The organism is Vibrio sp. 378 (assembly GCF_033339435.1).
In genome coordinates, this window is record NZ_JAWOUO010000001.1 from 170,871 (window position 1) to 228,541 (window position 57,671).

Below are 57,671 nucleotides of genomic sequence, written 5' to 3' on the forward strand. Positions count from 1 at the left end.
GTTGTTTTGATCCAGTGTAAAGTCTGCGTTTAAACCTAGATCGACGGCGAAACGGCGTTTATCTGTGCCTTTCAGGCTTTTCGCTGTATCACCGTCGCGCATTACACCACTACCTACAAGGTAGGCACTCATGTTGATTAACTCATTGGTGTTACCGAAGAAGCGGTAGTTAATGCCACTTAGGTCGGCATTAAAGTCGTCACCATGGTAACCACCGTTGAGAATTGGTGCTGTATTATGCTTTTGATCTTTGAAAAGATCGCTGCCTTGAGCCACACCAGCTTCTACGTTCCAACCGCCTTCGTTGTTGTAGATGTTACCGTTACGAATGTAAGTATCGCCAGCGAAAGCTGAGCCAGCAGCTGTCAGAGTAAGTAGTGCAATTAATGTTTTTTTCATCATTTTTCCGAGTTGTTCTGTTTTGTTTTGAACACTGTACAAAATAACGTTGTAAGCATCTATCGGCAAAGCGTATGGAAATGTAATGAACAATCAGGGTAAGAAGCAGAATGTTGCTTCAGAATAGAAAGGTTGCTGAAATAGCTTTCGTTAAAATAACGAAAAATCCGAGCTGGGGTGGCTCGGATTTGGGGTATTTATCAGGTATTGATACTAACTTCTTACTGTTTCGTTAAGTTGTATAATGGTGCTAGGTCACCCGTTACTTTTTCGCCATTCATGTCTAGCTTCATAAGTACGTTTTCACCAACAAAGTATTGGTTTGGTGCATCTTCATTTGTCAACGTTACGATGCTGCCATTTGCGTCCCAAGTGAATTGACCTTCAGATTTTGATTGACCGTCTTCTTTGTCTTGGTAGCTTTCTTCAAGTACGTAAGTGCCATCTTGATTTAGTGTGATGGTCATATCGATACCAGCACAATCCGCGCAAGGTAGTGTTCCTTTGTAGGTGCCGTTCCAGTCCAGAGCACTTTGTGCGTTGTGTTCAGAGTCTACAAAAGTCTCTTCAGTAATTACTTGTTCTTCTTCTACTGGTAACGTGTCAATTGTCTCAGTCGTAACGTCTGCACTGGTGGTGACTTCAGTTTCCGTTGCCTGAGGTACTTCAACTGCGCTTGTTTCGGCAGGTTTCTCATCTTGACAGCCTGCAAGAATGATTACCGCGCCTGTTAGTGCCAACATTGTCTTTTTCATTTTATCCCTCTTTAAATCAAGATTTTGTATGAGAGTAATAGTAGACATTTATCGAGGATTTGCGTCATCAAAAAGCAATAGAATGATCTAACTATGTCAATAAAACCGGATATGAGCATGAAATTGTCAGGAAAATCAGAACAATGTAAATGTTGCTTTGGGTATCAAGCTTGAGCCCACAGACAAATATCTAAAAAGGGGAGTGGGAGCGAGTTAATTGATAACAGCCCACATTATTGTGAGTTGTATTATCAACATCATCTAAGAAACGTTATTGAAGCTTGAGCGTGAAGTGCCTCGTTTTGTGCTTCGTTGATCAGAAAACAGCTCCGCAATAACCTGACGATTTAATTCGCCTTTCAAATTGCCGTGCTTATCGATGACGGGCAGTGAATATTCACACGACATGACTTCAGTCAGCACTTGCTCAATGGCTAAATGTGGAGAGATGGTAGGCACCTCTTCATAGATATCATCACGCCAATCTGATAGGTGAGTTAACTTCGCTGCGTTTAGCAATCCTTGCTGTGTTATCACGCCTTGATAGCCTGCATTGGTCTCATGGTAGGCATAATCACGTTTAACACGTTTCATTTCACTCAGCGCATCTTCAATGGTTTCAGCGCGAACACAGTACGAAGGTGGCTGCATCAGCGTTTCGACCGTCAGTGCTCGCGCTCTATTGACGTCTTTTACAAAGGCTTCAACGTACTCATCGGCAGGATGCAGTAAGATTTCGTCCGGTGAACCTTGTTGGACAAGTTCACCGTCTTTAAGTATCGCGATGCGATCGCCAAGTCGAAGCGCTTCATCTAAATCATGAGTAATGAAAATAATGGTTTTGTGCAGCTTCTGTTGCAGCTCTACCAACTGATCTTGCATTTCGCTCCGAATCAGAGGGTCCAATGCTGAGAAAGCCTCGTCCATCAACAGTATTTCGGCGTCGGTAGCCAGTGCCCGTGCAAGGCCCACACGCTGTTGCTGTCCACCCGATAGTTGAGCAGGATACTGGTGCTCATAACCCGTCAGTCCAACGGTTTCTAACCATTCATTTGCTTTTTCTAAGCGCGCCTCTTTATTTATTCCCTGAACTTCTAAACCATATGCGATGTTGTCGATAACAGTGCGATGAGGCAGCAAGCCAAAGCGTTGGAACACCATAGACATCTTGTGACGGCGAAACTGTTCAAGCTCTTTGTTAGAAAGTTGCATGACATCCACCCCTTCTACCAAAATCTGCCCCATGGTTGGATCGATTAATCGGTTGAAGTGGCGAATCATGGTGGATTTTCCAGAACCGGATAATCCCATAATGACAAAAATTTCACCCTTTTGAATTTGCAGGTTGATGTCTTTTAGTCCGACCGTGTGGCCCGTTTCCGCTAAAACCTGCTCTTTACTATGTCCCAACTTAACGCGCTCAATCACGCTATTGGGTTTGGGGCCGAAGATTTTATACAGACCGCTGATTTCGATAAGTGGACTAGTCATGTTTTGAGTCTCCTAAATGAGCTTGAGTGCGTTTCGCATACGCTTGTGAAGCACGGTCAAAAAGGATTGCTAGGGCGACAATTGCTAAACCATTGAGAAGACCAAGAGTGAAATATTGATTGGTAATAGACTTTAGAACAGGCTGACCTAAACCTTTTACCCCAATCATTGATGCGATGACCACCATTGACAGTGCCATCATGATCGTTTGGTTAATTCCCGCCATGATGGTTGGCATTGCAAGCGGAAGCTGAACCCCAAAAAGCCGTTGCCGAGTGCTGGCACCAAATGCGGTTGCGGCTTCCAATACTTCTTTATCAACTAGACGAATGCCCAAATTGGTTAAACGAATAACTGGTGGAATCGCGTAGATCACTACTGCGATAAGGCCAGGAATTTTCCCAATGCCCAATAACATCACAACTGGAATGAGATACACAAATGCCGGCATGGTCTGCATGACGTCGAGTAATGGTGTTACCACCGACTGAATGCGATTAGAGCGCGCCATAGCGATGCCGATAGGGATACCAAGTGCGATGGCAAGCATAGTACATACAGTGATGATACTGAGCGTACGCATAGTGTCTTCCCACATTCCAAAATAGCCAATCAGAATCAGCGAACCAAAACATGCAGCGGCCAGTTTCCAAGAGCGGCTGGCGGCATAAACGAGAGTGGTGCAGACACCTAAAATAATGAACCAAGGTGTAGAAATCAGAAGTTTTTCAAACCAGACAAGAAACGCAAGGAGTGGATCAAACAGAGACTCAATGAGTTCACCATACTCGCGAGAGAAATCTCTGTAGGCGCCGTCGAGTGTTTTGCGAATCGCCCTGAGATCAGAGGCATCCATTTCCGGGAATTCGCTGAGCCAATTTGAGTCAGACATATGTACTTCCTTTTTCTGATATACCTAAGCGCTTTCAAGAAACTTAATTTGGCAAGAAGAGTAGGGCACCTAGGCCAAGTAATGTTCGTTCGACAGGTTCTGTATCGAACGTATTACCCTTTAAGCTCAGGCCAATGTCGTCAAACTTCTCTTTTTCGTTCCTTAGGTATACATCCTTTTAAATAAAACAATCATTAGTGTTCAAACTAATGATTTGCTTGGATTATAGTTTTTCTTCTTCAATAAAATGAACACATTAGCGTGTATTTGTATGAAAAATCTGCGCAAACTAACGTTTTTATTATCCGGTTAATTAGAATTGATCTTTTTGTTCGTTTGTCATCAAAATTCCTAAATTATTAGATGTCTAATTAATGCTGATGTATTACGTATTTGTCGTGTTGATTTTTGCAAACTTAGTTTATTGGCATATGCTAAAAATGTTATTGGCATATGCCAGTTTAAGGCGTAATTTGACTCTGTGTTTTTGAGGGACAATGATGGCAAGACCAAAGATAGAAAGACGAATATGCGGACGTGCGGCTCACCACTGCTTTAAGCCCAATGGCATTCCATTTAATCAGTTGGAGCAAGTCGCCATATTACCAGAAGAGTTAGAAGCGCTACGTTTAGCCGACTTAGAGGGGCTTAGCCAGCAGCAAGCTGCGGAGCAGATGGGCGTTTCTAGACAAACTTTTGGTAACACAGTAAAAAGTGCAAGATTGAAAGTCGCAAAAAGTTTAGTTGAAGGTCATGCATTAGTTTTTCCGAATGAGGAGTCAAACTTATGATTTATGCTATTCCTAATGATGGTGAGCGGGTGGCAAACCACTTTGTAAAAGCACCATACATTGCTATTTATTCTGATACTGACGGTATGCTAAAAAACTTAGCGAACATTGCTTCTATGCCACAAGCGGGTTGTAATGCGAAGTCTCAGTTGATTCAGTCTCTACAAGGGTACAATGTGGATGCTGTTCTTGTGCGAAATATCGGTGAACGTGTATTGGCAAAGCTACTTAGCAGTGGCACGCCAGTATTTAGGCTGTCTACTCGTAGTTCATTAGAAGATGTGCTTGCGGTTCCAAGAGAGCCTTTGATTGAGCCCTCTCAAGGACGCCCATCAAACAATCATAAGAAAAGTGTTCACAAACAAAAAGGTGGCTGCGGCTCCTGTGGTGGCCCAAAATCAAAACCCTCCTTGTTGGCAAGACCTAAAGCGCTACTCAAAGCGACATCTAGCCCTGCTATACTTAAGCTAGAGTCGATGGCTAATAAGGCAGGTTAATATGGTTTGGTTATTTACCTTTCTTGGTTTTCTCGCAATCATTTTGTTGATGTCACTTGGCGTCATTTTTCATAACAAGCGTATTCAAGGAAGTTGCGGCGGTTTAAACAACGTCGGTGTTGATAAAGTATGCAACTGCGAAACCTCATGCGCAGAACCTGAAAGGCGTTTATATCAAATCTCAGAGCCTAACTCATCACCTGAGCGCTAAGGCTTTTGGCCCATTGCGGCAAGGTTTGCCGAAACCAGTCCAAATACTTGCTGGTCTGCGGATTCTCTCTGGAGACCAGTATGTTGACTACCTCGACAACGATCCACGCTTTTGCTAGTCCGATATCGCGCGCCAATTCTGTTGTTTCACCTTTCTCTGCGCACTTTATATATTTGTCTGCTACGTTCAAGTAATCATCAAATGTGCCCATGCCCTCGATGAGCGGCGCTAAATCTATCGCGACATGCCCTGTAGAAAAGCGCTCCCAGTCGAACAGCACCAGCTCGCCATTTTGGCGCTGTCCCCAGTTTCCAGCATTCGAGTCTCCGGAGATCAAGTTCTGTCCATCGAAAAGATGCGCCGATCGTTGTTGGAGGTTGTGGAAGAACTGCTCTGTCTCTGAGCCCAGTTCAAGTGTAGCGAGTGCTTGTTGAGTCGCTTGTGGTGTCCACTGGTGGCGGTGATAAACACCATCTGATGTTGGTGGAAGTTGGTGCAGTTTGACGAGTTGTTCAATGACTCGAGGATCTTCAAGTAAGAATGCTTGCTCGACTGCGTGGGGAACGTATTCAATGTACAGAACGTTTTTCTGGTCGTCGAGTTGAATCAAGCGCGGTACGTGTATTCCAAGCGCGTTAAACTGCTCGGCATAGCGTTGATAAAACGCCACTTCTATTTGAGTAGGGTTACGTTTTTCTATTACTTGGACTCCATCTTTTTCGATGAGAAAAACTTTTGCACTGCCCATTTGGTTGAGTTCTTGTTGTGACACCGGACTTCCTGTCTTCATGTAGAGAGAGCTCACCTTAATCGCTGCACTCACGTTTTCCAATAGCCACGACAAAGTGCCTCAAAAATATTAAATGCAACTGTTTAAATATGATTTTGCTGTGAGTGTCTGAATTTTACACAGTTTCGCCTGTACTCCGATAAATTCGTTCTACGCTTACTATTCGTCTTAATAAAGGAGAACCAAAAATGGCTGTAATGAAGCAGGATATTCCAAATCGTGTAACGGTTTACCATGACAATATCGATCAAGAACAAGAGCTGAAAAATGCGATGCTGCCAGAGAAACCGCGCTACTTTAACGGTGCTCCGACTTACAAAGCGAACAGCATCGAAGAGTTTGAAAGCAAAATCAGTCAGATAGGTTTGTCTCTCGATAAATAATTTTTCTTTTACCTAAAAGCGCCTTCAAAATGAGGGCGCTTTTTTGTTTATGTGATTGATTTGAATCTTAGGGAATTAACCTTGTTGTGTACTGCCTTGGCAGACCTGTTTTTGCACTGCTGGTGGCGCAGGCTCGTAATGGCTTAAGGTCATACTAAAGCTGCCTTCACCACCAGTGATAGAGCGTAATCGACGAGCGTAATCTTGCAGCTCGTTTACAGGTGACTTGGCTCTGAGTAAGGTGAAGCTGCTGTCGATTGGCTCGGAGCCTTCGATTAAGCCTCGGTTGCCAGATAAATCACCAGAAACATCGCCAACATTCGCGGTTGGGATGTGCAGTTCCATCTGGACAATGGGTTCTAGCACAATAGGATCGGCGTTGTTAATAGCATCTAAAAAGGCTTTCTTACCTGCGATGACAAACGCAATTTCTTTCGAATCGACGGAGTGATATTTACCGTCATAAACGGTGACTTCCACATCCTTAATTGGGTTGCCAGAAATCGCGCCTTCCTCTAACGCTTGCAAAATACCTTTTTCAACAGCAGGAATGAGCGCGGTTGGGATGGCGCCACCCACCACTTTGTTGATGAACTTAAATCCGGCACCACGTTCGAGTGGACGAACCTTCAATTGCACTTCACCAAACTGGCCTGCACCGCCACTTTGTTTTTTGTGTCGATAATGCCCTTCGGCAGGTTTGGTGATGGTTTCAAAGTATTCGACGCTTGGTTGGCAGGTTTCGACGTCCAGTTTGTACACGTTCGCCATCTTTTCTAATGCGACTTTGAGGTGAAACTCCCCTTGGCCGCTGATGATGGTTTCGTTGGTGCGAGCGCGATGTTCGATGCGCAGCGAAGGATCTTCACTGGCAATTTTATTCAGCACATCTCCTAATTTTTGCTCATCTCCACGCTTAAGAGGCTTCAAGCACAAAGAATACATGGAGTCAGGAAGGTCCAACGTTTTGAGTTGAACTCCATCTTCTTCGTGAGAGTCATGAACGATTGAATCGAATTCGAGATCATCCACTTTGGCTAAAACGCAGAAGTCGCCTGCAAGCGCGCGAGGGATCTCGGTTCTATCTTTGCCCTGCAGTTGATATAAGTGCCCAACTTTAAATGCCTTGTTGCTTTCGCCAATATAAAGCTGGCTGCCCGCATTGATTTCACCCTGATACACACGTAAGTAGGCAAGTTTTCCCATATATGGGTCGACGCTGACTTTGTACACGTGTGCGACGGTGTGCTCTAAGGTTTCGCAATTTACTTTGATTTTTTTGCCGTTCTTTTCCAGTAGAGGAGGGTTACCCTCGTTTGGCATGGGCATGATCTCCGCCAAGGTGCGCAGCAGCAACTCGACGCCCGCGCCGGTTTGTGCTGAGACAAAACAGACCGGAATCACATGTCCAGTTCTCAGTGCTTCTTCAAACGGATCATGCAGTTGCTCTGCGGTGAGTTCGGAGCCTTGTTCCAGATACAGTTCCATCAGTTCTTCATCGACTTCGATGACTTGGTCAATTAAGGTCTCATGAGCTTCATCTACCGTTGCAAGTAAGGTTTCTCGTCCCAATTCTGGTTCGAAATAGCAGTCAACTACAGATTCCCCGTCAGCCGAAGGTAAGTTGATCGGCAAGCAGTGGTCCCCAAAATGCTCAACGATGTTCTCCATCAATCTTTCTAACTGATTACCGTGGTTATCGAGCTTATTGATGATGATCATCTGACATTTTTGCTGCTCTTTAGCAAAGGTGAATAAGCGATCGGAAGTTTGGTTAAGTGGGGTTTGAGGGTCGATGACAAGGGCAGATGTTTCAACGGCAGGAAAAACGCTGATAGTACGGCCAAGTAACTCGTTTTGTCCCGGAGTGTCGATGATATTGAGCCGGTGTTTATTCCAGCGCAGTGCGACTGGCGTTGCTTCAATACTGTGTTGATATTGGATGGATTGAGGGTCGAAGTCGGTAACGGTATCGCCTTTTTCTACGCTGCCTAAATGGTGCGTGGCATCGCAGGTGAAGAGCAGTTTTTCTATTAGCGTGGTTTTACCGGTCCCGGTTTGGCCGACAAAAGCGATATTGCGTATTTTGTTGATAGGCATAGAGCCTCCTTGCAAGATGGCGTGAAAAACCTACGAATTGCTAGGAAGTGGGTTGCTATAGAAACCCACGCACTGCATTGGAGTAGGGCGGGATTACCGCCTATTCGTCTTCCATGTCATTTTTCGGATGACTCGATGCATAAGACCACCTTCTTGGACCACTGTAATCTTAGCATGCCGTAATAACCGTATAATTTATGTGACTTATTTCATGATGGGGCTGATTGTTTTTTAATCGAGATCATAAACTCAGAGGTTCTGACTTTTGGAGCAAAACCTCTGGATTGTTTAGGCTATTTGGAAAGAACGATTTCGCCGTCGCGATAAACCAAGCTTGGCGTTACATCTTGTCCGAGCAGCACCGGGCCATCAAGATCGACAACGCTTGCCTGAGCAGCAATGGGTAAGGCAGCACGCATCGCAAGCGACGTCCCCAACATACAACCGGACATGAGGCTAAAACCGAGTTTTTGGGCGTCGTCGGCTAATAATAGTGCTTCAGTGAGCCCGCCAGTTTTATCTAGCTTAATATTCACCATTTCATATTTGCCAACCAACTGATGCAATTGCTCTCTGGTGTGACAACTTTCATCGGCGCAAAGTGGAATGGGGTGCGGAATGCTGGCGAGTACGTCATCGCAGTCTTGTGGCAACGGTTGTTCGATCATGGTGATGTCTAGCGGTTCGAGTTGAGCAAATACCGTCGCGAGGTCGAGGTTTTGCCACGCTTCATTCGCATCTAAGACAATTTGTGCGTGCGGCGCGGCATCGCGTACTGCTGCAACGCGCTCAATCACGTTTTCACCATCCAGTTTTACCTTAAGCAGTTTTGCGCCTTGGCTAAGGTAAGTTTGTGCCTGTTTTGCCATCGCTTGCGGCTTGTCGATAGAAACCGTCATCGCCGTCACAATCGCCTCGGGTAACGTAAAGAGGTCGTGAACCTGCTGCTTTTGGCTCAAAAGCGCGTGAAGATGCCAAAGGGCGCAATCCAATGCATTTCTTGCCGCCCCCGCGGGCAATAACGATTGAAGCAGGCTTTTGAGAACCATGACATCAGCTTCGCCTTTGGCATACAAACTTTGCAGTTCATGCGAGGCGTGAGAAATCGCCTTAATTACCGATTCAACCGATTCACCATAACGTGGGTATGGTGTGCATTCTCCTTGGGCTGTCATGCCTCGATGTTCAATTGTCACGCGGACTACGTGGCACTCTGTCCGACTGCCGCGAGAGATGCGAAATGGTGTCGCCATGGCAAGCGTGACAGGTTCTACATGAATTTTCATCTCACTAGTTTTCCCTAAACCGCAGTTATTTTCTAAACCGTAAATGTTTCTTAAATCGTAAGGAGCCTATCTGCAACCGCATCAACGCCAAAACGCACAGGGTCGGTGACGGGCACCTGGTATTTGTCGCTCCAATCCTGGCATAACTGGGCTGCATCTTCTTCGCTGATCGCCGAAGTGTTCAAGCAAATACCCACTAATTGAGCGTTTGGATTTGTTAGGCGAGCAGCGGCCAGATTCGCTTCTATCGTTTGTTCAATGGTTGGTAAGTTCGCATGTGGTAAGTTGCGGATGTGCGGGCGACCAATCTCATGGCACAGTATCAGAGCGTCAGCTTGTGCGCCGTGAAGTAAGCCCAAACTTACGCCAGCAAATGAAGGGTTAAACAATGAACCTTGCCCTTCGATGATGTCCCAATCGTGATCGGTGAACTCAGGGCTGATCGCTTCTACTGCGCCGGAGATAAAATCGGCAACTACAGCATCAATCGAAATGCCACTGCCTGCGATGAGAATTCCGGTTTGACCCGTTGCTTTGAACTCTGCACGACAGTTTTTACGCTTCAATGCATGCTCAATGGCAAGGGCAGAGTACATTTTTCCAACGGAGCAATCTGTCCCTACAGTAAGTACTCGCTTGCCTGCGCGAGCTTTGCCATTGCCGACCTTGAGCGGGGCATCATAATGGCGAACATCATACAGTTTGGTTAATCCGCGTTGTTCTAGATCGGCAAGAGGAGAAAGTTCCGCCAAACGTTGGTGCATGCCCGATGCAATTTCAAATCCCATCTCTGCCGCTTCAAGTAAGGTTGCTTGCCAAGCTTCGGGAATGACGCCTCCTGGATTTGCAGTGCCAAGCACCAGCGTTTTTGCTCCTTGCTGCTGCGCTTGTTGTAGTGTCATGTCGGTTAAACTAAGCGATACGGTTTCTGGCGTCAGGCGGATTTGGCCAAGACAAATCTCAGGTCGCCATTGATATATGCCACGCGCGGTTTTTGCTGCGAGTGGATCGGTTACATCGCCAAGAAAAAGTAGGTAAGGTTGAGCAATTTGCATGATGGTTCCCTTCGTCATCGTTATTGCTCATTAATGTAGCCAGACTGATTTAGGAAACCGAATGCTTATTTGTTAGGCAGGTATAACTTCAGGTTATACCTTTAAACCATCTGTTGTTTTAGGGCGGTGATAAATTGCTTTGTCGCAATGGATTGAGGTGTGTGCTCTGCGAATAAAATAGAGACAGAGAAGGACATATTTGGCTCCAAAGCATGCACGGAAACGGCATTATCTTGGCGATATTGTTTTGCAGTCCAAGGGTCTACAATCGCGAATCCTGCTTCGTTTTTCACCAGTTCAGCCGCCGCGGAGTAGCTGCGGACGGTAATGGCATGTTGATAATGCTCGTCACGCGCTGATAAGGTTTGATGCAGCAATAAGCCCAGAGGGTCTCGGCTATCTAAACCGATAATGGGTAAATCGTGACTGATGAGTTCTTCTAAAATGACGGTTTTTTCTGCGGGTATCGCTGCGCTTTTAGGAGCGATCAGTGCTAAGTTTTCTTTCAATAACACGTGCCCCATGATCGCTGGTGGTGTTTCTTCACCGAACGCAATGGCGACATCCAGTTCATGTTTCAGTAATCCTGAGCACAGCTCATCGCGATTGGCCGTTAAGAGCTCAAAGGAGATGCTGTGCTCTTTCGACAACAACGCGACAGTCGGCGCTAACAAGTGTGCGGCCAAAACAGGCGGAGCACCAACTCGTAAATGTTGAGTTCCCTGTTTGACTTTGTTGGTCAGAGAGCGAAATTGTCCGAGTTGTTGATAGACTTTTTCAGCCTCTGGCAATAAGGCTTTGGCTTCTTGAGTGGGAACGAGGCGACCTTTTACACGCTCAAATAAAGCGAAGCTCAGTTGTTGTTCTGTATGGGCGAGAACTCGAGTGACATTAGGTTGGGAAACGTGTAGTAAGCGAGCCGCACCAGACACCGTTCCTGCTTGCATAATGGCGTAAAAGACTTCCAATTGTCTTAAGTTCACTGCGAATTCCTTCTGCTCATGTTGGTCACCTCAGAATACCCAACCTTGCTGATAAGCGATAGAGGTAAAAGTGCTGGCGTAAAAAATAGGAAGACGATGTTGGTTGCCTTCCTATCTCGCTTTTTCAATTTCTCAACTTCTCAATTTCTATGCTTCACTTTGCTGCTGCATGAAGGGGCAGGTCGTTAAACGGCTCGACGTCTCGACTGAGTAATCCCATCAAAATCACTGCTAACACCATGACAGCAGCTGCGATTGCAAAACCGTATTGTGTTAGTTCGTAATGACTCAACATTGCAATCAGGACGTAACTGAGAGATTGAATGGTGGTGGCAAACATGCTGATGCCGCCATCGACGCGACCTCGTTGATGAACCGCTACGGTGTGATGCATCCAGTTGACTCTCGCAATGCGATTTAGCGCGTTAAATACGCCAAACAGCGCCGTAAACAATAAGATGGTCAGCGGGCTCATCGCAAAACTCATCCCGATAAGCGCAAAAGAGACCATAACCATCGAAGCGAACATAATGTGGCTATGGGAGGCACGGCTTAGCACTTTGGTGACAATAAAGCCGGTTAGCAACGAGCCGAGGCCAAAACTGATGTTGAACCCTGCAAACCAATCGCCAGAGATGCCTTGTTCAGAAAACCAAATCGGCACCAGTTTGCTCAAATACGTCAATGCAGGATAAGAGAGGCAAGAGAGCAGAATAAAGCCATAAAATCGAGGTTCGAGACGGAATATTTGTTTGCTCTCTTTGAGTTGCGCGATGAAAGCAACGGATTTTGATGCCCTTAATTGTTGGGTATAAGGCGTCAGAATATAGAACATCGCTGCTAACGCAGAGGCGCTGGCCGCAAACAAAGCAAACTCTTTCATACCCCACATTTCAAGCAAAACAATACCCAACGCGCCAGCTCCGAGGGTTGTGGATTGCATTACAATTTCTTGCTGACCCGAAATTTTCGCATACTCATGGTGCTGATAATTTTCTTGGGTGAAAGCGTTGTTGGTCGTCCATGCAAAATTACTCGAAACCCAATACACCAATTGCGCAAAAGCCAGCAACCAGTGTGACTCAAACCCTAACCAATAAGCAATGAACACCACCAAAGCCATACCCGATTGAATCCATTGATTGAGCACGAGTAGTACTTTGCGTGAATGTCGGTCAATTAAAGTGGAAAAGAAAGGCGTAGCCAGAAAAGAAATCGCGGTGCAGCTCAGAGAAACTAAAGCGACGAATGTACCCATGTTAGGTTCGGAAAGCATGACCCATGGCAGCGCCATCATGAATAAGCCAGAGGAGATACTGTCGAAGAAGCGGCCAGCTAAGTACGGCTGAGTTTTATTTTTCATTATGTTTGCCTCTAACTCCCGATGTATTTCAAAAGGTTGATGTCCAACTGTCTTGTGTTTAACAACCAAGTCGTTCGCGCTGAACACATTATCTTGAGCTCGCCGGGGTTTAGCGTTAATTAAGATGGTGCAACTTTAAAACCTTAAGTAAACTTGAGGTAAAGCGTTTTTTTAACAAAATTGATATACAGGGAGTCAAGGATGGAAATCAGCGTAGGAGAAGTGGCAAAACGTTCTGGAGTGAAAGTATCTGCCCTACATTTTTACGAGCAAAAAGGACTGATTTCGAGCTGGAGAAATCAAGGTAATCAGCGTCGCTACCATCGCAGTGTGTTGCGCCGTGTTGCGGTGATCAAAGCAGCGCAGCAAGTTGGGTTGTCGTTAGAAGAAATTAAACATGCGTTAGATGAACTGCCGAAACACCAAGCCCCTAACAAAGCGCAATGGGAAGAAATGGCAAGCCATTGGCATGAACAGTTAGAACAAAAGATTCAAAAACTTAAAGCGTTGCAAAACGATTTAGGAGGATGCATTGGCTGCGGGTGCTTGTCGTTAGAAACCTGCGCACTGCGAAACCCAGAAGATGTATTAGGGAAAGACCACTCGGGGTCGAACTTAACGTTAGAAGAAGAGTAGCGATTATCTCTATTCTTTGTCGAAACTGTCGACTACGATCGCGCCCATCGAAGCAGGCATTGTGATGACGATAACGCGCTTTATCGCAACCAAAGGCTCATTCATGAGTGGCAGCTTATCAAGACAGAAAAGAACTAACGCTACCACAACGGCCGCAATGAGGTACGCGATAACCACACGAAAAATAAAGATGGATACGCGATTCTTGATGTGGCTTTGAAACACGCTTTGATACGCGAAAAAACTGAGGAAAATGACAGAAAGACTTAACAGCATGAGCAAGTTTGCCATTGGTAGGCTCTCACCCAATCGCCACGCTTCCTCCGAAAATGAGATCGGGACTGCTAGGGCAAAAGCGCCAACCAATACTTGGCTAGCGTCTTCTAGATTAAAGTGGCTGCTCATGCTGTTTATTCCATTATTCGCTTGCTAGATGTAAGAGCTTTTCAAAACGCTCATTACCGTGCAGCAATTCGAGGTCTCGTTCTTCGGCAAGTAAATCACGAATGGATGGGCTGTATTCAATTGCGCGTTCCAAGTCTTCAATAGCTTGCTCTTCGATACCAAGGCGAGAGTATGCACACGCGCGTTGATACAGTGCAGGGCCGTTGGTGTAATCGACTTCAAGTACGCGGTTACAAATGCTAAGTGCCCAATGGTATTCGTTGATTTCCATCGCTGCGTCGGCTTTGTACGTCAACGCTTCTAAATCACCTGGACGAATTAACAAGATTTCATCATAGATTTCGATACGTTGCTCTGGAGTTTGAGAGCTTTGTGCACGTAGCCATAAGTTATGGATCTCGTTGATTTTCTCAATTTCTTTGTTGTTTTCACTGATAATGCGAGTTTTGCGTTTTAAATCTCGCTCAAGGGCGACAAACTTTTTCTCGTATTCTTGGGCGATCTTCTCCAATCGTTTATCAGCCATCTCTTTGGTGTTGTGTTTAAACTCACGCAGAGATTGCCATCCGACAAAGGCAATCAGCGATGCGACACCAGCAATGATGTAGAAGAAGTATGTAACGGTCACGTTGGCATAGTTCAACGATTTATCTGCGACCGTTAGCTCGCGATCGGTGATCTCTGTGATCATTCGCTTTTCTAGGCTTTGATAGTCCTGACGCAGCGCTTTTAGTTCATCTAAAATATAGCGTTCCATTAATGGTCTATCTAACAGATCCGATTCTGAATACTTTTCCTCCGATGCCATTGTTGGCAAGGCAAGTATCAGCGAGAAAAAAATACCAATAAATAAGCGCATATAACGTCCTTTCACGAGAAGAGTACAGATAGACCATGCAACAATAGCAAATAGCACAAACGTTTAGCAAAGTTATTACAAAAGAAATAACAGTCGTCTACGTAGAAGTCATATTCTTGTTGTTTTTCAGCTTGTTCCTGGTGGTTATTTGTTGTGATATCTTTTATCCTCCTTGCGAATTTATGATTAATGGAGTGAGCATGGACGCGCGAGCTAAGGATTACTTAGAACAATTCCTAGAACTATTATCACCAGAACAAAGGGAAGCTGTACCATCAGTCAGTGCTGACTATTATTGTGCCGATGAATACAACGCGAATGTATGCGCAGATTTGGTTCGTATTGGACAGAAAACTGCATCGTGCAGTTTGGAGCTTTGGTATCGAGAACATGGTGAAACCATGCCCCAAGTCGGTCATTTACAAGTAGTGACGAATTGGGATGGGGACCCGGTTTGCGTGATACGAATTACTGACGTAAGTACATGCAAATATGAGGATGTAACCGCAGAGTTTGCCTTCGCAGAAGGCGAAGGTGATAGAACCTTAAACTGGTGGCGTGATGCTCATACTGCATTTTTTAAAGCTGAATGCGATGAGTTGAACATCGATTGGCATGAGAAACGTACGCTGGTTTTAGAGCGTTTTGAAGTGGTGTATCCCGTCAATTAATCTCTGATAGCAGCACTGATTTGAAGTGCTGCTTTCTTTATTGAGAGACCATTTTTAGCGCTTTCGAGCGGTCACACTAAACATATGCCAATGTTTTTGGCTTCCTACTACAGTGGTCCCGTCTTCATCTCTTTCATGCAATGAAATGAGGTCGTAACCCTCGAATAAGCTTTCCACTTCCTTTTTTGTTAATGCGGTAATGTTTGGATGCATTTCGGAGGTAACCCACGAGTCTTTCACTCCCAAGAAATCGCCGCAGAAGATACCGCCCGGTTGTAATGCGCTGTCTATTTTTGTCCAGACTTGTTTGAAGCCTGTGTCAGGGCAAAAGAACAAACTGGCATTTGCGATAACCAAGCTGCACTGAGGGTAATTAAATTCAGTAAAACAGCACTGCGAAACTGAAAATCGCTTATTACCTTCAAAGCGTGTTAAACAAGTTTTTACTGCATCTTTATTGCTATCACATGCGTGAACCTTAAATCCCTGTTCGAGGAGAAAGTGGCTGTCTCGACCTATTCCGCAGCCAATATCGAGAGCGACTTTGCCTTCTATCTTAAGTCGGTTTACGGCATTCTCCACGTTTGGGCGGTGAGGTTGGCTTAAAATTTTCTGATAGTATTCATTCCATTGCGCTGGCATTGAACTTCCTTATGTTGGTTGTGCCCCCCAGCCCCAAAACTAGCGTCCATTTTGTTTCGCTTTACTGGGTAGGTTTGCAGTATTGGCAACTGTTATAGCTGATCTTCAATTGGTAATATTCCGGAGAACCAAGCACCCATTTTTCGCCATACTCCTGCTTCTGGTTCGGACTTGTATTCTTCGCCTGTTTTTACGTCGGTCCAGACAATGTCCCCGTCGCGCAGAGTTAAGGCATAGGCGTTACTCGACAGTTGACTCGGCAGTTGTTCTAGAAACATTTGCACATATTCTGGCTGTTCGATAACAACGGCCATTTCGGTATTCAAAGCGGCCGAACGTGGGTCCCAGTTCATCGAACCAACGAAAAGTGTTTTGTTATCAATCGTCATTGCTTTAGCGTGTAAACTTGCTCTGCTACTCCCCGTGAGGCTCCACTTACTTTTGAGTTTCGCGCTCGCTTTTACTTCCCAAAGCTTTATTCCAGCTTCGAGTAATTCTTTTCGATATTTTGCGTACCAACCATGCACGGCAAACACATCGTTAGACGCGAGGCTATTGGTCACAATCGTGATATCAACGCCTCGCTTGGCCGCGTTACTTAATGCTTGAGTACCTACTTCAGTTGGAACGAAATAGGGAGAGATGAGTACAAATGAATCCTCAACACTTTTAACCAGTTCCGACAAATTATCAATAAGTTGGCTCTCTCGGGTTGCGACTTTATCGGGCAGATCAAACCATACTTTCGCTTCTCCCCAGTAGAGCTTGAGTTTGCCTTGTTTTAGATCTTGGTACATATCCAGTTGTGTGAAGTCATAGCGGCCGGTTGAAAACTTTTCCTCTAACCGGAGTTTATTGACCTGCTTTTGAATCGCTTGGTCGGTAATTTGCTGTGAATTCGGTGTAATCCATTCCATTGGTATCGCATAGGCGCTATTCCAGTAGAGGTCGAACTGATCGGCAGTTTGTTGTACCGCCTCACCATAGAGCAGAAGATCAAAATCACCAAACTCAACTTGCGATTCAAAAGAGAAGTATTCATTGCCGATATTTCTACCACCGACAATAGCGGAAACACTGTCTGCAATCAGAGACTTATTGTGCATACGACGATTAAGGCGTTCAAAATCGCTAGCAAGAGCGAACCAACGGGAGTCGCGATACTGATGCGGGTTAAATAAGCGGATTTCTATATTAGGATGTGCATTGAGGGCAGCCATCACATCGTCGTTTCGCTTTTGCATATCGTCAAGCAACAGCCTTACTCGAACACCACGCTTTGCCGCTTCATACAAGCGCCACGTTATTAGCTGACTCGTTTCGTCACCGCGGTAAATATAGTATTGAAGATCAAGGCTTTTCTGGGCGGACTCGATCAAAGAGGTTCGAGCAAGAAGGGCATCGTGTCCCTGATTTAACGGTGCAAAGCCAGTTATGGACTTGGGGTCTCTCCCGTAAGCTTCAAAGTACTGCGCAAGAACAGAATCCTTTTGATAACCGAGCTGAAAGCTGGTGGACTTTTCACTGGCGTCATTCAACGATACGGATGAGCATGCCGATAAAATAGTGAGCAGCGAGGGGAAGAGCAACTTGGCGAGCGTTTGTAACAAAGCACATTTCCTTGTCTTACAGAGTGTTACCTACTCCAAATTATAGACTTAAGCTGACGCCACATGCACCCAGAACTGTTTGATAACAAGCGATTAATCAATGAATTGCCATAGAACCTGCACTAAGTTCAACTTTTAGAGCGCAGATAATCATTTATTTTAATTATCATTATGGCCGTATTGGTCATAATCACTAATATCTGGTGATTATGACCAATAGCACACTGGACAAAATAATGATTTTTATATAACCATATGATTTTTAATAAATAAATGCTTGGCATGTCATTTGCTTTTTAGAATAAAAGTTAAGTCAGAGCAACTTGCGCAGTTGGTTAATTTTTTGTTAATTTTATTAACTTTGAATTGGCAATAACTATCTAGTTTGCTGCTTAAAAGACTAGGCAAGCGCCGCTTTGATGTTTATTCAAATTCAATTCTCTCACCACCATGCTTACCGGGAGCAATGGACTGAATAAAAGTGTGGTGTTGAAAACAACAATAAAAAAGGATTTTCGATGTTAGCAAAACCCATATTACGTTGGCTTTTACCCTTCGTCGTCGTTGGAGGCTCTTATGCAGGATATGCTGCAATTGCCGCAACTGCGCCGGAAAAAGAGTCAACCAAAGATGCAATTACAGAACCTACTGTTCAGGCTTCTTCTCTTTTTCCTACCGATCACAAAGTGGTGATTACCAGTCACGGTGAATTAGTCCCTTTTGAAAAAACACACCTTTCCGCGCAAGTTAGTGGTGAAGTGATAAGTTGGCACCCGAATTTTGTGACGGGTGGCATCGTAAAACGAGGAGAGGTTCTTTTCACAATTGAAAGTGACAACTATGAAGCGTCGGTTTTACAAGCTGAAGCCGATTTAGCTAGTGCACGCGCAAACTTGATTGAGGAACAAGCGAAAGCCGAAGTGGCAAAACGTCAGGCAAAGAGACTGAGCGATAAGCAAGTGACGGATCTGTATTTACGCAAGCCTCACGTTTTGAGCGCACAAGCGCAAGTGAAGTCGGCTCAAGCGGCACTCAAACGAGCAAAAAGAGAGTTAGAAAATTGCAAAGTCGTTGCACCTTACGATGCGCTGGTTGTTGAGCGTGATATTGGTGTTGGTCAATTTGTTACATCTGGTTCTCGAGTTGCCACGTTAAACAACATCGAAGTGGCAGAGGTGCACGTACCCATTGCCGGTTTTGATAGTGCATTTTTACCCGAATCCATTGGTGAACTCACTGCGACAGTGACGCAGCAAGGTGTGTTTTCTACCACTAGAGAAGGTCGAGTAGTTCGTGATCTAGGCATGATTGATAGCGCTACCCGAATGATTAACATGGTCATTCAAATCGCGGACCCATACGGTGTCGATAACCAGCAGCCTCCAATTAAATTCGGCTCCTACGTTGAAGTGAGCTTCACTGGTAAGGAACTTAAGCATATCTATCGCTTACCACAGGAATTAGTTAAAAACCGTACCGTGTGGGTGGTGAATGGCGATAATCAACTTCAACCCAGAACTGTCACGGTTTTGAGAGCAGAAGGTGAGTTTTTGCTGGTGGGCGAAGGTTTAGAGCAAAGTGATAAGTTGGTACTGACCTTGCCCGAGTACCCTCAAAAAGGCATGGCGGTACAAATCGCAAAAAAGAGTGACGACTCCGAAACCGTCGTACAGTAAGTAGGAGTATGTCATGGAAGATACTAAACAAAAGGGCTTAATTGCCTATTTTGCGAATAACCCTGTCGCTGCCAACCTTTTGATGGTGTTCATCATTATCATGGGTGTGGTGAGCTTTCTCTTTATTCAAAGGCAGATGTTTCCGAATATTGAGGTGAACTACATTGATGTTCGTGCGACTTATCCTGGCGCTTCTCCTCAAGAGATAGAAGAGAGTATTCTCGTTAAGGTCGAGGAATCGATTAAAGACGTCACCGGGATTAAAAAAGCAGTCTCAACGGCCTCTAGAGGTAGCGCGTATGTTTCCATCGAGGTAGACGTTAATGCCGATATCAAGCGTGTCTTAGATGATGTAAACCAACGTATTGATACCTTGTCTAATTTACCAGCGGGTATGGAACCAATCAATGTTTACCAAGTTGAATGGCGCCAAGATGTAATTGAAATGGGGTTAGTTGGGGACCGACCGCTCGAGGAGCTTAAACCGATTGCTAAGCAAATCGAAGATGAATTACTTCAGTTAGAAAACGTCATGCTGGTGTACCTGAGTGCGCCAGAAGAAGAAATAGCGATTGAAGTTGACCCACTTGTTCTTCGTAAATACGACCTGACGTTGAGCGATATCAGCAGCGCGATCAGCCGTTACTCAGCCAACTTTTCTGCGGGCGAAGTAAAAACAAACTCAGGGATGATTGCAGTAAGGATTGAAAACCAATACTACCGTGGTGATGAGTTTAGAAATATTCCTGTAAAGCTTGGCGCAAATGGTGCAAAGGTTCTGTTGCAAGATATTGCCACAATAAAAGATGGCTTTACGGAAGAAGAGCGCTACTTTGAATACTCAGGTCAAAATGCGATCTACATGTCTGTTGAAGCAACTCGTGACCAGAACATTATCCCTGTTGCACAGTCCGTTCGTAATTATATTGAAGCAAAAAACAAGACATTACCGCAGGATGTTAAGCTCAAAGTCTTAGTTGATACGACTTATTATTTAAATGGGCGTCTCGACATGATGTTGAAAAACTTGCTGCAAGGCGCTGCATTAGTCGCGATTATGCTGACCATTTTCCTACGTTTCCGCTTGGCTATGTGGGTAATGATTGGGCTACCTGTCTGTTTCCTCGGTGCTGTAATGATGATGCCTGCATTAGGGATAACGGTAAACATCGTGTCTCTTTTTGCCTTCATTATGGTGCTCGGTATTGTAGTTGATGACGCCATCGTGATGGGAGAGAGCGCTTACAGCGAAATTGAAGAAAAAGGCGGTGGCGTCGAAAACGTGGTTCGTGGTGTAAAACGTGTTGCCACACCAGCCACTTTCGGTGTGTTAACCACGATTGCTGTGTTTGCCCCTTTCTTGTTGTCTAGCGGTATTGATAGTGCCTTCTTTTATGGTATCGCGGGGGTCGTGATTCTTTGTTTGATCTTCAGTTTGATTGAATCGAAGCTGATCCTACCAGCGCACTTGGCGCATACTCATTTTAAGCCAGTTAAACCAGGTGGCTGGCGTGACCGATTTAATCAACGTTTTTTTGGTTTTGTAAATGGTCCATATCGTAACTTTGTAACAACATGCACCCATTGGCGCTGGACAGTGTTTGCGGTGTTCTGTGGTTTACTGCTGATCAGCGCGGCTTTGATCAACGCGAATTATGTTCGGGTGATCCCTAACCCTAAAGTGCCGACTGACTATCCTGCGATCACTATTGAAATGAATGATACCGTTTCAAGTGAGCAGACAATCAGTGCACTCAAGACTATTGAACGTGTCATGCAAAAGATCGAATCTGAGACCATTGCGGAACATGGTCAAGGAATGATTCGTGATGTGCTGTCGTACAACAGAAGCCGCACCGAAGGTCGTGTATTAGTACCTCTGGTTGATGAAGAGTTACGCCCGTTCAATACATTTGAACTGGCTCGACGTTGGCGTGAAGCTATGCCTGTTATTCCAGGTATGAAGAGCATCAAAATCCGCGAGCAGAGTGCGGGTGGTGGTGACAGAGATGAGTTTGGTTACTTGTTGTTTGGTTCTAACATCAATGAGCTCAACGAGGCTGGGCGTTACTTGATAGAGCGTTTACAGCAGGAAGAAGGGTTATATGATATTTCATCTTCTATTGATTCTGGAAGCAAAGAAGTACTCCTGTCTCTTGCGCCTGTAGCGTACGATCTCGGTCTGGATCTCACCATGATCGCAGAGCAAGTTGGTGGCAGCTTTTATGGTGGCGAAGCACAGCGCATTATTCGTGATGGTGAAGAAATTAAAGTTATGGTGCGTTACCCGCAATTGACGCGTGAAGCATTCTCATCATTGCGTTACGCTGTGATTACAACACCAGCAGGTAAGAAGGTCATGCTAGGTGATGTGGTGAAGATCAACGAGCAGCCGGGCGTGAGTAGCATTCGACGTGAAGGCGGGTATCAAACCGTTTATGTTTATGGTTCCATAGACGAAGAATTGGTTGAACCTCAAGAAATCGTGAAGGTCATTGACGACAATATCTTACCGGACATGAAGCAAGCCTTCCCAACTGTGAAAACAGAATTGGGCGGTGATATTGAAGAGCAGGCTGCGCAGCGTAATGAACAGATTTTGTTCTTTATTGCAGGCATGATCATCGTCTACATCTTGTTAGCTGTACCGTTAAAAAGTTATACCCAACCTTTGATTGTAATGTCCGTCATTCCGTTTAGTCTGACGGGGGCGATTTGGGGCCATTTCTGGCTAGGTTTAGACATCAGTATGATGTCGACATTTGGTTTGATCGCCGCTGCTGGCGTGGTTATCAACGACTCTCTGGTTATGACAGATTACGTAAACCAAGTGAGAGAAAAGGGTATGAACATCAAACAAGCGGTTGTTGAGGCGGGTTGTGCTCGTTTTCGAGCTATCACGCTCACCTCAATAACGACGTTTGCGGGTGTATTGCCGATAATGTTTGAAACGAGTTTGCAGGCGCGTTTTGTCATACCGATGGCTGTCGCTTTGGGCTTTGCGGTGTTGTACGCAACGGTTCTGACTTTAGTGTTGGTGCCTTGTTTGTATTTAATGCTTGAAGATATTAAAAATATTTTCAGATCGATTAAGAGGTTTATCCATCGTTTGATTAATCGTTTCAGAAAGTCGCCAGTGACGTCGAGCGTTGAAGCAAGCGTATCGAGTTAACAAGCTTGATGTTAACGATTAGGAGCAGCCTTCGGGCTGCTTTTTTGTTTCCGCATTTTGATTCAAAGTGATTTTTTAGTGGGCAGTTACGTAATTATCTGATGAGAAAACTGCCTGACAAAGCATTTCTAATATGTATGTTTCTAATGTTTTAAATTCGCATGGTTAATTTGACACTTGGTTAGCGAAATTTACCAGACGAAGATAACGTTGAATATGAGGTTTTATTTAAGTTGTTGAAAAATAACAAAATAAAAGTTGGCATCGTATGTGCAATATATGAATTGTAATTAAAATTAACTGCTAATCCTCAAGGAGCTTATTATGAAAAGCGTATTTCTATCTACTCTAAGTCTTATTGCTGTAATGTCATCACCAATCGCTGCTGCTAACACTTTAGACAAAGAGGAGTGGAGCTCAGATTTACGTCAGGACTTTTCTGAAATGAAACATGAAGCTATAGCAGATATTCAGCAAATGAACATGGATGCCATTCACGCACGTGATGAGCGTATCGTGAAAAACATTAAAGATGAGCAAGAACAGTTAGTAAAGGTAACGTGCCACAAAGAGAAAGCAAGCAAGTCATAAACGCCGATAAAAGAGACTAACAGACGAAAATGAATCCAATACGAGTTCGGTGTTAGTTAGCAGTAAGCACTGACCTTGTTGCTCTACTTGCCAGCCTTTTAAGGCTGGCTTTTTTGTTTCTCATTTCATGGGTGGAGATCAGATCCTCAAGCCTATTATCAATAGTTGGCGTGTTTGATGAGCTATTGCTGGATGGAGCGGATGTAACTTTTAAAAGTGTAGATTTCAGTAAAGTGGAGGTGATGTTAGATATTTAAAATTTTGAAAAGATCCGATCTCCTTTTTGACCTTCATAATACCTTAGTATGTGGCTTACCTTTACTTGAATTAGAACTCATATTGCAGGCGTTCGTTTAAAGGTATTGATGCATATTTGAAGAGTAAGAGATAGACATATGAGTTTTATTAAAATGTGTAAAGATGGTTTTAGAGGAAAGCCGGATTTCTCTGACTTATTACATAATGCGTTCCAGATAGATGACTTAGTGCTGTCATTTGAGTGTCCGAACAACATATATGAAGGACATGTATACCAGGATCTTGTTAATTTAGAACAGTTCGATGTTGAATCAAAAATAGAGAGGCATGAAAGGTTTGTAAAGTTAGCTATGGTATATTTTTTGTTTCAGAAGAAAATATTAAACCCTTTGCTTCCTATTAACAAACAAGGTGGATTATATATTAGGCTACGGGTTAAATCTACTGGAGAAGATATTGATAATATTAGTCAATTGTCCTCATTTTTAGAGAGAGAATATTATGATTTTTATCATGCCCCGGAGCAAAGTGAAGGCTCTATGAGGGGGTATCATACAGACTTGATGAAAGAATTGACTAAGCGTGCGAATAAACAATGGGGAGAAATTCCAGAAAGTGAACACCGAAAAAGAGAAAAAGAAGAATATTTAATTAGAGGTTTCTTAAGTGGTTATCCACCAATAAAGTGTGAGATAGTTGAAGTTGGAAAAAACAAATACTCAAAATACTCAGAAGGTAATCTTAAGTATAAGAGTGAATTACGAAGAGTATACAATTTACCCATAAAAAATGAATTCTACCTGAGCATCGAGTTTTGGTATAAGTACGAATCGATGTTTGCTAAGCAGAAGTTTTTAGATTGGGTGAGAAGTGCGGATGAAACCTTTGAAAAAAAAGTATTGGAATTACTGGATTTGTCTCCGCTCATCGACTCGTATACAGCCAAAGCGGTAAAGGGATTGAACGAAAAAACTAAGGCAGAGTAACACAGCGTCAAGAAAAGCTAGCAAAGTATGTAGCCATGAGAGAAAAATGAATCAAATTGGATGTCTATTTACCTTTGTACGCCATGGCGCATATAAGGCCAATGGATTTAGTATAGAGCTTATCACAAATATCAATACATATTTAAATAACAAGAGATATAAATATGAATTTTATCAAAATCTTTAAAGATGGGTTTAGAGGGAAACCAGATTTTGCACACTTGTTACATAATGTATTCCAGATAGATGACTTAGTACTATCATTTGAATGTCCGAACAATATATATGAAGGTCATGTATACCAAGATTTTATTGAATTACAACGGTTCAATATTGATTCAAAAGTAGAGCGGCATGAAAAGTTTATAAAATTGGCCACGATTTATTTCTCTTTTAAAAAGAAAATAATAAATCCACTATTACCAATCAATAAACAAGGTGGTTTATATATTCGGTTAAGGATTAAATCTTCAGATGAAAATATTACTAGTGTTAATCAACTATCCTCATTTATAGAGAAAGAGTACGTGGATTTTTATCATGCTGTAGAGTCACCTGACGGTTCTCAAAAAGGTGATCATACAGAGTTGATGAATGATGCCATTGCGTACGCAAATCATCGTTGGGGAATAGACCCGATAAACGAAGAAAAAAAGAGAGCGAAAGAAGAGTTCCTTGTAGGAGAGTTTCTTCGTGGTTATCCTCCAATCAAATGCCAAAATATCAAGATTGGTGAAAATACATTTTCAAAATATGTAGAAGGAAATTTGGAGTATAAAAAAGACTATCGAAGAGTGTACAATTTTCCTATCAAAAATGAGTTTTACTTTAGTATTGAATTTTTATATGAAATCGAGCCTATATTTGCTCAAAAAAAGTTTTTAGATTGGGTAAGACACGCGGATGAAATCTTTGAAAAAAACGTTTTAGAGTTGCTAGCACTGTCTCCGCTTATTGATTCGCATACTACCTCCAAATCCGAAAGGTTGGCAAAAAAAGTTGATCCAGAGCGTTCATACTTAACTTAAAGAAAAAAGCCCGCGAAGAATGCTTTCACGGGCGAAAAAAGGGCACCAAATTGGGTGTCTATTCATTTTGGAGGTGGTCGAACGTCCATATAAAACTGACAATAGGCTTGGTGAGAGGCTTACCACCAGCGCGACCAACGAGGCTAAAGTTAACATTGTTGTAATGATTGTTAAAATGTTAATTCTTCAATCAATGTTTTCATTATCGTGAGTTTAAATTGTGAATGTGTTGCCTACGTGTATTTTTACTCTGTGAAATTCCGTTTTTGACAATAAGACATATTATAAATCTTGTGTTGGTTATTTGATTTGGTTATATAAAACTCAACATACTTAATCCTTAACTGTTCATATTCACACTTAATGAGACACAATAACCCTCTGTTTGTTAAGTGATTGTGTGTTTTTTAACGCATTGGTATTGAACAAAAAGCGACCTAAGCCGCTCTTGTGCATTTTGATAAGTTTACTTATCAGTCGTTTTAGATTTCTTCGTGCTTATGGACTAGGCCGAAGTCAGCTAAAATGGCATACGCAGCAGGGATCATAAACAACACCAGCAGAGTGGATGCGAAAATACCAAACACGATGGAGATAACCAGTGGTTGGATAACCTGTGCTTGCAAACTGGTTTCAGTCAGTAACGGAAGCAAACCTGCTGCAGTGGTCATTGATGTCAGGAATACTGCTCTAAAGCGTTCCCGACTGGCTTTGACTACTGAGTCGTGCACATTATCCCCTTCATCGACATGATGGCGTATGTACTGAACTAACAGAATCGAGTCATTCACCACAATCCCCGCTAGTGAGACAAAGCCCATCATACTCGGCATACTTAATGAGTGACCGAGTAGGATGTGTCCCCATACCACGCCAATAAAGGCGAGTGGAATCGCAAGCATGACCACGAATGGTTCCAAATAACTGCGGAATTGGTAACTCAGAATCGCAAACACGCCAAACAAACCAAGCAAGAAGCCTTTACCCATTGATGCGCCAGTTTCAGCGGTATCTTTGGCTTCGCCTTCAAAATCAAAGCGAAGACCAGGATACTTTTGCATAAGCTTTGGCGCTTCATCCTGTTGGAACTGACGAATAATGGCGGTTGAGTTGGCTTTCGTATTGTCGATATCGCCGAATACGCTCACGGTGCGCAAGCCATCAATGCGCTGGATTCTTACGTAATTACGTTGGAAATCCAAAGTAGCAATGGTCGCGAGCGGAATTTGACTGCCATCAGACAAGATAATTGGAAAGTTTGCCAATTGCTGTAAGTCACCAGCTTGTGCTTTATCGAGGCGAACTTCGATGGAAATGTTTTCTACCCCAACTTGGATCTCGTCTGCCGTTTGGCCAAAGAAAGCCGCACGCAATTGATTGGCGATGAGTTGGCCGTTAATCCCGTAAGCTTCTGCGCCCGGACGCAGTTTAACCAAGACTTCTTCTTTACCCATACGCATGTCATCCAACACGCCATGGACACCGTCAAACTCATTCAAGTATTGCTGAATGTCGATAGAGGCCGCTTTGAGCGCATCCAGATCATCATGTTTCGCTCGAATTTCAATCGCTCGTCCACCCGGCCCCATGGTCGGTTGTTTAAATACCAGTGAGATAGGATCGGCAAGTTCACCAATATCATCGCGCCATGCATCGATAAATTCATCGATGAGTGTGTTACGACTCTCTGCGCCAAGCAAATCCAGACGCACCGTGGCAATATGAGGGCCAGATTCATTCGCATCGGCATTGGCGTTGAATTGACTGGTGATGTGCAGAACCAATGGATTGCCGTCTTCCACTTTTTCTGTCCATTCTTTATCTAGCTTTTGAGCGGAAGCGACGATCTTATCGACGACGGCTTCCGTTTGAGACAGAGAAGAACCCGGAGGAAGAATAATGCGCGCTTCTGCAATATCACCATCCAACTCAGGGAAGGGTTGGAACTTGAGCAAACCGCCAACTAAAGTGGCAGCGGAGATAAGAAGCAAGGCAACCACACCGCCCATAAAGGCATAGCGATACTCGACCACTTTATCCACTGCGTTGACCAAGGTGGTGTTGCGGAAGTTTTCAAAAGAAGCGAGCAGCTTTTGTTTGAACTTCGGTGTTTTTCGCTCTTGCTTTTGTTTGTGTAGTGAGTGAGAAAGGTGGTTAGGTAGAATCAAGAAGGCTTCCACCAAACTTAAACTCAGTACGAGGATCAGAACTTGAGGAACCGCTTTAAGTACCGCACCCATTTCACCTTGCAAAAATAACAAGCTACCGAAAATACACACCGTAGTTAAAAAGGAAGAGATGACCCCCGGCAGTACCTTTTTCACTCCTTTTATCACGGCATCATCGATCTCTTCTCCTCGGTCGAGGTGAGCGGCAATCGATTCGGCAATAACGATGGCGTCATCCATCATGATACCGATGGCCATGAGTAACCCGACCAAAGACATGATGTTGATGGACAGGCCAAGTTGCGCCATCAAAAATAACCCACCTAAGAAGGCAACAGGTAAACCAGCTGCGACCCAAAAAGAGTAGCGAAAACTAAAGAACAACCACATGGTGGCGAAGACCAGAATGATACCTTGCCAACCGTTTTTGACCATCATGGTCAGGCGATCCCAAAGCACGGATGAAAGGTCATTGGTCATTTGTAGCATCACACCGTCTGGCGCGATGGCTTGTTGTTCTTCGACAAATTGAGCAACACGTTCTTTAATGCGCAGTGCATCGTCTTCTTTGTTTTTGCTGACTTTTAGTAGGGCAGAAGGGTGACCATCGAAGAGGACTTTCTGTTCGTCCAATTCAAACCCGTCGGTAATCGTCGAAATATCTCTTAGACGGATGATTGAGCCATTTGTACCAGAGCCCACGACGATAGTCTCAAGCTCTTCCGGCGTCACGCGTCGTTCGTCAAAGCGGATCAGAAAGTTCTTATCTGGCGTTTCGACATTACCACTTGGCAACTTGACGTTTTGACGACCAATCTGGTCCGCAATATCACCAACACTCAAACCAAGTTGTCGGATAGCTTGAGTGTCTAACTCTACTCGGTATTGGTGGTCAGAGAAGCCAGCAACTTCAACCAAAGAGACATCGTAATCGATTTTTAACGTGCGTTTAAGCTGTTCGGCATACGCTTTTAGCTCTGGCCATGTGGTATCTGCGGTGATGGCGACATCCACAACTGGCTCGTTCCAATCGAGCTCTTGGACCACAGGAGATTCAATCTCTTGTGGGAAGTCGTTTATCGAGTTGATCTGGGTTTGAACATCAACTAGCATGCGGCCGATGTCGGCTTCTTCATTCAGTTTTAAGATAAGACGCGCAGAACCCTCAATCGCTTCACACTGAGTTTCTTTGATGTTGGCAAGGCCATCGACAGCATCTTCCATTCGGATACAGATGCTCTCTTCTACCTCTTGAGGGGAAGCGCCGGGGTAAACCACACCAGCTAGGATGTAGGGCGGATCAAACTCAGGAAAAGTTTCACGCTTAATCGTGGAAAGTGAAGAAATCCCCAATATCAGCAGCGTTAGCATCAGCAAGTTGGCTGCTGTTGGATGCTTGGCGAAGAATCGGATCATGAATCAGACTCCTCAATAGCCGTTTCTGACTGTTCAGGTGACTCTTTCAATAGCATGCCGTTAATCGCAGGCAGCAAATCGTTGATGATCAGCTTCTGACCTTGCTCTAGTTCACCATCGATCACCACTTGGTTATTGCGACGATATAACACTTCAACCGTGACGACTTGCAGACGGTTGTCATCTCCCATCAGGTAAATCTTATCGCCATGAAGCGCACGCTCTGGGATGACCCAACTCGGGTTCTCTTGTCCCTCAATCAAGGCACGCACAAACATGCCGTTCACCAATGGAGGCGCAGACGTTGGGTTTAATGCACGGTAGTCTTGTTCAATTTCCAGAATCACACCGGCAGTCGCTTGGCTTGGATCAACCGTTTCACTGATGCGTGCAACTTTCGCAGGCCAGCTTGCAGAGAGGTTACCGCTGCTGAGTTCAATGTTGGCATGAATCGCATTCATATCAGGTTGTGGAATACCAGATTCATCGCGGACAAACTCACCGATGCTCGCCGCCAAAGTTTGCATGTCATGAATGGATAGTTGAGCTTCCACTTCCATGACATCAATACCATGTCCTGTCACCATGGTTTGTTGGAGGTTAACCACTTGCTTTTTCTCAATTTCTACGTCAGCAATACGCAAATCGTAAGGAAGCGTGATGATGGTCTTATCAAGCGAGCGTTCGGCCTCATCCACTTTTGATGCATTAACTTTAACTAGGGCTTCCGCGACTCGTTTCTCATCCGGCATCAAACCAATTTGATTTTCAATATCCAGTACTAACTTACGTTGAGAGAGTGCGCTTTGCTCTTGCTGATCTACATCCGATTGAGACGTTAGGCCTTTTTTACGTAGGTTTTGCTTACGGTCTAACTCTTTGTTGGCGATAACCAGACGGTTGGCTTCTATCTTGAGGGTGCTTTTGAGATTCGCTTCTTCTTGGTTCAGCTTAGCCAGAGAGGTTTGGGCAGATTTGAGATCGGCTTGAGCTTGAACCAGTTTCAACTCGTAATCGAGCGGGTCGATGCGCAAGATTTCTGTCCCTGCTTGCAACACTTGTCCTTTTTCCAGTTGCGGATGGCGGTAGACCACTTTACCCGTCACTTCGGCTATCGCTTTCCATTCCACTTTTGGGGTGATCTTGCCAAACCCTATGGCTACTGGAGCAATGGCTTTTAGCTCAAGTGGAATCGTCTCGACCAACCTTGCACGATCTCCAGAGGGTTTTACGGGCAAATCTGGTTTGAGGCTAATCGCCAAAAACAGAATGACGACCCCCACCGCAAGAGCAGGAAAGAACAGCAGCTTTTTATTTACTTTCATATTGGTCGCCCGAGTCTAAAAATCCATGTTTCATCAGTTGTATGTTGTGTTCGAATAATCGGTTCAAGAAGGCTTCAGAAAGTTCAATGCCATGAATGGCGAGCAGTGCTGGTGGTGCCATAAAAGGAAACACCATCAAGCTGATGTAAGAGACGCGACAAAGTTGAGGGTCGGCGTCTTTTCGTAAAACGCCACTGTCGATCAACTTATCAAAGATCACGCCTTGCATTGGCTTGCTGATATCTGCGAAGACTTTTTCGAGCAGTTTGCGTTGGGTTTCCGATGGGGGCATATTCATAACTTGGGCAACTAAGCGTGGGAACTGTGGTACCTTGATCATTTCGCGGTAGTAGGTGCGCATTAGATCGAGAAAGTTTTGCTCGTTACTGTTGGATACCAACGTCTGCATCTGCTTTTGCATCGGTGACAGTGTTTCGCGCAACATGGTCTCGAACAAGCCTTCTTTGTTGCCAAAGTAGTAACGAATCATCGCCACGTTCACGCCTGCTTTCTGCGCGACTAGGCGAGTAGAGACCTTGTCGTAAGCCATAATGGTGAAGAGTTCGCGCGCGTGGAAAATCAGTTTTTTCCTTGCGTCGATATTATCTGTGGGTCTTCCCGCCCTTCGATGCGCTTCCGTCACAATCTTCTCTCAAAATATTAAACATTTGATTAATTATAAGACGCTGATTTCTCATGCGACATGTGAAAAATTAATCAGTATTTAATCAAGTGATTAATTTGTGATGAAGAGAAGTAAAAAAGAGCAGAAAGAACTGCTCTTTGAACAAATAGAAAAGTATATACTTAGGAAGAACGGTCTTGTGAGGCTATATCACCCCCAACTTAACACACTCCAATTCGGTCTGTTGGCGTGTTCTTTTAGTTGTGGGCATGGATTTACCAGATAAGCGTAGTTCGCGTATTCACAAAGCGGTAAATCGTTGATTGAATCGGTATAGAAATGGATTTCGGAATAAGGCTCAGGCTGATTTTCTAGCCACTGTTTTAATCGCGTGACTTTGCCTTCACGATAACTCGGGATACCGTCGATTTCAGCAGTATAACGGTTGTTTTTCTCGATTAAATCAATTCCGAGTGCGGTTGGAATATTAAGACGGCGACCAACGGCTTCCACCAAAAAAGTGACGCTGGCAGAGATGATAACCATATCTATACCATCACGAGACAGTTGCTCAATCAGGGTTTTGGCTTGAGGGAACTGTTTAGGCAAAATATGGCTTTCAACACATTCTTCAACCAAGGCGTTTACTTCTTCAATCGGCATGTTTTCTAGTGGCTTCATGGAGAACGCTAGGTAATCTTCCATGTCCATTTTGCCTTCAGAGTACAAGGCCATTAGACGCTGATCTTCCATAATAAATAAAGGATCAGTCGCGATGCCTTTCTCAACCATAAACTCGTTCCAAATCATTGCGCAGTCAGCGTTTATTAGGGTTTCATCCATATCAAAAACATACAAAGGTTTGGACATGTTTAGGCTCTCACTGGTTGAATTTCGTTTAGGTTAAAGAGTAGTTCTAGTTGGCTGCCATTCGCTAGTAAGCGTTCTGAAGAGCGGTTAAGTAAGTCAACAGTGAGCTCACACTCTTCAACGTTCACTTGATAGCGAATAACATTACCTAGAAGCTGGTGGTTGGTGATCGTACCTACTTGTGGCGCTGAGATGTGGCTATCATATTGACGACCTTGCTCTTTTACATATATAGACTCTGGGCGAATCGCTACTTTCCATTCGGTATCAATGTTGAAGAGTTGCTTGGCTTTATTGGCCTCTACAAGGTTGTAGTGCCCCATGAAACCGGCCACAAACTCGTTAGCAGGATGAGTATAAATTTCTTCAGGTGTTCCTGCTTGAACAATTTCCCCTTTACTCATTAGGAAGATACGATCAGACATAATCATCGCCTCTTCTTGGTCATGAGTTACGAAGATAGTGGTGAGATTCATCTCTTTCTGAATGTCTCGGATTTGCTGACGAAGGTGTTTGCGGATTTTGGCATCAAGCGCAGAAAGTGGCTCATCAAGCAATAATATGCGAGGTTTCACCACCAATGCTCGAGCGAGTGCGACACGCTGGCGCTGACCGCCAGAAAGTTGATGCGGATAGTGTTTTTCTTTACCTGCCAGATCCACCAGTTTGATGACTTTAGCCACTTCACGTCGAATATCATCATTCGCAAGCTTTTTCATTTTTAAGCCAAATGCAATGTTGCCTTCGACGGTCATATTGGGAAACAGCGCATACGATTGAAAGACCATCCCAATACCACGCTCTTGCGGGACTTGATGCGTGATATCTTCTCCGTTTACCCAAACCTCGCCTCCATCGACAGGGTTAAGCCCAGCAAGGCTGCGAAGTAGTGTCGATTTACCACAACCGCTAGGGCCCAAAAGCGTAATGAATTCACCTTGCTCGATGTTAAAGTGAATGTCCTCAAATACGGTGTTATCACCAAAACGTTTAGTCAGATTTTTCGCTGTTACGTAGCTCATTGTTTGACTCCTCGGCTGAAACGACTTGCCAACCAAGTCAGTAAAAAAATAAATAGGAAGTAGGTCATCACTAAGGCAGACGTAAAGTGGCCGCTCGTCTGACGCATGTTATACAAGTAGATTTGCAGGGTTTCATAACGTGTGCCGACTAAAATATTGGCGAACACAAACTCTCCCAATAGAAATGAAAATGAAAGGAAAAGCGATGCCATCAGTCCTTTTTTGAGGTTAGGTAAAATGACCATCAAAAACGCTTTGGTTGTGCTTGCCCCTAGCAAGTGTGCAGCGTCCATTAAATCGTTAAGGTTAATTGCTTCGAAGCTATTAGAAATCGCACGATACATGAACGGTAACGCTATCGTGAAGTAAGTACCTACTAGAATCCAAGGAGTACCGATAAGGGAGATTTCACTGTCAGCATAAAGTTGAAGCAAGCCGACGGAGGACACCACTGGTGGTACAGCGAATGGTAGCAAAATCAATACGTTCATGAGCTTATCGAGCTTCGGAAAGTAGTAAAACACCACGAATATCGCTGGCAGAACTAGAATCACACTGAGGGTTAGCGAAGCAATACAAATAAACAGCGAACGCCCAAACGCTTGCAAAAAGCGTGGGTCGGTCAGCAATTTAACGTACCAATCAAAAGTGAAACCATCTGGAAGCACCGTGGCGCCCCAGCGTGATGAAAGCGAATAGACAAAGGTCGCTAAAATCGGGATGAGCATGATCCCAACAATGGAATAAACCACCGTTTTATGGAATCGAGTATTAACGTTGTTCATGACTACTTCCTACCTGCATAGCTTTTCGAAATGAGCCATTGGTTAATCACTGTGATAAAGGCAAGTAACGCCATTAGAATCACCGAAATTGCAGCGGCGAGATTAGGTTCAAGGAACAGGTCTCCCGATACCAGACTCGCAATTCGAATGGTGATGACGTTATAGTTACCGGAGGTCAGCGCATAAACACTCGCATAAGCGCCAATTGCGTTGGCTATTAAGATAATAAAGGTACCGAATAAGGCTGGTAAGAGCACTGGCAGCGCGATTTTCGCCCAATACTGTGATGTTTTGGCTCCCAGTAGCGCAGCAGCAGCTTGCCAATCATCACTCAACGCGTCGAACGCAGGGTAGAGCAACAACACCGCCAGCGGGATTTGAAAGTAGATGTAAATGACCAGCAGACCCCATTTACCATAAAGGTCGAAATCACCGAGTAAGCCATACTGCTTGAGCAAAAGGGTAATCGCCCCATTGGTGCCCAAAATAATGATAAAAGCGAATGACAGAGGTACGCCTGCAAAGTTGCTGCTCATGTTCGTAAACGCAATCACACCATCGCGGACTTTAGAATCGATTCTGCGCAGAGAAGAGACCAACAGAGTCGCAATGGCTAAGCCAAAAATGCTCGACCATATAGCTAACCACAAACTGTTGCCAAACGCCTGCATCATAAAGGTGGAGTCGAGCACTTCAATGTAGTTATCGAAGGCAAACTCGCCATCGTAGATGAAGCTGTTTAACAGCACCCAAATCATCGGTGCGAGTTGAAATAGGTAGAAAAACAGTGCGAAAGGCGCCAACCAAACGGCTGGCTTAAAGCGCTTTAACCAAGTACTTGCCAAATTTGAACGTGATTCGCTAGAGCTTGGGGAGAGGACTGAACTGCTCATAGTGCTAACAATTCCTGAGTGTATGGCTTCGTGTGGTCAAGGTTTAGCAATTGACAAACGGTGCCACAAATATCAGTTTGCTTAATATGACAATCTTGATGGGTAAACTTATCACCAATGACAAACAGGGGAACTTCTCGCTCTTCAGGTAAAATCCCACCGTGAGAAAGATCGTTGTTCATGCCATGATCGCTTGTCACAATGATTTGATACCCATCAGCAAGCCATTGATCGATGTAGTTGGAAAGAATAATGTCTGCACCTCGCGCACAATTGCGGTATTGGCGAGAGTCTAGGCCAAACTTATGTCCTGTATCGTCGATATTCATCGGATGGATCAGTAAGAAATCAGGTTGATAGTTGCGGCGTAAATACTCTGCGTCCAGGAACAAGGCTTCATCAGGATAATGATCCCAATGGTAAAAGCAGCCGTGCTGGATATTCAGGGTTTCATCATGCGTGAAACGATCGCGAACAGGTTCAAATGGCGCGCGATTATAAAGCTCACTTACCCAGTGGTAGGCAGCCGCAGCGGTCACTTTTCCTTGGGCTTTTGCCAAACTGAAAATGGAATCGTGTTTGGATAGACGAACGATATTGTTGTTTACGATGCCGCTTTCTACAGGGCGAACGCCCGTTAAAATGCACTCATAAAGTGGGCGAGACATAGAGGGCAGCTCACACTGCACAGGATAAAGCGTTGCGCGAGTTTCTTGTTGGGAACGACTTTGTTCTAGAAGACCATTGAGGTAGCCCATGCAATCACGGGCTACCTGATAGTTCAGTCCATCTAGAACAACAAGGATGACCTTATTGCTCATAACGACTTACTCTTATTGCTGGTGGATTAAGACACTTTCTTGCCATTGACGTGGCAGCTTACGTGCGGACTTTTCCCAAGCTGAGAAGTCAGTCACTGGGTGAACATTGCTGTATTGGTCATTAGCAATTAGCTTGTCTTGCACTGCTTGAGGCAGTGTGATGTTGGTGCGGATTGGACGCGCATAACCTTCTGCTAAGTTGATTTGCCCTTGATCGCTGAAGATGTATTCACGAGCAAGCTTTGCTGCATTAGGGTTCTTCGCGTATTTATTGATTATGGTTGTATAACCAGAAATCACAGAGCCATCTTGAGGAATGCTCACTGTAAAGCGGTCGCGGTCAATTTTGTCGCGGTAGTTCAATGCATTGAAGTCCCACATGATCGCCACTTCAACTTCGCCTTTTTCTAGGTTGGCGATGTTCGGATCGGTAAATGAAAGACGACCTTGCTTCGCGAGTTCAGAAAAGAATTTGAGCGCAGGCTTGAGGTTGGATTCGTCCCCACCGTTGGCGAACGCTGCGGCGAGAACCGCGTTGTTTGCCTGTGCTGCTACGCCTACGTCACCTACGGTCACTTTGTAGTCGCCTTTTAATAGGTCATCCCACGTTTTTGGCGCGTCTTTTACGAGGTTATTGTTGGAGATAAAAGAAATAGTGCCAGTGTAAGCAAGTGCCCAATGACCATCTTCGTCTTTTGCCCAATCTGGGATGTCATTCCAAGTTGTTGGTTTATATGGCTGAGTGACGCCTTTTTTTACCGCTACACGTGCGAAGGCAAAGCCTACGTCACCAATGTCTGCGGTCGCGTTTTTCTTCTCAGCTTCGAATTTTGCGATTTCTTGAGCCGAGCTCATATCCGTGTCTTGGTGCTTAAGGTTGTAATTTGACTTTAAATCAGCCCAAGTGTCTTTCCAGTTTGCCCAACTGTCAGGCATACCCACACTGTAAACCGCCCCTTCTTTTTGTGCTGCTGCTACCAAAGATTCAATATCGGCTTCTTTCGCTACTGTTGGCGTAGCGAGGGTTACCGCAATGATTGCCGCTGGTGCGGTAATTGAACGACTTAGCAAAGTTTTCATTGTCTCCATCCTTCTGGACTAGGTCAGTAAGTTCGCTTTGTATGCTATGGATGGAATGTGACGATTTAGCGCAAGTAATTTGACAGTTTTGCTGATTTTATATGGCACTTATATTTCATACGTTCAGTATGTGTTCTGTTGATTAATGTCATATTTTTGTTACGTAAACGCCTTATGTTATTCGTCAAATTATCGTTGGACTAGATCAGAATGAGAGCGACAGGCACCGGACAATTTGGTACCCAATTAGGAAAAATTAGAAGCAGCTTAAAACAGCAGATTCTTTCCGGCATCATGTCGGAAGGACAAAAACTGCCGTCAGAGAGAGAGCTCAGTGAGCTGTTTTCTACGACTCGAATCACTATCAAAGATGCGTTGGTGTCTTTGGAAACGGAAGGTCTTATTTATCGAGAAGAGCGCCGGGGTTGGTATGTATCTCCTGAGCGTATCTGTTACAACCCGTTGTCTCGTTCTCACTTCCATCAAATGATTCGAGAGCAGCATCGTATTGCAGAAACTAAGTTACTCAACGTGCGAAGTGAAATGGCCGCAGGTGAGTATGCCAAATCGTTAGAGGTGGAGCGAATTACCCCAATTTATGTAATTGAACGGTTACGTTTTATTGATGGGCGAGCGGTATTGTTTGTTGAGAACGTGCTCAAAGCGGCACTGTTTGAGGGGATATTGTCTGAGAACCTCACCATGTCCCTGACGGGCATTTATCGTGAGAAGTATGGTTACGAGACAAAGCGCTCTCGTTTTGATGTGATTCCCACGTCAGCTCCTGCTCATGTCGCTAAGGCGTTGAACCTAGCTGAAGGACAACCCGTTCTGAAAATTCGGCGGGTAAACTACAAACAAGATGGGCATTTAATGGACTGCGAATTCGAGTATTGGCGTCCAGACGCAGTGATGATTCGTATTGATAGCGTAGGATAAAGCGCAGAATTAAAAAGAGCCCAATTAAGGGCTCTTTTTCGCATATTGGTAGGAAGGCGCTTTAAACGAGGCCTTGCTCTTTCGCCATTCTGCTTGCAATGCCGGGTGCTTTCCAAATGCTTGGCAGCAAAATGAAAGACACAGGCACGGCAGTAATTACAATGAAAGACTGCAATGCAGAAATACCACCAGAGCCCATTGAGATAAGCGCAATAGCGACAATACCCATAATCAGCCCCCAGAACGAGCGAATCACTGCGTTTGGTTCTGTTGAGCCCGTCATCACTACACTGATTGTGTAAGTCATCGAGTCACCTGTCGTCACGATAAATGTTGTCGTTAAGATCAGGAACAGAACCGAAATGATCATTGGGTAAGGTAATTCACCAGTAATCGCTAGCAGTGCTGCGGGCAAGTTAAAGCCTTCAAACGCAGATGAAATCAAACCAGGGTTATCAAGTTCAAACGCAAGGCCACTGCCACCAACGATACTAAACCAGAAGCAAGTAATCAGCGGTGCCGCGATGCTAATAGACATGATTAATTGGCGAATTGTACGACCACGAGAGATACGAGCAATAAAGATCGCCATCATTGGGCCATAACCGATAAACCAACCCCAGAAGAATACTGTCCACCAGCTTAGCCAGCCTGTATCACCACGGTAAAGTGCCATAGGGAAGAAGTTATCCACCATACGACCAACGCCTTGCACGTAGCCATCAACGATAAAGCTTGTCGGCCCGAAGAACAGGATGTAACCAATTAACAGTACAGACAAAATGATGTTGTAACGACTGACGATTTGAATACCCTTGCTCAAACCGCTTAGTGCAGAAAGGGTATACATCAGGATCGCCGCCATAATAACCATACTTTGCGTTACGAACGTATCTGGCAGGCCAAACAATGAATTTAGCGCGTAGCTAATTTGTAAACCTAAGAAGCCGATAGGACCGATGGTTCCTGCCGCTACGGCAATGATGCTACATGCGTCAGCAACATCACCAATCCAGCCTTTAATGGCTTTATCACCAAACACAGGGTAAAGCAGAGTACGCGGCTTAAGAGGCAGGCCTTTATCGTAATGCAAGTGCATTAAGACAATGGAAGATAGACCACCAAGGATCGCCCAAGCTAAGAAGCCCCAGTGCATAAAAGACTGAGATAGGGCATTGATTGCGGCAGTTTTCGGTGAGGCTTCCCCGTATAGAGGCGGAGCAGTCACAAAGTGGGCGATAGGCTCAGCAGCAGCCCAGAATACACCACCACCTGCAAGTAGAGTACAGAGTACGATTGACAACCACTTAAAGTTATCAATATCAGGTTTCGCTAGACCACCTAGGCGCACATAACCAGTGCGACCAAACGCAAGAGCCAAACCAATTAGGAAATTCAGAAGAAGCAGTACTTGCCAGTAAGCTCCGAAATATTTAGTAGCAAAGCCGAAGCCGGTGTTAACCATTGCGGTTAGAGAGTCGGTATTCGTTAGAGCAAGTAAAACGAATAGAGTGAGGAAGCTACCACTTAACCAAAAGACAGGATTGGTGAGTTCGAGGCGCTTGAGTAAAGATGGGGGATGAATAGCAGAATAGTCAGCATCCTGAATAGGCGCTGTGTGGGAGGCGGCATTCGTCATATTTGACATAATTACTTCGCTTTTTAGGGCTATGAAGCCGTGCATTTCCCCTCACATCGTTTCAACGAAAAGTGTGAGGATGTTCAAAAAGCCGATGATGTTAACATGTCGAAGTTGCAAATATAACCTTAGATTTCGATTAATTTTTAACAGGTTAGCCAAGTTGCTGATTTTTGGGTAGAGATCAAAAGAAAGAGTTTTTACGTGAAATGCACCGCATTTCGTATGTAATTAACATTTCCCTTATTTTTGCATGGGATTATCAGGATTACATTGAGAAAACATGTTTTTCCCAAGCTAAGGTTTCACTCGATGGCTCACTTCGAACTTAACGGGCAGTGGATGCTTACCTCGCCACAGCGTCCCAATCTTGAAATTCCAATGTTTATTCCGGGCGATAATGTGTCGGCGCTTTTACAAGCAGAGCAGATTCCAGATCCTTATTTTGCCGATAATGAAAACAAAGTTCGATGGATTGAAGAGTGTGAGTGGCATATCTCACGTGAGTTTGAAGTCGACGCGTTTACGTTGTCTGCCAAGCAAATTTGGATGACGCTAACTCGTGTCGATACATTGGCAACCTTCTATGTTAATGGTGAGCTAGCACTAACGTGCAGCAACATGTTTACCCAGCAACGTGTGGATATTAAACCGCATTTAAAGCAAGGTACTAACACGATTCGGGTTGAGTTTGCTCGGGTGGATTTAGAAGGTATCGCAAGAGCAAAAAAATTGCCATTTCCTATTCCATCGGCAATGGGCAACAACCAAATTCCACACATGAACTTGATCCGCAAAACACAATGCCATTCCGGATGGGACTGGGGCATTTGCTTGATGGTATCGGGTATTTACGACCCCATTCAAATCGACATTGTGAATGAGCTTTGGCTCAAAGGCTTCTCGACAGAGCAGCAATGGCAAGCCGATGGGAGTGTGTTTCTTGATGTAGTAGTTGAAGTGGAAACGGACAGTCAACGCCATGAAATGATTGTTGAATTTAATGGTGAGCGTCAATGTATTCAAACAAAAGGAAGTGGTCACTATCATTGCCAGTTCCACATTTTGGAGCCTCAACGCTGGTGGCCATCGGGTTATGGCGAAGCGTATCTCTATCCCATTACCATTTCTTGCAGAGAGCAAAAGTTAACGCACAACATTGGTTTGCGTCAGTTAACCCTAAATAACCAAGCTGATGAGCACGGCTCTGCAATGGAATTTATCGTCAATGGCGTACCGATTAATGCTAAAGGTGCCAACTGGATCCCTATTGACGCAATGCCGGGGCGAGAGTACGAAACACGTTATCGCAACCTTTTGCAAAGTGCGGTTGACGCCAACATGAACATGATTCGCGTATGGGGCGGTGGTCAGTACGAGAGTGAAATCTTTTATAACCTTTGTGATGAACTTGGCTTGTTGGTGTGGCAAGACATGATGTTCGCCTGCTCGTTGTACCCATCAAACGACGAGTTTTTAAAAGAGGTAGAAGAAGAACTTAGATTCCAAATCCCGAGGCTCAAGGAGCACCCATCAATCGCACTTTGGTGTGGTGACAATGAAGTGATTGGAGCTATTGGTTGGTATGACGAATCTAAGCGCAGTAAAGTCAAATACACGGTTAACTACGATCGCCTCAACCGCATGATTGAGAAGGAGATTACCGAGCAAGATAGCACTCGCCGTTTCTGGCCAAGTTCCCCATGTAATGGTGAACTGGATTTCGGTGATGCGTGGCATGATGATAGTAAAGGCGATATGCACTTTTGGGACGTTTGGCATTCAGGAAAATCATTCAGTGCCTACCTTGACGTGAATCCTCGTTTTTGCTCTGAGTTTGGTTTTCAATCTTGGCCATCTTTTGCTGAAGTTAAGCGGTTTGTCCCTGAGCAAGACTGGAATATTACATCCCCAACTTTCGAACAACATCAGAAGAACCCTCGAGGTCATAGTATTATTACAGAGATGTTCACGCGCTATTTTCGTTTTCCCTCTGGATTTGAGAGCATGCTGTATTTAAGTCAAGTTCAGCAGGCAATCGCGATCAAAACTGCATGCGATCATTGGCGTGCCATTTCTCCAGTTTGTCGCGGCATGCTGTACTGGCAACTCAACGACAATTGGCCTGTCAGTTCTTGGTCTAGTTTGGAATACAGTGGTCGATGGAAGCAGTTGCACTACCATGCAAAACGCTTTTTTGCGCCGCAGTATTTGGTATTTTCCGAGCATACAGGCGAGTTGAGCCTACATTTGCTCAATGATGCCAAAGAGTCCGCAAGCGTCAACGCATTGCTCAAGTGGGTAGATTGGCAAGGGGAAGAAAAGCAATGTTGGAGCTTAGAACAAACAGTCATAGCAGACAGCAATACGATTTTGTGGCAGTTGGATGAATTGATCGAGAAGGATGAACTTACGTCAGGCTTCTTCTATGTTGAAGCGCAAATCGGTGAAGACAGAATAAGCAACACATGGTTTAGTACTCACGAGCTAAAAACCTTGCCGATAGCGAAAGCCAATATTGGTGTCTCTATTGAAGGGAGGCAAATTACTTTGATTGCGGATAAGCCTACGTTTTTTGTTCATTTGGAGAGTGATGCTGATGGAAGGTTCAGTGACTCTAGTTTTACTCTGTTGGTCAATGTTCCAATGACGGTTGAGTATTTAGGTGATGATGTTTCAGGTATGCAGCAGTCGTTGAGGGTATACCACCTTAATGATTAAAGCGGGCATAGAACATCTATATGCTGATAACTAAAAAGGGAGCGTTTGCTCCCTTTTTAGTTATTAAGTATCCGTTATTAAGCTCAGGTTGAGACAGAAGTTTATTTAAGTTTCTGATGGACCCGATAGCTAACGACAAAGCCAATGTAGAATAGTGCAGCAAGAGTAATCACTGCCGTCGCGTACGCCAGCAGGCTGTTTAACCCTAAACCAAAAGCCAAAGTGAAGGCGATACCATGAATGGCTTCCGCAGGGATTCGGTACCAAGCAGAGTGGACGGAAGATCCGAAGAGGATAAAGGTACTAAGTAAGACAATCGTGCCGCCTATAAAGCCGACCCATCTGCTGTTGTTCATGTTGCAGTCTCAGGGGTTACCGAGGTAACGTAACAAAATATTTCAGAATCGTATTATACAACCGATCATCGCGAAAAGCGCTAGAGAAATTTCGCTGATAAAACAGAGTGTTTTAATTCGAACAAAAGAATACGACCATAGCCAACTTAATACAGGAATAACAAAACATGTTGAGATTTATACAACGTCGCCGCATTAAGAAAGTGATTAAACTAATGAGTGCCAGATTGATGGTGGGATACGGCAGTCGTGAGTACTTTTCGGTTGGTCAGGTAAAGACGAGCACCAGCGAGTTAAGCGCGTGCCAACAAAAAATCGCGTTGGCATTATATGCGGATCCGCAAGATCTTGATTTGGAAAACCAACCAGAGTTGCAAGCCATCCGCTCTGATGTGGCGCATGACTTCTTCGCTGGTGTCGATTATACCGCTCAAGATGTGCTTAATTTACTCGGCTCTGGTGGCTGGAAAGGTGGCCGAATGGAAGATGGAATGTCTCATCATTTTGGTATGCACAGTCGCTATTAAAAACATGCGTTAATTTTATAAATTCGATAAATATTTTTGCTGTTAAAGATTAATTAAATTTTCTTTCAATTGGGTAACAATTACCTAATTATGCACCCGAATCCCAGCGCGTCGCTGGACTGGTTGGATTGCATACCATGAAATTAATCATCAAAGGATTGGGGCTGAGTGCTCTTGTGCTCAGCATGTTTGCTCATGCAGATAGCAAAACGTTGAACGTTTATGCATGGGGTGGCTATTTGCCGGAAGCATCGTTAAAAGCGTTTGAAAAACAAGAAGGCGTTACGATTAATTATTCGACCTTTGAGAATAATGAATCAATGTATACCAAGCTAAAATTGCTAAAAGGTTCTGGTTACGATGTGGTTTTTGCTTCTGCGTACTTCATTGAAAAAATGGGTCGAGAAGGACTGCTTTCGAAAATAGATCACGCTCAAGTGCCAAACATGCAAGACACAATGGACGGCTTACTTGGCCAAGCGCACGATCCTAAAAATGATTACTCGCTGCCTTATATTTGGGGCATTACCGGGATCAGCTACAACGAATCCATGGTTGAGCAACCAGTGACCAAATGGGCAGACTTATGGGAGTCTCAATACGAACAACAAGTCATGCTGATTGATGACGTTCGCGATGTGTTCGGTATGGCGCTGAAGAAAAATGGCCATAGCGTGAACACAAAAGACGAAGCAGAAATCGAGCAGGCTTTTGATTCTCTAGTCGCGCTGAAAAACAACGTATTACTTTACAACTCAGATGCGCCGCAAGTCCCTTACGTGTCCGGTGAAACATCGGTCGGCATGCAATGGAACGGCAACGCATTCCAAGGACAGGTTGAAATGCCTGAGCTGAAGTTCGTGATGCCGGAAGAGGGCGCGGTATTGTGGATGGACAACTTCACTATTCCGTCTGGCAGTAAAAACAAAGCATTGGCGCATAAATTTATTAACTTCATGTACCAATCAGAGAACCAAGCGGAAATCGTGACCAGTTTGGGTTATGCGTCGGCAACGAACGCTGGGCGTGACAAATTGCCAGAAGAGTTGAAAAACAACCGTACTATTTTCCCTTCATCAGAAGACTTGAAAAAAGGCGAGTTTATTAATGATGTTGGCGCAGAAACGTTAGCGATTTACGAAAAGTACTGGCAACGTTTAAGAACGCAATAAGCAACGTCTTTGCCTATTGTTAGGCTTAAAATCGTTCAAATTTGGATTCCCCTCATCACGAAAGTGGTGAGGGGAATTTTTTTATAGGTTTTGTACTGCGAGTGTTGCTACGCGGCACGCTTTACGAGGCAGAAGTGCTTTTTACCGCGTTGCAGTAACCAATATTGATCAAACAGTGGGAAGCTTAAACTCGGGTTATCAGCCGCCACTCTTTCACCGTTTACACTGATGGCGTTGTTGCTGATGTGTTCGCGTGCAACACGCTTCGAACTTGCTAAGCCCGACTCAATCAACAGCTCAACCAAATCTTGTTGTGTGCTCTCAATGCTTGGTAAACCATCCAACTCCAACTGTTTTAATTCACCCAAACTCAGTTGTTGCACATTACCGCTGAATAAAGCTTGAGTGATACGCTCGGCACTGGCTAGGCCTTCTTCGCCATGAACAAATCGCGTCATTTCTTCAGCGAGAATACGTTGTGCTTGTGGCTTACCTTGGCTTGCTTGGTCTTGCGCTTCAATGCTGGCAATTTCTTCGCAGCTCAAGAATGTGTAGTAACGCAAGAAGTGGTAAACGTCTGCGTCTTCTGCGCCAAGCCAGAACTGGTAGAACGCGTAAGGAGAGGTTTTGCTAGGATCTAGCCATACTGCACCGCCTTCGGTTTTGCCAAATTTGGTACCATCGGATTTGGTGATCAGCGGCAGAGTTAAGCCAAATACTTGCTCACCATTTTGACGGCGAGTTAAATCGATCCCGCTGACGATGTTTCCCCATTGGTCATTGCCACCGATTTGCAAACGGCAACCGTATCGACGGTTTAGCTCGGCAAAATCGTACGATTGCAGTAGGGCGTAGCTAAATTCGGTAAAGGAGATACCTTGGTCAGGTCGTTGCAGGCGTTGTTTTACCGATTCTCGGTTGACCATAGTATTGATTGAGAAGTGCTTACCCACATCGCGGAAGAAGTCGATCACATTGATCGCTTTCATCCAGTCAGCGTTGTTTACCATGATCATCGGCTTGGCCAGTTGGTGATTCATCAACTGCTGAATTTGATTAGAAAGATCGTTAACCCAGCCTGAGACGATTTCCTCTGAGTTCAGACTGCGCTCAGTCGCTTTAAAGCTTGGGTCGCCAATCATGCCCGTTGCACCGCCAATCAAGGCAACAGCTTGGTGTCCGGCATCTTGAAAGCGCTTAAGCATAATCAAAGGCACGAGGTGGCCGATATGTAAGCTGCCAGCTGTAGGATCGAAGCCGCAGTAAACGGTTTGTGGCTGTGAGAGAAGTGTCTGAATTTCTTCCAAATCGCTGGCTTGTGCAATCAAGCCGCGATCTTGTAAATCTTGCAGTAATGGTGTCGTCATTCTTTTTGTCTGCTTTAGTGGTTGTTACATTCAGACTAAAACGCGACACCTTTTCTCGATATATCCCTTAAGGGACAGTTTTTTATCTTGAATGGAGAATGAGGTGATTGAGGAAAAGCTGGAATAACTCACTCAATGAAGACACATTTAATTGCGAGTAAATTCGCTTTCGATGATTTTTGACTGTGCCTTGAACTAAGTGTAACCGCGCGGCAATTTCTTTTGTGTCAAACCCTTGAGCGAGAAGCGAAGCTACCTCTTGTTCGCGACGGGTGAGTGATTCTACGCCAAACGTTGCTAAAGCTTGCTCAATGGCTAATCGCATACTGCCAGAATAAGCACTCTGTGCAAAAACAGGCTCAGAAAAGGTAAATTCCGTTTGTTTCCAATGCTGCTGACAAAGCGACTGAATTATCGGGAAATAGGGCTTTAGCTTATTGATTTGTTGCTGAGAAAAGTATTTTCCATCAGTCATATATCCGAAGTACAGCATGACCCAACGGCCAGATTCAACTTCGACTAGCATGCTAAGCTCGTCTTTCCACCCTGTTTGATGATAGAACTGCTCGCAGTATGAGGTGAAGTCAACGCCTTTACGCGCCACGTCTTTGAGCGTAAATACGCCTTGTTGCTTTGTCTCGTTTAGTTTGAGAAAAAAAGGGTCATTTTGAAATGAGTCAGTAAGGTAGCGTTGAAAAAGTAACTCTCGCTCGTTCTCAATTGAGTCGTAGAGATAAATAGGATGTTTACCTTCTCGGTAACCTAAAATAACTGCGCAATCAAAATGAAAAAGAGTGCGAATGACACGCATAAGTTTAGGAGTAAAGTTAGGCGTGTTAAGAGCAGAAATTGCTTCTGCTAGCAGATTATTAAAGTTATTGTCAGGCATGGGATACCGAATTGCAGGTGGTTTTGCGCAAGCATAACCAAAAGCAATCCAACGAGAAAGGGAAGTCGCCATCTTCTGGTGACTTCCATAGAGAAAGTTGCGTAAGTGCTCAGTTTTGAGGAATCATATCCCCGTTAACTTATTGATAAGGGTGCATAACAACGGTTTTATTTAAGCGATTAGTTGCTATGCATTACTGCGAGTTAGTGAGCTCTTCGTTAACCCAATATTTAGAACCAGACACGTTAGCATCGATGAGCAAACCTTTAGCGTTCAACTGATAGACGGCGACGCCGCTGTTAAATTGTTTTGAAAGTTGCTCTGAATCTTCGCCCGCAACAGCAGAGGCTTCACTTGTGGCCTCCCATCCTTCGTTGACGAACGTATCAAAGTCTTCTTTGCTCTCAAACAGAACCACTTGTTGGTAAAATTTGCCGCCAGCCCCAAGTGCAACGCCCAAACCAAACATATTCATATAAGTGCGTTCTTCTGTTTCCTTATTCACTGCGACTCCTGACCCTGAGTTGGTGTGAAACAGCAAAGATAATTTACGAGAATCAAAGACCGCGTAGCCGTACGCGTTGTCGTAAATAGCTTTTGCCTCCGGCTTTTCATTAAATAACTTGAGCAAAGCGCTATCTGCCATTAAGTCCACGGCTTGGCGAGCTTCTTCTGGCGTATCGCCTTCCATCAGCTCATCAATTTTTTTGTCGGCAGCATCTATCCATTCTTTGCTTTTCTCGATGCTGGCTTCTGTCCATTCGCCTGCGGTATTGATCGCTTCCTCGGACCAATTCGTGAAATCTTGCCACGCTTGTTTTGAAAACGCTTTGGTGTCGTCCCAAGCATCTTGGGCAGTATCAGAAACTGCGTCGCCAAGCTCAGACATTTTATTGGAAATTTCATCCCAATCGGCATAAGCAGGGGATGCCAGGAGCATCAATGTAGTAAGGAGTGCGATAGGCTTTTTCATCAAATTCTCTCTGGAGTTATCGATATACCATTCATTTTAGGTCATCAGACTTTGATAATGAAATTGACTAAATGACGAACTTGAGAGAGGAATCACGAACTGATTGTGAAATGACGTGTGAATAACAAAGCCCTCACAAGGGGAGTGTGAGGGCTAGAGTTTATCGTGTGTTACTTGCTGCTAACTTTACCGAGTTTTAACCAAGTATCGATAACCGTATCTGGGTTTAGTGATACAGAGCTAATACCTTGATCCATTAGCCATTCCGCTAGGTCGTCGTGGTCTGATGGGCCTTGACCACAAATACCAACGTATTTGCCTGCTTTTGTTGCCGCATCAATCGCCATCTGAAGCATCACCTTAACCGCTGGGTTGCGCTCATCAAATAGATGTGCAACATCGCCAGAGTCACGATCAAGTCCAAGCGTTAGCTGAGTCATGTCGTTTGAGCCAATCGAGAAGCCATCAAAGTACTTCAAGAACTCATCGGCAAGGACCGCGTTGGATGGCAGTTCGCACATCATGATGACTTTAAGACCCTGATCGCCACGGCGCAGATCAAACTTCGCTAGCAAATCAATCACTGATGCTGCTTCGCTTGGTGTACGCACAAATGGGATCATGATTTCAACGTTTTTCAGACCCATTTCGTTACGAACGCGTTTGATTGCTTGAGTTTCTAGCTCGAAGCAGTCTTCAAACACTGGAGAAATGTAACGAGACGCGCCACGGAAGCCAAGCATTGGGTTTTCTTCATGCGGTTCGTATGCTTTACCGCCAACCAAGTTGCTGTATTCGTTAGACTTAAAGTCAGACATACGAACAATAACGCGTTTCGGCCAAAATGCCGCAGCAATGGTTGCGATACCTTCTGTCAGTTTGCTTACGTAGAAATCGATAGGATCTTTGTAACCACGAATACGCTGAGTGATTTCTGCTTTTAGCTCATCGCTTTGTGCATCAAAGTTAAGTAATGCTTTCGGATGGATACCAATCATCTTATTGATGATGAATTCAAGACGCGCAAGACCAACACCTTCATTTGGAATTTGTGCGAAGTCAAACGCGCGATCAGGGTTACCCACGTTCATCATGACTTTTGTTGGTAGCAGCGGCAGTTCATCAACAGAAGAGCGTTTTACATCAAACTCAAGTTCACCTTGGTAAACGTAGCCCGTTTCACCTTCTGAACAAGATACGGTCACGGTTGCACCATCGGTTAACTTGCTTGTCGCATCGCCACAGCCAACGATTGCAGGAATACCAAGCTCACGAGCGATGATGGCAGCGTGGCAAGTACGGCCACCACGGTTGGTTACGATTGCAGATGCTTTTTTCATCACTGGTTCCCAATCTGGGTCAGTCATGTCTGTAACTAGCACGTCACCTTCTTGGACTAAAGACATTTGGTCCAGAGAGTCAACCAAGCGAACCACGCCTTTACCGATGCGCTGACCGATTGCACGACCTTCAACCAAAACATCCGCTTTGTTTTGTAACTCGTAGCGCTCAATCACGTTTTGTTCCGTTTGTGAACATACGGTTTCAGGACGCGCTTGAACAATGTACAGCTTGCCATCAATGCCATCTTTTGCCCATTCAATGTCCATTGGACGCTGATAGTGCTTTTCGATGATCATTGCTTGTTTTGCGAGCTCTTTGATCTCGTCGTCGTTCAATGAGAACGTGTTGCGCTCTTCATCAGAAGTATCAACGTTATCAACTTGTTTGCCGATTTCTTGGTTATCTGAGTAGATCATTTTGATCAACTTAGAACCAAATGTTTTCTTAACGATTGGGTGTTCGCCTGCTTCAAGCATTGGCTTGTGAACGTAGAACTCGTCAGGGTTTACTGCACCTTGAACGACCATCTCGCCTAGACCCCATGAAGAGGTGATGAAGACAACTTGGTCGAAACCCGATTCAGTGTCTAGTGTAAACATAACACCCGACGAGGCTTTATCTGAACGCACCATACGTTGGATCCCCGCAGATAGCGAGATGCCACGGTGGTCGAACCCTTGGTGAACGCGGTAAGAAATCGCACGGTCGTTAAATAGAGAAGCGTAAACGTGCTTAGTTGCTTCTAGTACTGCGTCGATGCCTTTCACGTTCAAAAACGTTTCTTGCTGACCAGCAAAAGAAGCATCAGGTAGGTCTTCTGCCGTAGCAGATGAACGAACTGCGACTGAAAGCTCAGGATTGCCTTCGATCAGTTCTTGGTAATTTTCACGAATTTCTTGTTCAAGGTCCGCAGGGAAAGGGGCCTCTAATACCCATTGACGAATGTTTGCACCTGTCTTACGCAGAGCTTCTACATCTTCAACGTCTAGTTCATCGAGTAATTGGTGAATACGCTCATCCAAACCTTCGTGGTCAAGGAATTGGTTAAACGCGTATGAGGTTGTCGCAAAACCATTTGGTACAGAAACGCCTGCGTTTGCTAGGTTAGAAACCATTTCGCCAAGTGAAGCATTCTTACCGCCGACTTTGTCGACATCATCCATGGATAGGCCATTGAACCAGAGGGTGTTCTTTTGCATGTCTTTCTCCAGAAACATTGCAGCTTAGTAGGGGGACTTAAATCGATCTAAACAATCGCATGTTGGCTGTTATTACACGTTGACCATACATTGCTTCATTTAGATTGATATCAAAGGCAAACGATTACGTTCTGGCTGAAAAAAATTCAAAAGAATTTTTAAAGCTGTGGTGAACCTAACTGAAAGCCAAACTGATTTATTAATATTATGTGTACCATCCTACTCAAAAGATTTTGAAAAATTAAACAGAAATGCAAATAAATAACCAAAGTCGTGATGTATTCTATGTTTCTGACGGTACGGCGATAACATGTGAGACATTAGGGCATGTTGTTCTCGGTCAATTTCCGTTCATTCCTAACGAAAAAACCTTTCCGTTTGTAGAAAGCCAGGACAAAGCTACTGACGTAGTCAAAGAAATTGAAACTTCCTACCAGCGCAATGGCGTCAAACCTCTGGTCTTTTTCTCAATTGTCGTTCCAGAAGTACGTGAAATGCTGCTTGAAGCGCCGGCATACAGTTACGATGTTTTGGAAAGCATTGTGCAGAAAGTGCAAGACGACATTCAGATGGCACCAAAGCCTAAGTTGCAGCGTTCTCGCAGCGTGGGGAAAGATTCCGACACCTATTTTGACCGTATTGCGGCCATTGAATACACATTGGCGCATGATGATGGCATTACGCTAAAAGGGTTGGAGCAAGCTGATATTATCTTACTTGGCGTGTCGCGCAGTGGAAAAACGCCGACTAGCTTGTATATGGCGATGCAATTTGGTTTACGTGTTGTGAACTATCCGTTCATTGCGGAAGATGTGAAGATGATGCGTTTGTTGCCTGAATTTGAGATCCATCGTCATAAGTTGTTTGGGCTTACTATCGACCCTGAACGTTTGACTGAAATCCGTGAAAATCGTTTGTCTGGAAGTGATTACGCTAGCACAGAGCAGTGTAAGCTGGAGCTAGACACTGTTGAGGCGTTGTTTAGAAGAGAGGCGATCCCATATATCAATACGTCCTCTCTGTCTGTTGAGGAAATTACTACGCGTATTCTGGAAAAAGCAGGAATGAAGCGTCGCTTGTTTGGCTAACAAGAGACGCTCATGTCGCTATGTGTAAGAGGAGGTAAGATGTATACCTCCTCTATCGAATGAACCTTAGACAGAATTAATAGTATTGGAACATCTTTTGGATGTCTTGATAGTTTTTGGTCTGAGTCAGTGACAGCATCAGTAAGATACGTGCTTTTTGTGGGTTCAATGTACCAGCGGCAACAAAGCCGTATTTTTCGTCATCAATTTCAGCATCCAAAGTGGTTGAGCCGCTAGGCGTTCGGGAGCTTCTTACAACAACAACGCCATCTTTACTCGCTTTCTCTAGCTCATCAAACACAGTGTGGTACAAGTTACCATTACCGACACCAGCACTTACGATGCCGTCAAACTTCGCATCCACAAAGGCTTTCACTGGCAAATTGGAGGCATTTGCATAGTTATAAACAATACCGACCTTAGGCAACTTAGTAAGCTTTGATACATCGAATGGGGTTTCTGTCGTATGTTTACGCTCTGGGCTTCGTTGATATTTGGCATCGCTATTATGAATGTAGCCGATAGCACCAAAGTTGGGTGACTGGAAAGTGCTGACGGAGGTTGTATTGGTTTTTGTCACATCTCGCGCATCGAAAATCGTGTCATTCATTGCGACTAGCACGCCACGTCCTTCTGAATCTTCATCGGTGGCTGTTACGACTGCATTGTATAAGTTGACTGGTCCATCAGCACTCATTGCGGTGGAAGGACGCATTGCACCAACGATCACGACAGGCTTTTTGCTCTTGACGGTCAGATCAAGGAAGTAAGCGGTTTCCTCTAACGTATCCGTACCATGAGTAATGACGATGCCGTCAACATCATCTTGAGCGAGTAGCTCATTAACTCTTTTCGATAATTTTAGCCACACTTCATCATTCATATCTTGTGAACCGATACTGACCACTTGCTCTCCAGAAATATCGGCAATTTTGGTCATACTCGGCACCGCAGAAATCAATGATTCAACGCCGACTTTACCTGCTGTGTAGTTTGACTCGGTTGCAGATTGACCTGCGCCTGCAATGGTGCCGCCAGTGGCAAGAATTTTAATGTTCGGAAGATCGGATTGCGCGAAAGACAAAGAACTAAGGCACAAACCAAGGGTTATCGTACTGAGGCGGAAAATATTTTTCGTCATGGGAATCACCTGCTGTTAGGTTGGATGTTGGGGAACTCATCTATCCTAAAAACAGCGGGTTAGATTTTTTGAGTACTAGTTCAACAAATTGCAGATGAAGATCGTGATCAACTAATCACTTAAAGAATATCAAATCAACCAGTTAACCTAATTGACGTGCTTCTTTAACAAGTGAGATGTGCTAGTAACGTGCACAACGTGTTAAGCCCTATAATTTATTGATTTATAAATAAAGGAGGTAGGAGTCTCGTGATGAGGTTACTAAACATGAATTTAGCCGTGCAATTTTCCAAAGTTTACAGTGTAAAAAAAGCGGCTTTACCCCGGAACAGATAAAAGCCGCTTGCCAATGATGTGTTAATTCACATCTTATCGCATAATCATTTGTTCACGACCAGGACCCACAGACACCATTTTTACTGGTACGCCCATGAGTTCCTCAATGCGTAGAACGTATTTCTGTGCTGCTACTGGAAGCTCTTCAAACTTACGACAACCTGTGATGTCCTCGCTCCAGCTTTCCATCTTCTCGTAGATTGGCGCAAGAGAGGCAGTTTGAGGCCAGATTGGGTTTTCGCTGTGGTCGCCTTCGTAGCCAACACAGATTTTCAGATCGTTAAGGCCAGTCAAACAGTCTACTTTCGTTAGTGCAATTTCAGTTGCGGCTTGCAGTTCAACGCCATTTTTCGTAGCGACTGCGTCGAAGTAGCCCATGTCGCGTGGACGACCCGTAGTTGCACCGAACTCGCCAGCAAGTTCGCGGAAAGCGTCTTGCTCTTCCATTGCAGTGATCAACGTACCAGTACCCACTGATGAGCTGAAGGCTTTTGCAACCGCAATAACGCGTTCAGGACGAAGTGCCGGAAGGCCACTACCGATACCCGCGTACATTGATACAACGTTAGAAGATGTTGTCCAAGGGTACTCACCGTAAACAAGGTCACGACCCGCGCCAAGCTGCGCTTCGAACAATAGAGTTTTGTCTTTCGCTTGTAGTTCTTTTAGAGGAAGCGTTACGTTGCAAATTGAATCGCGCCAAGGTGCAGAGACTTCTAGCAGCCAGTTCGCCAGTTCTTCAGCGGTTTGTTCAAACTCGAACGTCGGGTAAAGTGCACGCAGTTGCGGCAGTTTCCAATCCATCATGAATTGAAGGCGTTCAACCAATACTTCTGGTTGCTTCAACCAACCAACTAGGATGCCTTTCTTCATTACGCGGTCACCGTAAGCAGGTGCAATACCTTGACGAGTTGAGCCGTATGCTTTGTCGCCTAAACGTTGTTCTTCTAGCGTATCTTCTAGTGCATGTAGAGGTAGACACAGTGTTGCGCGATCAGAGATGCACATATTCACTTTTACGCCCGCTTCTTCAACTTCCGCAATCTCCTGAGACAGCAACGCAGGGCTGATAACCATACCCGGACCTAACACTGCCAAACAGTCAGGGTTGAATACGCCACTTGGAAGCTGGTGCAGCTTGAACGTACCTAGATCGTTAACCACGGTGTGACCCGCGTTGTTACCACCTTGGAAACGAATGCTCGCAGAAGCTTGCTCTGCCAAAAAGTCAACGATGCGGCCTTTGCCTTCATCACCCCAGTTTGCACCCACAACAACGATAGACGACATAATTTAATCTCCAAAAACAGATGCAAAAATCTTAAGGTGTTCGCCATAATAAGAGAAATTAATTATACTCATTAACTTGATAAGAATCTCATATCGGAATTGGCAATGTTAGATTTGAACTGGCTGCGAACCTTCGTAACTCTTGCAGAGGTAAAACACTTTGGTAAAACAGCGACGGAACTGCACATGACGCAGCCGAACGTAAGTTTGCATATCAAGCAGTTGGAGCAAGCCACGCGCACGAAATTGATTGAGCGAAATCCCGTGCAGTTGACGCAAGCGGGGAAGCGTTTGTTAGCTACGGCGCAGCGGATGCTTAATGAGCTGCAAATTTGTCAGTCGGATCTCAATGCCATCAACGATCTTACGCAGGGGACGCTTTCTATTGCGGCGAGCGATATTGTTTCACGTTTACTGCTTATCAAACCATTTCAGCAATTCAAAAGTGAATATCCGGGGATCGACTTGGCATTGTTCAATACCACATCTTCTCAAGCGGTGGATTTGGTGAAAAGTGCGCGTGCCGATATCGGCTTTGTTATCGCACAAAAAGAGAGTCAACCGCTGCATTTTACGCCTCTCACGCAAATTCACTGGTGTGCGTTTGGCGATAACATTTTTGAGTGGCAAGACAATCGAAAAGAGAGCCAGACGCTGATCCTGCTAGGGCACGATACTCGAACCCGAGAGCTGATTGATGCGTCTTTACCTGAACTAAATCTGCCTAAGCATCGCGTGATGGAAGTGGGCAGTGTGGAAGCACAAATCGACTGGGCGGAAGCGGGGTTTGGGACTGCTATTGTGCCGGATTTCTCGCTCGATCCGAGATTAAAGCTTTCTCGTGAAGTTACGCCTTTGCCAAGTTTTCCAAACACTGATTTCGGCTACATCGTGCGTCAAAATCAGGTGTTATCCAAAGCGGCAAAACAGTTGTTGGCTTGGGTTGGCGAGAATGTGTCGGTGGTTGAGGGCTAAGACGATGAAAGAAAAGGCCATGAAAGAGACGAAGATTACGATTTCGCTCCCATCCTTGATCCACCGTATTGGGGGCGACCATGCCAAGCAAGCGAAAACACTCGCAGCAGAAAAACAGTGCGATCTTAAGCGAATTAGACGATCTCGTCACTGGCAAATCTCAGGCGAGGCTTTGGATGTAAAAGCGTTTTTAGAGCATCTCAAAAACGAAGAAGCAGAGACGATGCGATTTGCGATCAACAAAATCGAACAAGCTCTACTTGCTCACCAAGACAAATTGGAACCTTTGGACGTGAAGTTGATACGTTTGGTGAGACAAAACCCAAACATCACCTTAGCGGAGCTGATGGCTGAAACGAACTGCACGTTAGTTCAAGCTCGCACGGCACGATTTGATGCTGAGTTGCTTTAAGATCGGTTTGTGGTTTACTCACTTTATTAACAGATGTTAGGGTACCGATCAAAATCACTCACTAAGACCATTTTATTATGGATATTTGGCAGCTTCTCCTTTTTATTCCTGCTTGCTTTGCTCTCAATATGGCTCCAGGCCCAAACAATTTATTGGCAATGAATAATGCTCGTTGTTACGGCTTTAGGGCCGCGTTTACGGCCAGTTTAGGCAGAATTGCTGCTTTTTCAGCGATGATTGCGTTGTCTGCATCAGGTCTGGCTGTGATTTTGTATACGTCAGAAATGCTATTTTTGGCAATAAAGCTGGTAGGGGCGCTGTATCTACTGTGGATTGCGTTTAACCTTTGGCGCTCAGAGTCCAGCCCGATCTCTGACTTAGACAATTCGCGCAACTACGCAGGACTGGCGAAGCAAGAATTTACGCTTGCTGCTGGCAACCCGAAAGCGATTCTTATTTTTACTGCATTCTTGCCGCAATTTGTTGATGCCAATGCCAACGTTCAAGAGCAGTTTTTTGCCCTTGGCTCCACGTTTTTGATATTAGAAATGGTCGCCATTTCAATCTATTCCATCTTTGGTTTGTACTTGAGACACTGGTTTTCAAATCCAAAAATGGCGAAACGTTTCAATCGCGGATGTTCGTTGTTTTTAGCCGCATCAGGTGCGAATTTGCTACTAAGTAAGCAATAACAACACATCATCTCTGTAGATTATTTTTCTATAAAAAAAGCCGCTGATGTTACATCAGCGGCTTTTTTCGTTGATGCATCGATTAATTTATTGTTACCACATCAAATCGTCAGGCACGACGAAATCTGCGTATGGATCGTCTTCTGCCGGAATCTCAGATTCTGCTTCTTTCTGTTCGATGATGACGGATTCATCACGTTGAGCAATTTTATTCGCTACTCCGCGCGGAATTACAACGTAGCTTTCACCGACAATAGCAATAGCCAAAATGCCTTTGATCAACTGTTCGCGGATAAGTGAATCTACATAAAGTGATTTCACTAGCGTACCGTGCGTGAAGTTGTATTTGATGTCGCCATCTTTTAGCTCGATCTTGTTCATCTCAATCAGTTGATTGATTTGCGCTTTGATCTCTTTGTTTAATCGCTCAGCATTTTGCTGCTCGCTCAATTGTTTATCACGCTCTAACTGTTGGCGTTTATTCTCTTCAACCGCCGCTTTTACTTCGCGTGCTTGAACGCGTGATTTTTTAGAGCCTTTCTTCGCTTTCTTTAGTTTCTTTTCATTAACTAAGCCAGCTTTCAGCATTTGTTCTTGAAGGGTAAGTTTTGCCATGTTTTATCCAGTTAGTGCGCAATTTTGGGCATTTTACCCACTATTGCCACTTGTAGTAAATAATAGTGCTTCCTATGGGTCTAAAATGTTTGGTTGGCTTGTTATCTCTTTAACGAAAGTGCAAAGCGGGCCTTCTCCAAAGCCCGCGAGCGTCACTGAAATCTAGGTGGGTTATGGCTGCCACTGTTTAGATGTGACGAGGTTATCCATCACTTTGTTTACCGCTTGATGCGCTTTGTCGACAATGGTGTCTATATCGTTACGGTTCGCGATAAGCGGTGGAGCAAAACCGAGGATGTCACCATGTGGCATGGCGCGAGCGATTAAGCCTTGCTCTAAACAGGCTGCCGCGATTTGCGGGCCTACTTTCAAGTTTGGATCAAAGTGTGCTCTGCGGAGCTTGTCTGAAGAAAACTCCAACGCATGCAACAAGCCAACGCCACGAGTATCACCGACTAATGGATGATCGTTAAACGTCTCCGCCATACGTTGCTGCAAGTAAGCGCCGACTTCGGCCGCGTTTTGCACTAAGCCTTCACGTTCAATGATATCGAGGTTGCAGTTCGCGGCTGCCGCCCCCATTGGGTGACCAGAGTAGGTATAACCGTGTCCGATAGCGCCCCATTGGTCGGTGCCGTTTTCTAGCACACTCCAAACTCGTTCACCGACGATCACGCCAGACAGCGGTTGATACGCTGAGGTTAACCCTTTCGCTACCGTGATGAGATCTGGTTTCATGTCGTAGTGGAGTGAGCCAAAATCGGAGCCGAGGCGACCAAAGCCACACACCACTTCATCCGCAATCAAGAGTACATCGTATTTGTCGAGTACTTTGCGAATCGCCTGCCAGTACCCTGCTGGTGGTGGTACAATACCGCCAGTACCGAGCACTGGTTCCGCAATCATTGCTGCTACCGTTTCTGGGCCTTCTTCCAAGATCATCGCTTCGAGTTGATCTGCGCAATATTGAGAGAATTCAAGCTCAGACATACTCTCGTCTTCACGGCGATAATAATATGGCGCGATGGTGTGTTTGATACGCTCAAGTGGTAAATCAAAATGGGCGTGGAACAACGGTAAACCTGTCATTGAACCGGACGCGATACTTGAACCATGGTAGCCGCGGTCACGCGAAATGATTTTTTTCTTCTCTGGTAGACCACGAGCATTGTTGTAATACCACACCAACTTAAGTTGAGTTTCGTTCGCGTCGCTGCCTGACATGCCGTAGTAAACTTTGCTCATGCCTTCAGGCGCCATTTTGATGATGCGATCTGACAGTGTCACGAGCGCTTCGTTCGTATGGCCGACGTAAGTGTGGTAGTACGCCAGTTCTTTGGCTTGTTCATAAATCGCATCGGCCATTTCAGTCCTGCCATAGCCAATGTTCACACAATACAACCCGGCAAAGCCGTCTATCAGCTCGATGCCTTCTGAATCGGTGATGCGTATTCCGCTTCC

General features: G+C 44.7%; 52 protein-coding genes (2 of these 52 cut by a window edge). 19 read left to right on the plus strand and 33 right to left on the minus strand.

Annotation, left to right across the window (positions count from 1 at the left end):
• The 4 genes from ompV to R7Q48_RS00830 all read right to left on the minus strand — a co-directional run.
• Positions 1-399 carry the 5' portion of an outer membrane protein OmpV gene (gene ompV, locus R7Q48_RS00815; RefSeq protein WP_017635134.1) on the minus strand. 378 nt of this gene lie to the left of the window's left edge, so only the first 399 of its 777 coding nucleotides appear in the window; its start codon is at positions 397-399; the stop codon falls past the left edge of the window.
• 221 nt (positions 400-620) lie between these two features.
• On the minus strand, positions 621-1,154 hold the full coding sequence (locus tag R7Q48_RS00820; protein WP_005373930.1) for a copper resistance protein NlpE: 534 nt from the start codon (positions 1,152-1,154) through the stop codon (positions 621-623).
• Positions 1,155-1,415: 261 nt separating this feature from the next.
• Positions 1,416-2,645: a quaternary amine ABC transporter ATP-binding protein gene (locus tag R7Q48_RS00825; RefSeq protein WP_104980425.1), complete on the minus strand. Its 1,230-nt coding sequence runs from the start codon at positions 2,643-2,645 to the stop codon at positions 1,416-1,418.
• Complete coding sequence (locus tag R7Q48_RS00830; protein WP_005373926.1) at positions 2,638-3,537, minus strand: ABC transporter permease; 900 nt, start codon at positions 3,535-3,537, stop codon at positions 2,638-2,640. The genes R7Q48_RS00825 and R7Q48_RS00830 overlap by 8 nt, the downstream gene beginning before the upstream one ends.
• Positions 3,538-4,037: 500 nt before the next feature.
• Between R7Q48_RS00830 and R7Q48_RS00835 the strand changes: the two genes are divergently transcribed.
• The 3 genes from R7Q48_RS00835 to nqrM are packed head-to-tail and all read left to right on the plus strand — an operon-like array spanning position 4,038 to position 5,036.
• Entirely contained in the window at positions 4,038-4,328 is a 291-nt protein-coding gene (locus R7Q48_RS00835) for a DUF134 domain-containing protein (protein WP_005373924.1), read from the plus strand.
• Positions 4,325-4,825, plus strand: coding sequence for a NifB/NifX family molybdenum-iron cluster-binding protein (locus R7Q48_RS00840; protein ID WP_025577643.1), 501 nt, complete (start codon positions 4,325-4,327; stop codon positions 4,823-4,825). Before R7Q48_RS00835 ends, R7Q48_RS00840 begins: the two co-directional genes overlap by 4 nt.
• A 1-nt stretch (position 4,826) precedes the next feature.
• Positions 4,827-5,036, plus strand: a complete 210-nt coding sequence (gene nqrM, locus R7Q48_RS00845) for a (Na+)-NQR maturation NqrM (RefSeq protein WP_017635136.1) — start codon at positions 4,827-4,829, stop codon at positions 5,034-5,036.
• Here the strand turns inward: nqrM and R7Q48_RS00850 are convergent.
• Entirely contained in the window at positions 5,014-5,826 is an 813-nt protein-coding gene (locus R7Q48_RS00850; protein ID WP_262652629.1) for an aminoglycoside phosphotransferase family protein, read from the minus strand. The genes nqrM and R7Q48_RS00850 overlap by 23 nt on opposite strands.
• A 188-nt stretch (positions 5,827-6,014) precedes the next feature.
• Between R7Q48_RS00850 and R7Q48_RS00855 the strand changes: the two genes are divergently transcribed.
• On the plus strand, positions 6,015-6,209 hold the full coding sequence (locus tag R7Q48_RS00855; RefSeq protein WP_005373920.1) for a hypothetical protein: 195 nt from the start codon (positions 6,015-6,017) through the stop codon (positions 6,207-6,209).
• Positions 6,210-6,284: 75 nt separating this feature from the next.
• Here R7Q48_RS00855 and fusA read toward each other — a convergent pair whose 3' ends face one another.
• From fusA to R7Q48_RS00880, 5 genes are all read right to left on the minus strand, one after another.
• Positions 6,285-8,309, minus strand: a complete 2,025-nt coding sequence (gene fusA / locus R7Q48_RS00860; RefSeq protein WP_005387204.1) for an elongation factor G — start codon at positions 8,307-8,309, stop codon at positions 6,285-6,287.
• 293 nt (positions 8,310-8,602) lie between these two features.
• Positions 8,603-9,595, minus strand: a complete 993-nt coding sequence (gene dgcA, locus R7Q48_RS00865) for an N-acetyl-D-Glu racemase DgcA (RefSeq protein ID WP_005387202.1) — start codon at positions 9,593-9,595, stop codon at positions 8,603-8,605.
• Between the two features lie 50 nt (positions 9,596-9,645).
• The gene (dgcN, locus tag R7Q48_RS00870; protein ID WP_025998657.1) at positions 9,646-10,650 is read right to left on the minus strand and encodes an N-acetyltransferase DgcN; all 1,005 of its coding nucleotides are present in this window, start codon (positions 10,648-10,650) and stop codon (positions 9,646-9,648) included.
• Between the two features lie 101 nt (positions 10,651-10,751).
• Positions 10,752-11,633, minus strand: coding sequence for a LysR family transcriptional regulator (locus tag R7Q48_RS00875; protein WP_005387199.1), 882 nt, complete (start codon positions 11,631-11,633; stop codon positions 10,752-10,754).
• Between the two features lie 154 nt (positions 11,634-11,787).
• A complete protein-coding gene (locus tag R7Q48_RS00880) occupies positions 11,788-12,996 on the minus strand; it encodes an MFS transporter (RefSeq protein ID WP_017635140.1) in 1,209 nt (402 codons plus the stop codon).
• A gap of 201 nt (positions 12,997-13,197) precedes the next feature.
• Between R7Q48_RS00880 and soxR the strand changes: the two genes are divergently transcribed.
• Positions 13,198-13,632, plus strand: a complete 435-nt coding sequence (gene soxR, locus R7Q48_RS00885) for a redox-sensitive transcriptional activator SoxR (protein WP_005373898.1) — start codon at positions 13,198-13,200, stop codon at positions 13,630-13,632.
• A gap of 9 nt (positions 13,633-13,641) precedes the next feature.
• Here soxR and R7Q48_RS00890 read toward each other — a convergent pair whose 3' ends face one another.
• Both R7Q48_RS00890 and R7Q48_RS00895 read right to left on the minus strand, forming a co-directional pair.
• Positions 13,642-14,037 carry a DUF2391 family protein gene (locus tag R7Q48_RS00890; RefSeq protein WP_005373896.1) on the minus strand — a complete coding sequence of 132 codons (396 nt, stop codon included), beginning with the start codon at positions 14,035-14,037 and terminating at the stop codon, positions 13,642-13,644.
• 13 nt (positions 14,038-14,050) lie between these two features.
• A complete protein-coding gene (locus R7Q48_RS00895; protein WP_005373890.1) occupies positions 14,051-14,896 on the minus strand; it encodes a tetratricopeptide repeat protein in 846 nt (281 codons plus the stop codon).
• A gap of 200 nt (positions 14,897-15,096) precedes the next feature.
• Here R7Q48_RS00895 and R7Q48_RS00900 point away from each other — a divergent pair, with 200 nt between their 5' ends.
• The gene (locus tag R7Q48_RS00900; protein ID WP_005373887.1) at positions 15,097-15,567 is read left to right on the plus strand and encodes an ASCH domain-containing protein; all 471 of its coding nucleotides are present in this window, start codon (positions 15,097-15,099) and stop codon (positions 15,565-15,567) included.
• Positions 15,568-15,621: 54 nt separating this feature from the next.
• Here R7Q48_RS00900 and R7Q48_RS00905 read toward each other — a convergent pair whose 3' ends face one another.
• Both R7Q48_RS00905 and R7Q48_RS00910 read right to left on the minus strand, forming a co-directional pair.
• Complete coding sequence (locus R7Q48_RS00905) at positions 15,622-16,209, minus strand: class I SAM-dependent methyltransferase (protein WP_151515788.1); 588 nt, start codon at positions 16,207-16,209, stop codon at positions 15,622-15,624.
• A 92-nt stretch (positions 16,210-16,301) separates the two neighbouring features.
• Entirely contained in the window at positions 16,302-17,819 is a 1,518-nt protein-coding gene (locus R7Q48_RS00910; RefSeq protein WP_258656537.1) for a phospholipase D family protein, read from the minus strand.
• Between the two features lie 518 nt (positions 17,820-18,337).
• Here R7Q48_RS00910 and R7Q48_RS00915 point away from each other — a divergent pair.
• From R7Q48_RS00915 to R7Q48_RS00935, 5 genes are all read left to right on the plus strand, one after another.
• Positions 18,338-19,495 (plus strand): efflux RND transporter periplasmic adaptor subunit, encoded by a 1,158-nt coding sequence (locus R7Q48_RS00915; RefSeq protein WP_025767993.1) that lies wholly within the window; start codon positions 18,338-18,340, stop codon positions 19,493-19,495.
• Positions 19,496-19,508: 13 nt separating this feature from the next.
• On the plus strand, positions 19,509-22,667 hold the full coding sequence (locus tag R7Q48_RS00920) for an efflux RND transporter permease subunit (protein ID WP_025767992.1): 3,159 nt from the start codon (positions 19,509-19,511) through the stop codon (positions 22,665-22,667).
• A 324-nt stretch (positions 22,668-22,991) separates the two neighbouring features.
• Positions 22,992-23,258 carry a hypothetical protein gene (locus R7Q48_RS00925; RefSeq protein WP_005373876.1) on the plus strand — a complete coding sequence of 89 codons (267 nt, stop codon included), beginning with the start codon at positions 22,992-22,994 and terminating at the stop codon, positions 23,256-23,258.
• Positions 23,259-23,653: 395 nt separating this feature from the next.
• Positions 23,654-24,502 carry a DNAase gene (locus R7Q48_RS00930; protein ID WP_318088925.1) on the plus strand — a complete coding sequence of 283 codons (849 nt, stop codon included), beginning with the start codon at positions 23,654-23,656 and terminating at the stop codon, positions 24,500-24,502.
• A gap of 164 nt (positions 24,503-24,666) precedes the next feature.
• Positions 24,667-25,530 carry a hypothetical protein gene (locus R7Q48_RS00935; protein WP_053349326.1) on the plus strand — a complete coding sequence of 288 codons (864 nt, stop codon included), beginning with the start codon at positions 24,667-24,669 and terminating at the stop codon, positions 25,528-25,530.
• A gap of 482 nt (positions 25,531-26,012) precedes the next feature.
• Here R7Q48_RS00935 and R7Q48_RS00940 read toward each other — a convergent pair whose 3' ends face one another.
• The 9 genes from R7Q48_RS00940 to R7Q48_RS00980 all read right to left on the minus strand — a co-directional run bounded on the left by R7Q48_RS00940 (position 26,013) and on the right by R7Q48_RS00980 (position 36,535).
• A complete protein-coding gene (locus R7Q48_RS00940; protein WP_318132107.1) occupies positions 26,013-29,114 on the minus strand; it encodes an efflux RND transporter permease subunit in 3,102 nt (1,033 codons plus the stop codon).
• Positions 29,111-30,439 carry an efflux RND transporter periplasmic adaptor subunit gene (locus tag R7Q48_RS00945; protein ID WP_053349324.1) on the minus strand — a complete coding sequence of 443 codons (1,329 nt, stop codon included), beginning with the start codon at positions 30,437-30,439 and terminating at the stop codon, positions 29,111-29,113. Before R7Q48_RS00945 ends, R7Q48_RS00940 begins: the two co-directional genes overlap by 4 nt.
• A complete protein-coding gene (locus R7Q48_RS00950) occupies positions 30,426-31,082 on the minus strand; it encodes a TetR/AcrR family transcriptional regulator (protein WP_318076040.1) in 657 nt (218 codons plus the stop codon). The genes R7Q48_RS00945 and R7Q48_RS00950 overlap by 14 nt, the downstream gene beginning before the upstream one ends.
• 192 nt (positions 31,083-31,274) lie before the next feature.
• A complete protein-coding gene (locus R7Q48_RS00955) occupies positions 31,275-31,934 on the minus strand; it encodes an HAD family hydrolase (RefSeq protein WP_017633566.1) in 660 nt (219 codons plus the stop codon).
• Positions 31,935-31,936: 2 nt separating this feature from the next.
• Complete coding sequence (locus R7Q48_RS00960; protein WP_025767985.1) at positions 31,937-32,956, minus strand: ABC transporter ATP-binding protein; 1,020 nt, start codon at positions 32,954-32,956, stop codon at positions 31,937-31,939.
• Complete coding sequence (locus R7Q48_RS00965) at positions 32,953-33,741, minus strand: ABC transporter permease (RefSeq protein ID WP_025767984.1); 789 nt, start codon at positions 33,739-33,741, stop codon at positions 32,953-32,955. The genes R7Q48_RS00960 and R7Q48_RS00965 overlap by 4 nt, the downstream gene beginning before the upstream one ends.
• Before the next feature lie 2 nt (positions 33,742-33,743).
• Positions 33,744-34,634, minus strand: a complete 891-nt coding sequence (locus R7Q48_RS00970; RefSeq protein ID WP_318076041.1) for an ABC transporter permease — start codon at positions 34,632-34,634, stop codon at positions 33,744-33,746.
• A complete protein-coding gene (locus tag R7Q48_RS00975; protein WP_005373854.1) occupies positions 34,631-35,455 on the minus strand; it encodes an alkaline phosphatase family protein in 825 nt (274 codons plus the stop codon). The genes R7Q48_RS00970 and R7Q48_RS00975 overlap by 4 nt, the downstream gene beginning before the upstream one ends.
• A 12-nt stretch (positions 35,456-35,467) precedes the next feature.
• A complete protein-coding gene (locus R7Q48_RS00980) occupies positions 35,468-36,535 on the minus strand; it encodes an ABC transporter substrate-binding protein (protein ID WP_005373851.1) in 1,068 nt (355 codons plus the stop codon).
• 210 nt (positions 36,536-36,745) lie between these two features.
• Here R7Q48_RS00980 and R7Q48_RS00985 point away from each other — a divergent pair, with 210 nt between their 5' ends.
• Positions 36,746-37,474, plus strand: coding sequence for a UTRA domain-containing protein (locus R7Q48_RS00985; protein ID WP_005387087.1), 729 nt, complete (start codon positions 36,746-36,748; stop codon positions 37,472-37,474).
• A 61-nt stretch (positions 37,475-37,535) separates the two neighbouring features.
• Here R7Q48_RS00985 and R7Q48_RS00990 read toward each other — a convergent pair whose 3' ends face one another.
• Entirely contained in the window at positions 37,536-39,122 is a 1,587-nt protein-coding gene (locus tag R7Q48_RS00990; RefSeq protein ID WP_005373846.1) for a BCCT family transporter, read from the minus strand.
• A 303-nt stretch (positions 39,123-39,425) separates the two neighbouring features.
• On the opposite strand from R7Q48_RS00990, the gene R7Q48_RS00995 reads away from it, so the two are divergent.
• On the plus strand, positions 39,426-41,834 hold the full coding sequence (locus R7Q48_RS00995; RefSeq protein ID WP_318132108.1) for a beta-mannosidase: 2,409 nt from the start codon (positions 39,426-39,428) through the stop codon (positions 41,832-41,834).
• A gap of 101 nt (positions 41,835-41,935) precedes the next feature.
• Here R7Q48_RS00995 and R7Q48_RS01000 read toward each other — a convergent pair whose 3' ends face one another.
• Positions 41,936-42,190, minus strand: coding sequence for a hypothetical protein (locus tag R7Q48_RS01000; RefSeq protein WP_017819806.1), 255 nt, complete (start codon positions 42,188-42,190; stop codon positions 41,936-41,938).
• 167 nt (positions 42,191-42,357) lie between these two features.
• Here R7Q48_RS01000 and R7Q48_RS01005 point away from each other — a divergent pair, with 167 nt between their 5' ends.
• Both R7Q48_RS01005 and R7Q48_RS01010 read left to right on the plus strand, forming a co-directional pair.
• Positions 42,358-42,717: a DUF6559 family protein gene (locus tag R7Q48_RS01005; protein WP_104980439.1), complete on the plus strand. Its 360-nt coding sequence runs from the start codon at positions 42,358-42,360 to the stop codon at positions 42,715-42,717.
• Between the two features lie 137 nt (positions 42,718-42,854).
• A complete protein-coding gene (locus R7Q48_RS01010) occupies positions 42,855-43,889 on the plus strand; it encodes an ABC transporter substrate-binding protein (protein WP_017633571.1) in 1,035 nt (344 codons plus the stop codon).
• Positions 43,890-43,996: 107 nt separating this feature from the next.
• On the opposite strand, the gene tyrS is transcribed toward R7Q48_RS01010, so the two are convergent.
• The 4 genes from tyrS to ppsA form a co-directional block, all read right to left on the minus strand.
• Positions 43,997-45,256: a tyrosine--tRNA ligase gene (tyrS, locus tag R7Q48_RS01015; protein ID WP_017633572.1), complete on the minus strand. Its 1,260-nt coding sequence runs from the start codon at positions 45,254-45,256 to the stop codon at positions 43,997-43,999.
• A gap of 82 nt (positions 45,257-45,338) precedes the next feature.
• On the minus strand, positions 45,339-46,145 hold the full coding sequence (locus tag R7Q48_RS01020) for a response regulator transcription factor (protein ID WP_021707696.1): 807 nt from the start codon (positions 46,143-46,145) through the stop codon (positions 45,339-45,341).
• Positions 46,146-46,338: 193 nt separating this feature from the next.
• On the minus strand, positions 46,339-47,118 hold the full coding sequence (locus R7Q48_RS01025; RefSeq protein WP_005373824.1) for a hypothetical protein: 780 nt from the start codon (positions 47,116-47,118) through the stop codon (positions 46,339-46,341).
• A 170-nt stretch (positions 47,119-47,288) separates the two neighbouring features.
• Entirely contained in the window at positions 47,289-49,661 is a 2,373-nt protein-coding gene (gene ppsA / locus R7Q48_RS01030) for a phosphoenolpyruvate synthase (protein WP_318132109.1), read from the minus strand.
• Positions 49,662-49,912: 251 nt separating this feature from the next.
• Here ppsA and R7Q48_RS01035 point away from each other — a divergent pair, with 251 nt between their 5' ends.
• The gene (locus R7Q48_RS01035) at positions 49,913-50,749 is read left to right on the plus strand and encodes a pyruvate, water dikinase regulatory protein (protein ID WP_005373820.1); all 837 of its coding nucleotides are present in this window, start codon (positions 49,913-49,915) and stop codon (positions 50,747-50,749) included.
• A 76-nt stretch (positions 50,750-50,825) separates the two neighbouring features.
• Here the strand turns inward: R7Q48_RS01035 and ansB are convergent, their stop codons facing one another.
• Positions 50,826-51,890, minus strand: coding sequence for an L-asparaginase 2 (gene ansB, locus R7Q48_RS01040; RefSeq protein WP_167415723.1), 1,065 nt, complete (start codon positions 51,888-51,890; stop codon positions 50,826-50,828).
• A gap of 369 nt (positions 51,891-52,259) precedes the next feature.
• A complete protein-coding gene (locus R7Q48_RS01045) occupies positions 52,260-53,516 on the minus strand; it encodes an adenylosuccinate synthase (protein WP_005373814.1) in 1,257 nt (418 codons plus the stop codon).
• 105 nt (positions 53,517-53,621) lie between these two features.
• On the opposite strand from R7Q48_RS01045, the gene R7Q48_RS01050 reads away from it, so the two are divergent.
• From R7Q48_RS01050 to R7Q48_RS01060, 3 genes are all read left to right on the plus strand, one after another.
• Positions 53,622-54,491 (plus strand): LysR family transcriptional regulator, encoded by an 870-nt coding sequence (locus R7Q48_RS01050; protein WP_005373812.1) that lies wholly within the window; start codon positions 53,622-53,624, stop codon positions 54,489-54,491.
• 19 nt (positions 54,492-54,510) lie between these two features.
• Positions 54,511-54,903 (plus strand): ribosome recycling factor family protein, encoded by a 393-nt coding sequence (locus tag R7Q48_RS01055; RefSeq protein WP_318132110.1) that lies wholly within the window; start codon positions 54,511-54,513, stop codon positions 54,901-54,903.
• A gap of 77 nt (positions 54,904-54,980) precedes the next feature.
• Entirely contained in the window at positions 54,981-55,595 is a 615-nt protein-coding gene (locus R7Q48_RS01060) for a LysE family translocator (protein WP_005373795.1), read from the plus strand.
• Positions 55,596-55,688: 93 nt separating this feature from the next.
• On the opposite strand, the gene R7Q48_RS01065 is transcribed toward R7Q48_RS01060, so the two are convergent.
• Positions 55,689-56,210 (minus strand): DUF2058 domain-containing protein, encoded by a 522-nt coding sequence (locus R7Q48_RS01065; protein ID WP_005373793.1) that lies wholly within the window; start codon positions 56,208-56,210, stop codon positions 55,689-55,691.
• 171 nt (positions 56,211-56,381) lie between these two features.
• Positions 56,382-57,671: the 3' portion of an aspartate aminotransferase family protein gene (locus R7Q48_RS01070; protein WP_005373789.1), read on the minus strand. 114 nt of this gene lie beyond the right edge of the window; only the last 1,290 of its 1,404 coding nucleotides appear in the window; the start codon falls outside the window, past its right edge; the stop codon is at positions 56,382-56,384.

Excerpts from the sequence above, each read along its gene's own strand:
- R7Q48_RS00840 (WP_025577643.1), top strand. The coding sequence starts at position 4,325 with ATGATTTATGCTATTCCTAATGATGGTGAGCGGGTGGCAAACCACTTT.
- ansB (WP_167415723.1), bottom strand. The coding sequence starts at position 51,890 with ATGACGAAAAATATTTTCCGCCTCAGTACGATAACCCTTGGTTTGTGC.
- R7Q48_RS00825 (WP_104980425.1), bottom strand. The coding sequence starts at position 2,645 with ATGACTAGTCCACTTATCGAAATCAGCGGTCTGTATAAAATCTTCGGC.
- R7Q48_RS01065 (WP_005373793.1), bottom strand. The coding sequence starts at position 56,210 with ATGGCAAAACTTACCCTTCAAGAACAAATGCTGAAAGCTGGCTTAGTT.
- R7Q48_RS00930 (WP_318088925.1), top strand. The coding sequence starts at position 23,654 with ATGAGTTTTATTAAAATGTGTAAAGATGGTTTTAGAGGAAAGCCGGAT.
- R7Q48_RS00850 (WP_262652629.1), bottom strand. The coding sequence starts at position 5,826 with ATGAAGACAGGAAGTCCGGTGTCACAACAAGAACTCAACCAAATGGGC.
- R7Q48_RS00895 (WP_005373890.1), bottom strand. The coding sequence starts at position 14,896 with ATGCGCTTATTTATTGGTATTTTTTTCTCGCTGATACTTGCCTTGCCA.
- dgcA (WP_005387202.1), bottom strand. The coding sequence starts at position 9,595 with ATGAAAATTCATGTAGAACCTGTCACGCTTGCCATGGCGACACCATTT.
- R7Q48_RS00925 (WP_005373876.1), top strand. The coding sequence starts at position 22,992 with ATGAAAAGCGTATTTCTATCTACTCTAAGTCTTATTGCTGTAATGTCA.
- R7Q48_RS00900 (WP_005373887.1), top strand. The coding sequence starts at position 15,097 with ATGGACGCGCGAGCTAAGGATTACTTAGAACAATTCCTAGAACTATTA.
- ppsA (WP_318132109.1), bottom strand. The coding sequence starts at position 49,661 with ATGCAAAAGAACACCCTCTGGTTCAATGGCCTATCCATGGATGATGTC.
- R7Q48_RS01050 (WP_005373812.1), top strand. The coding sequence starts at position 53,622 with ATGTTAGATTTGAACTGGCTGCGAACCTTCGTAACTCTTGCAGAGGTA.
- R7Q48_RS01045 (WP_005373814.1), bottom strand. The coding sequence starts at position 53,516 with ATGTCGTCTATCGTTGTTGTGGGTGCAAACTGGGGTGATGAAGGCAAA.
- R7Q48_RS00880 (WP_017635140.1), bottom strand. The coding sequence starts at position 12,996 with ATGAAAAATAAAACTCAGCCGTACTTAGCTGGCCGCTTCTTCGACAGT.
- R7Q48_RS00915 (WP_025767993.1), top strand. The coding sequence starts at position 18,338 with ATGTTAGCAAAACCCATATTACGTTGGCTTTTACCCTTCGTCGTCGTT.
- R7Q48_RS01060 (WP_005373795.1), top strand. The coding sequence starts at position 54,981 with ATGGATATTTGGCAGCTTCTCCTTTTTATTCCTGCTTGCTTTGCTCTC.
- R7Q48_RS01000 (WP_017819806.1), bottom strand. The coding sequence starts at position 42,190 with ATGAACAACAGCAGATGGGTCGGCTTTATAGGCGGCACGATTGTCTTA.
- R7Q48_RS00940 (WP_318132107.1), bottom strand. The coding sequence starts at position 29,114 with ATGATCCGATTCTTCGCCAAGCATCCAACAGCAGCCAACTTGCTGATG.
- R7Q48_RS00935 (WP_053349326.1), top strand. The coding sequence starts at position 24,667 with ATGAATTTTATCAAAATCTTTAAAGATGGGTTTAGAGGGAAACCAGAT.
- R7Q48_RS00945 (WP_053349324.1), bottom strand. The coding sequence starts at position 30,439 with ATGAAAGTAAATAAAAAGCTGCTGTTCTTTCCTGCTCTTGCGGTGGGG.
- fusA (WP_005387204.1), bottom strand. The coding sequence starts at position 8,309 with ATGCCTATCAACAAAATACGCAATATCGCTTTTGTCGGCCAAACCGGG.
- R7Q48_RS00965 (WP_025767984.1), bottom strand. The coding sequence starts at position 33,741 with ATGAACAACGTTAATACTCGATTCCATAAAACGGTGGTTTATTCCATT.
- nqrM (WP_017635136.1), top strand. The coding sequence starts at position 4,827 with ATGGTTTGGTTATTTACCTTTCTTGGTTTTCTCGCAATCATTTTGTTG.
- R7Q48_RS00855 (WP_005373920.1), top strand. The coding sequence starts at position 6,015 with ATGGCTGTAATGAAGCAGGATATTCCAAATCGTGTAACGGTTTACCAT.
- R7Q48_RS01035 (WP_005373820.1), top strand. The coding sequence starts at position 49,913 with ATGCAAATAAATAACCAAAGTCGTGATGTATTCTATGTTTCTGACGGT.
- R7Q48_RS01005 (WP_104980439.1), top strand. The coding sequence starts at position 42,358 with ATGTTGAGATTTATACAACGTCGCCGCATTAAGAAAGTGATTAAACTA.
- R7Q48_RS00975 (WP_005373854.1), bottom strand. The coding sequence starts at position 35,455 with ATGAGCAATAAGGTCATCCTTGTTGTTCTAGATGGACTGAACTATCAG.
- R7Q48_RS00990 (WP_005373846.1), bottom strand. The coding sequence starts at position 39,122 with ATGTCAAATATGACGAATGCCGCCTCCCACACAGCGCCTATTCAGGAT.
- R7Q48_RS00835 (WP_005373924.1), top strand. The coding sequence starts at position 4,038 with ATGGCAAGACCAAAGATAGAAAGACGAATATGCGGACGTGCGGCTCAC.
- soxR (WP_005373898.1), top strand. The coding sequence starts at position 13,198 with ATGGAAATCAGCGTAGGAGAAGTGGCAAAACGTTCTGGAGTGAAAGTA.
- R7Q48_RS00830 (WP_005373926.1), bottom strand. The coding sequence starts at position 3,537 with ATGTCTGACTCAAATTGGCTCAGCGAATTCCCGGAAATGGATGCCTCT.
- dgcN (WP_025998657.1), bottom strand. The coding sequence starts at position 10,650 with ATGCAAATTGCTCAACCTTACCTACTTTTTCTTGGCGATGTAACCGAT.
- tyrS (WP_017633572.1), bottom strand. The coding sequence starts at position 45,256 with ATGACGACACCATTACTGCAAGATTTACAAGATCGCGGCTTGATTGCA.
- R7Q48_RS01020 (WP_021707696.1), bottom strand. The coding sequence starts at position 46,145 with ATGCCTGACAATAACTTTAATAATCTGCTAGCAGAAGCAATTTCTGCT.
- R7Q48_RS01025 (WP_005373824.1), bottom strand. The coding sequence starts at position 47,118 with ATGAAAAAGCCTATCGCACTCCTTACTACATTGATGCTCCTGGCATCC.
- R7Q48_RS01055 (WP_318132110.1), top strand. The coding sequence starts at position 54,511 with ATGAAAGAGACGAAGATTACGATTTCGCTCCCATCCTTGATCCACCGT.
- R7Q48_RS00995 (WP_318132108.1), top strand. The coding sequence starts at position 39,426 with ATGGCTCACTTCGAACTTAACGGGCAGTGGATGCTTACCTCGCCACAG.
- R7Q48_RS00985 (WP_005387087.1), top strand. The coding sequence starts at position 36,746 with ATGAGAGCGACAGGCACCGGACAATTTGGTACCCAATTAGGAAAAATT.
- R7Q48_RS00920 (WP_025767992.1), top strand. The coding sequence starts at position 19,509 with ATGGAAGATACTAAACAAAAGGGCTTAATTGCCTATTTTGCGAATAAC.
- R7Q48_RS00890 (WP_005373896.1), bottom strand. The coding sequence starts at position 14,037 with ATGAGCAGCCACTTTAATCTAGAAGACGCTAGCCAAGTATTGGTTGGC.
- R7Q48_RS00960 (WP_025767985.1), bottom strand. The coding sequence starts at position 32,956 with ATGAGCTACGTAACAGCGAAAAATCTGACTAAACGTTTTGGTGATAAC.
- R7Q48_RS00970 (WP_318076041.1), bottom strand. The coding sequence starts at position 34,634 with ATGAGCAGTTCAGTCCTCTCCCCAAGCTCTAGCGAATCACGTTCAAAT.
- R7Q48_RS01010 (WP_017633571.1), top strand. The coding sequence starts at position 42,855 with ATGAAATTAATCATCAAAGGATTGGGGCTGAGTGCTCTTGTGCTCAGC.
- R7Q48_RS00955 (WP_017633566.1), bottom strand. The coding sequence starts at position 31,934 with ATGTCCAAACCTTTGTATGTTTTTGATATGGATGAAACCCTAATAAAC.
- R7Q48_RS00820 (WP_005373930.1), bottom strand. The coding sequence starts at position 1,154 with ATGAAAAAGACAATGTTGGCACTAACAGGCGCGGTAATCATTCTTGCA.
- R7Q48_RS00980 (WP_005373851.1), bottom strand. The coding sequence starts at position 36,535 with ATGAAAACTTTGCTAAGTCGTTCAATTACCGCACCAGCGGCAATCATT.
- R7Q48_RS00905 (WP_151515788.1), bottom strand. The coding sequence starts at position 16,209 with ATGCCAGCGCAATGGAATGAATACTATCAGAAAATTTTAAGCCAACCT.